Annotated in this window: 59 protein-coding genes, 1 tRNA gene and 6 pseudogenes (2 of these 66 only partly in view); 29 read left to right on the top strand and 37 right to left on the bottom strand. The window is 61.9% G+C overall.

All coding sequences use genetic code 11. The features are described 5' to 3' along the window. The 4 genes from G5575_RS01780 to G5575_RS01765 form a co-directional block, all read right to left on the bottom strand. Nucleotides 1-109: the beginning of a DUF1801 domain-containing protein gene (locus tag G5575_RS01780; protein ID WP_164532835.1), read on the bottom strand. 287 nt of this gene lie to the left of the window's left edge; only the first 109 of its 396 coding nucleotides appear in the window; the start codon lies at nucleotides 107-109; its stop codon lies off the left edge, out of view. Nucleotides 110-117: 8 nt separating this feature from the next. Beyond that, a complete protein-coding gene (locus G5575_RS01775; protein WP_164532834.1) occupies nucleotides 118-528 on the bottom strand; it encodes a DUF1801 domain-containing protein in 411 nt (136 codons plus the stop codon). Continuing rightward, complete coding sequence (locus G5575_RS01770; protein WP_164532833.1) at nucleotides 525-845, bottom strand: ArsR/SmtB family transcription factor; 321 nt, start codon at nucleotides 843-845, stop codon at nucleotides 525-527. Before G5575_RS01770 ends, G5575_RS01775 begins: the two co-directional genes overlap by 4 nt. Before the next feature lie 125 nt (nucleotides 846-970). Beyond that, the gene (locus G5575_RS01765) at nucleotides 971-1,471 is read right to left on the bottom strand and encodes an NUDIX hydrolase (RefSeq protein ID WP_328765802.1); all 501 of its coding nucleotides are present in this window, start codon (nucleotides 1,469-1,471) and stop codon (nucleotides 971-973) included. Between the two features lie 223 nt (nucleotides 1,472-1,694). On the opposite strand from G5575_RS01765, the gene sdhC reads away from it, so the two are divergent. The 5 genes and pseudogenes from sdhC to G5575_RS01740 all read left to right on the top strand — a co-directional run bounded on the left by sdhC (nucleotide 1,695) and on the right by G5575_RS01740 (nucleotide 5,398). Further along, complete coding sequence (sdhC, locus tag G5575_RS01760; protein WP_164532832.1) at nucleotides 1,695-2,081, top strand: succinate dehydrogenase, cytochrome b556 subunit; 387 nt, start codon at nucleotides 1,695-1,697, stop codon at nucleotides 2,079-2,081. Nucleotide 2,082: 1 nt separating this feature from the next. After that, the gene (sdhD, locus tag G5575_RS01755) at nucleotides 2,083-2,475 is read left to right on the top strand and encodes a succinate dehydrogenase, hydrophobic membrane anchor protein (RefSeq protein ID WP_164532831.1); all 393 of its coding nucleotides are present in this window, start codon (nucleotides 2,083-2,085) and stop codon (nucleotides 2,473-2,475) included. Between the two features lie 3 nt (nucleotides 2,476-2,478). Next, nucleotides 2,479-4,290 carry a succinate dehydrogenase flavoprotein subunit gene (gene sdhA, locus G5575_RS01750; RefSeq protein WP_164532830.1) on the top strand — a complete coding sequence of 604 codons (1,812 nt, stop codon included), beginning with the start codon at nucleotides 2,479-2,481 and terminating at the stop codon, nucleotides 4,288-4,290. After that, on the top strand, nucleotides 4,290-4,574 hold the full coding sequence (locus G5575_RS01745) for a hypothetical protein (protein ID WP_164532829.1): 285 nt from the start codon (nucleotides 4,290-4,292) through the stop codon (nucleotides 4,572-4,574). The genes sdhA and G5575_RS01745 overlap by 1 nt, the downstream gene beginning before the upstream one ends. A 42-nt stretch (nucleotides 4,575-4,616) precedes the next feature. Further along, nucleotides 4,617-5,398, top strand: a pseudogene (locus tag G5575_RS01740) (succinate dehydrogenase iron-sulfur subunit). A gap of 308 nt (nucleotides 5,399-5,706) precedes the next feature. On the opposite strand, the gene G5575_RS01735 reads toward G5575_RS01740, so the two are convergent. The 5 genes and pseudogenes from G5575_RS01735 to G5575_RS01715 all read right to left on the bottom strand — a co-directional run bounded on the left by G5575_RS01735 (nucleotide 5,707) and on the right by G5575_RS01715 (nucleotide 9,089). Then, entirely contained in the window at nucleotides 5,707-6,432 is a 726-nt protein-coding gene (locus G5575_RS01735) for a hypothetical protein (protein ID WP_164532828.1), read from the bottom strand. After that, complete coding sequence (locus G5575_RS01730) at nucleotides 6,417-7,010, bottom strand: hypothetical protein (RefSeq protein WP_164532827.1); 594 nt, start codon at nucleotides 7,008-7,010, stop codon at nucleotides 6,417-6,419. The genes G5575_RS01735 and G5575_RS01730 overlap by 16 nt, the downstream gene beginning before the upstream one ends. A gap of 136 nt (nucleotides 7,011-7,146) precedes the next feature. Continuing rightward, nucleotides 7,147-7,524: a DMT family transporter gene (locus G5575_RS19785; RefSeq protein WP_164533706.1), complete on the bottom strand. Its 378-nt coding sequence runs from the start codon at nucleotides 7,522-7,524 to the stop codon at nucleotides 7,147-7,149. Nucleotides 7,525-7,642: 118 nt separating this feature from the next. Further along, nucleotides 7,643-8,098, bottom strand: a pseudogene (locus G5575_RS19780) (EamA family transporter); the annotation flags it as partial. 61 nt (nucleotides 8,099-8,159) lie between these two features. Beyond that, nucleotides 8,160-9,089 carry a tyrosine recombinase XerC gene (locus tag G5575_RS01715; RefSeq protein WP_164533705.1) on the bottom strand — a complete coding sequence of 310 codons (930 nt, stop codon included), beginning with the start codon at nucleotides 9,087-9,089 and terminating at the stop codon, nucleotides 8,160-8,162. A 109-nt stretch (nucleotides 9,090-9,198) separates the two neighbouring features. Between G5575_RS01715 and G5575_RS01710 the strand changes: the two are divergent. From G5575_RS01710 to G5575_RS01670, 9 genes and pseudogenes are all read left to right on the top strand, one after another. Beyond that, nucleotides 9,199-11,366, top strand: a pseudogene (locus G5575_RS01710) (primosomal protein N'). Between the two features lie 49 nt (nucleotides 11,367-11,415). Next, nucleotides 11,416-11,691, top strand: a complete 276-nt coding sequence (locus G5575_RS01705; protein WP_164532825.1) for a BrnT family toxin — start codon at nucleotides 11,416-11,418, stop codon at nucleotides 11,689-11,691. Continuing rightward, complete coding sequence (locus G5575_RS01700) at nucleotides 11,669-11,953, top strand: BrnA antitoxin family protein (protein WP_164532824.1); 285 nt, start codon at nucleotides 11,669-11,671, stop codon at nucleotides 11,951-11,953. The genes G5575_RS01705 and G5575_RS01700 overlap by 23 nt, the downstream gene beginning before the upstream one ends. Before the next feature lie 154 nt (nucleotides 11,954-12,107). Then, nucleotides 12,108-12,695, top strand: coding sequence for a F0F1 ATP synthase subunit delta (locus tag G5575_RS01695; protein ID WP_164532823.1), 588 nt, complete (start codon nucleotides 12,108-12,110; stop codon nucleotides 12,693-12,695). Further along, nucleotides 12,696-14,231: a F0F1 ATP synthase subunit alpha gene (gene atpA / locus G5575_RS01690; protein WP_164532822.1), complete on the top strand. Its 1,536-nt coding sequence runs from the start codon at nucleotides 12,696-12,698 to the stop codon at nucleotides 14,229-14,231. It abuts the gene before it with no gap. A 22-nt stretch (nucleotides 14,232-14,253) separates the two neighbouring features. Further along, entirely contained in the window at nucleotides 14,254-15,141 is an 888-nt protein-coding gene (locus tag G5575_RS01685; RefSeq protein ID WP_164532821.1) for a F0F1 ATP synthase subunit gamma, read from the top strand. A 21-nt stretch (nucleotides 15,142-15,162) separates the two neighbouring features. Continuing rightward, nucleotides 15,163-16,601: pseudogene (atpD, locus tag G5575_RS01680) on the top strand (F0F1 ATP synthase subunit beta). An 83-nt stretch (nucleotides 16,602-16,684) separates the two neighbouring features. After that, the gene (locus G5575_RS01675; RefSeq protein ID WP_164532819.1) at nucleotides 16,685-17,110 is read left to right on the top strand and encodes a F0F1 ATP synthase subunit epsilon; all 426 of its coding nucleotides are present in this window, start codon (nucleotides 16,685-16,687) and stop codon (nucleotides 17,108-17,110) included. Nucleotides 17,111-17,283: 173 nt separating this feature from the next. Then, entirely contained in the window at nucleotides 17,284-19,497 is a 2,214-nt protein-coding gene (locus tag G5575_RS01670; protein WP_164532818.1) for a methyl-accepting chemotaxis protein, read from the top strand. Between the two features lie 143 nt (nucleotides 19,498-19,640). Here the strand turns inward: G5575_RS01670 and G5575_RS01665 are convergent, their stop codons facing one another. The 20 genes and pseudogenes from G5575_RS01665 to G5575_RS01570 all read right to left on the bottom strand — a co-directional run bounded on the left by G5575_RS01665 (nucleotide 19,641) and on the right by G5575_RS01570 (nucleotide 34,754). Next, the gene (locus G5575_RS01665) at nucleotides 19,641-20,327 is read right to left on the bottom strand and encodes an aspartate/glutamate racemase family protein (RefSeq protein ID WP_164532817.1); all 687 of its coding nucleotides are present in this window, start codon (nucleotides 20,325-20,327) and stop codon (nucleotides 19,641-19,643) included. Between the two features lie 11 nt (nucleotides 20,328-20,338). Beyond that, nucleotides 20,339-20,839: an RNA pyrophosphohydrolase gene (locus tag G5575_RS01660; RefSeq protein WP_164532816.1), complete on the bottom strand. Its 501-nt coding sequence runs from the start codon at nucleotides 20,837-20,839 to the stop codon at nucleotides 20,339-20,341. Between the two features lie 17 nt (nucleotides 20,840-20,856). Beyond that, nucleotides 20,857-21,903 (bottom strand): divergent polysaccharide deacetylase family protein, encoded by a 1,047-nt coding sequence (locus tag G5575_RS01655; RefSeq protein ID WP_164532815.1) that lies wholly within the window; start codon nucleotides 21,901-21,903, stop codon nucleotides 20,857-20,859. Nucleotides 21,904-22,211: 308 nt separating this feature from the next. Next, nucleotides 22,212-23,117 carry a S41 family peptidase gene (locus tag G5575_RS19775; RefSeq protein WP_328765895.1) on the bottom strand — a complete coding sequence of 302 codons (906 nt, stop codon included), beginning with the start codon at nucleotides 23,115-23,117 and terminating at the stop codon, nucleotides 22,212-22,214. Continuing rightward, entirely contained in the window at nucleotides 23,090-23,647 is a 558-nt protein-coding gene (locus tag G5575_RS19770; protein WP_235935501.1) for a S41 family peptidase, read from the bottom strand. Before G5575_RS19770 ends, G5575_RS19775 begins: the two co-directional genes overlap by 28 nt. Nucleotides 23,648-23,655: 8 nt before the next feature. Further along, a complete protein-coding gene (locus tag G5575_RS01645; RefSeq protein WP_164532814.1) occupies nucleotides 23,656-25,131 on the bottom strand; it encodes a murein hydrolase activator EnvC family protein in 1,476 nt (491 codons plus the stop codon). A gap of 99 nt (nucleotides 25,132-25,230) precedes the next feature. Further along, nucleotides 25,231-25,713 carry a 23S rRNA (pseudouridine(1915)-N(3))-methyltransferase RlmH gene (rlmH, locus tag G5575_RS01640; protein ID WP_164532813.1) on the bottom strand — a complete coding sequence of 161 codons (483 nt, stop codon included), beginning with the start codon at nucleotides 25,711-25,713 and terminating at the stop codon, nucleotides 25,231-25,233. 3 nt (nucleotides 25,714-25,716) lie between these two features. Then, complete coding sequence (gene rsfS, locus G5575_RS01635; RefSeq protein WP_164532812.1) at nucleotides 25,717-26,109, bottom strand: ribosome silencing factor; 393 nt, start codon at nucleotides 26,107-26,109, stop codon at nucleotides 25,717-25,719. Between the two features lie 188 nt (nucleotides 26,110-26,297). Beyond that, nucleotides 26,298-26,806: pseudogene (locus G5575_RS01630) on the bottom strand (nicotinate-nucleotide adenylyltransferase). A gap of 107 nt (nucleotides 26,807-26,913) precedes the next feature. Further along, complete coding sequence (locus G5575_RS01625; protein WP_164532811.1) at nucleotides 26,914-28,191, bottom strand: glutamate-5-semialdehyde dehydrogenase; 1,278 nt, start codon at nucleotides 28,189-28,191, stop codon at nucleotides 26,914-26,916. Beyond that, nucleotides 28,188-29,317: pseudogene (proB, locus tag G5575_RS01620) on the bottom strand (glutamate 5-kinase). The gene G5575_RS01625 and the pseudogene proB overlap by 4 nt, the downstream one beginning before the upstream one ends. 195 nt (nucleotides 29,318-29,512) lie before the next feature. After that, the gene (gene obgE, locus G5575_RS01615; protein ID WP_164532810.1) at nucleotides 29,513-30,556 is read right to left on the bottom strand and encodes a GTPase ObgE; all 1,044 of its coding nucleotides are present in this window, start codon (nucleotides 30,554-30,556) and stop codon (nucleotides 29,513-29,515) included. Nucleotides 30,557-30,859: 303 nt separating this feature from the next. Next, a complete protein-coding gene (locus G5575_RS01605) occupies nucleotides 30,860-31,126 on the bottom strand; it encodes a GNAT family N-acetyltransferase (RefSeq protein WP_164532809.1) in 267 nt (88 codons plus the stop codon). Nucleotides 31,127-31,133: 7 nt separating this feature from the next. Beyond that, nucleotides 31,134-31,505 carry a GNAT family N-acetyltransferase gene (locus tag G5575_RS01600; protein WP_164533704.1) on the bottom strand — a complete coding sequence of 124 codons (372 nt, stop codon included), beginning with the start codon at nucleotides 31,503-31,505 and terminating at the stop codon, nucleotides 31,134-31,136. Continuing rightward, on the bottom strand, nucleotides 31,442-31,660 hold the full coding sequence (locus G5575_RS01595) for a GNAT family N-acetyltransferase (protein WP_164532808.1): 219 nt from the start codon (nucleotides 31,658-31,660) through the stop codon (nucleotides 31,442-31,444). Before G5575_RS01595 ends, G5575_RS01600 begins: the two co-directional genes overlap by 64 nt. A 139-nt stretch (nucleotides 31,661-31,799) precedes the next feature. Beyond that, nucleotides 31,800-32,315, bottom strand: coding sequence for a GNAT family N-acetyltransferase (locus tag G5575_RS01590; RefSeq protein WP_164532807.1), 516 nt, complete (start codon nucleotides 32,313-32,315; stop codon nucleotides 31,800-31,802). Further along, the gene (locus G5575_RS01585; protein ID WP_164532806.1) at nucleotides 32,312-32,839 is read right to left on the bottom strand and encodes a GNAT family N-acetyltransferase; all 528 of its coding nucleotides are present in this window, start codon (nucleotides 32,837-32,839) and stop codon (nucleotides 32,312-32,314) included. The genes G5575_RS01590 and G5575_RS01585 overlap by 4 nt, the downstream gene beginning before the upstream one ends. 125 nt (nucleotides 32,840-32,964) lie before the next feature. Further along, nucleotides 32,965-33,231, bottom strand: coding sequence for a 50S ribosomal protein L27 (rpmA, locus tag G5575_RS01580; protein WP_164532805.1), 267 nt, complete (start codon nucleotides 33,229-33,231; stop codon nucleotides 32,965-32,967). Between the two features lie 14 nt (nucleotides 33,232-33,245). After that, complete coding sequence (gene rplU / locus G5575_RS01575; RefSeq protein ID WP_164532804.1) at nucleotides 33,246-33,788, bottom strand: 50S ribosomal protein L21; 543 nt, start codon at nucleotides 33,786-33,788, stop codon at nucleotides 33,246-33,248. A gap of 222 nt (nucleotides 33,789-34,010) precedes the next feature. Next, entirely contained in the window at nucleotides 34,011-34,754 is a 744-nt protein-coding gene (locus tag G5575_RS01570) for an MBL fold metallo-hydrolase (protein WP_164532803.1), read from the bottom strand. A gap of 165 nt (nucleotides 34,755-34,919) precedes the next feature. Between G5575_RS01570 and G5575_RS01565 the strand changes: the two genes are divergently transcribed. From G5575_RS01565 to G5575_RS01550, 5 genes are all read left to right on the top strand, one after another. Continuing rightward, nucleotides 34,920-35,009 (top strand) — tRNA-Ser (locus G5575_RS01565). An 86-nt stretch (nucleotides 35,010-35,095) separates the two neighbouring features. Continuing rightward, nucleotides 35,096-35,728, top strand: a complete 633-nt coding sequence (locus tag G5575_RS21425; protein ID WP_328765801.1) for a DUF6538 domain-containing protein — start codon at nucleotides 35,096-35,098, stop codon at nucleotides 35,726-35,728. Beyond that, nucleotides 35,613-36,704: a site-specific integrase gene (locus tag G5575_RS01560; RefSeq protein WP_164532802.1), complete on the top strand. Its 1,092-nt coding sequence runs from the start codon at nucleotides 35,613-35,615 to the stop codon at nucleotides 36,702-36,704. Before G5575_RS21425 ends, G5575_RS01560 begins: the two co-directional genes overlap by 116 nt. A 134-nt stretch (nucleotides 36,705-36,838) precedes the next feature. Next, a complete protein-coding gene (locus tag G5575_RS01555; RefSeq protein WP_164532801.1) occupies nucleotides 36,839-37,498 on the top strand; it encodes a hypothetical protein in 660 nt (219 codons plus the stop codon). Between the two features lie 19 nt (nucleotides 37,499-37,517). Beyond that, complete coding sequence (locus tag G5575_RS01550; protein ID WP_164532800.1) at nucleotides 37,518-38,210, top strand: hypothetical protein; 693 nt, start codon at nucleotides 37,518-37,520, stop codon at nucleotides 38,208-38,210. Nucleotides 38,211-38,226: 16 nt separating this feature from the next. On the opposite strand, the gene G5575_RS01545 is transcribed toward G5575_RS01550, so the two are convergent. Next, complete coding sequence (locus G5575_RS01545) at nucleotides 38,227-38,913, bottom strand: site-specific integrase (RefSeq protein WP_164532799.1); 687 nt, start codon at nucleotides 38,911-38,913, stop codon at nucleotides 38,227-38,229. Continuing rightward, nucleotides 38,838-39,887, bottom strand: a complete 1,050-nt coding sequence (locus G5575_RS01540) for a DUF6538 domain-containing protein (protein WP_164532798.1) — start codon at nucleotides 39,885-39,887, stop codon at nucleotides 38,838-38,840. The genes G5575_RS01545 and G5575_RS01540 overlap by 76 nt, the downstream gene beginning before the upstream one ends. A gap of 280 nt (nucleotides 39,888-40,167) precedes the next feature. Between G5575_RS01540 and G5575_RS01535 the strand changes: the two genes are divergently transcribed. The 6 genes from G5575_RS01535 (at nucleotide 40,168) to G5575_RS01510 (ending at nucleotide 44,839) form a co-directional block, all read left to right on the top strand. Continuing rightward, nucleotides 40,168-40,479: a hypothetical protein gene (locus G5575_RS01535; RefSeq protein ID WP_164532797.1), complete on the top strand. Its 312-nt coding sequence runs from the start codon at nucleotides 40,168-40,170 to the stop codon at nucleotides 40,477-40,479. A gap of 276 nt (nucleotides 40,480-40,755) precedes the next feature. Continuing rightward, nucleotides 40,756-41,484: a hypothetical protein gene (locus tag G5575_RS01530; protein ID WP_207632964.1), complete on the top strand. Its 729-nt coding sequence runs from the start codon at nucleotides 40,756-40,758 to the stop codon at nucleotides 41,482-41,484. A gap of 137 nt (nucleotides 41,485-41,621) precedes the next feature. Beyond that, a complete protein-coding gene (locus G5575_RS01525; RefSeq protein ID WP_164532795.1) occupies nucleotides 41,622-42,020 on the top strand; it encodes a hypothetical protein in 399 nt (132 codons plus the stop codon). Nucleotides 42,021-42,641: 621 nt separating this feature from the next. Further along, on the top strand, nucleotides 42,642-43,706 hold the full coding sequence (locus G5575_RS01520) for a cation:proton antiporter (protein ID WP_164532794.1): 1,065 nt from the start codon (nucleotides 42,642-42,644) through the stop codon (nucleotides 43,704-43,706). Nucleotides 43,707-43,891: 185 nt separating this feature from the next. Continuing rightward, the gene (locus tag G5575_RS01515; protein WP_164532793.1) at nucleotides 43,892-44,404 is read left to right on the top strand and encodes a hypothetical protein; all 513 of its coding nucleotides are present in this window, start codon (nucleotides 43,892-43,894) and stop codon (nucleotides 44,402-44,404) included. A gap of 276 nt (nucleotides 44,405-44,680) precedes the next feature. Further along, nucleotides 44,681-44,839 carry a hypothetical protein gene (locus G5575_RS01510; protein ID WP_164532792.1) on the top strand — a complete coding sequence of 53 codons (159 nt, stop codon included), beginning with the start codon at nucleotides 44,681-44,683 and terminating at the stop codon, nucleotides 44,837-44,839. 127 nt (nucleotides 44,840-44,966) lie between these two features. On the opposite strand, the gene G5575_RS01505 is transcribed toward G5575_RS01510, so the two are convergent. The 6 genes from G5575_RS01505 to G5575_RS01485 form a co-directional block, all read right to left on the bottom strand. Beyond that, the gene (locus tag G5575_RS01505) at nucleotides 44,967-45,578 is read right to left on the bottom strand and encodes a DNA-binding protein (protein ID WP_164532791.1); all 612 of its coding nucleotides are present in this window, start codon (nucleotides 45,576-45,578) and stop codon (nucleotides 44,967-44,969) included. Beyond that, nucleotides 45,575-46,750 carry an AAA family ATPase gene (locus G5575_RS01500; protein WP_235935713.1) on the bottom strand — a complete coding sequence of 392 codons (1,176 nt, stop codon included), beginning with the start codon at nucleotides 46,748-46,750 and terminating at the stop codon, nucleotides 45,575-45,577. The genes G5575_RS01505 and G5575_RS01500 overlap by 4 nt, the downstream gene beginning before the upstream one ends. Continuing rightward, on the bottom strand, nucleotides 46,747-47,334 hold the full coding sequence (locus G5575_RS19765) for a hypothetical protein (RefSeq protein WP_235935500.1): 588 nt from the start codon (nucleotides 47,332-47,334) through the stop codon (nucleotides 46,747-46,749). Before G5575_RS19765 ends, G5575_RS01500 begins: the two co-directional genes overlap by 4 nt. Before the next feature lie 176 nt (nucleotides 47,335-47,510). Next, nucleotides 47,511-48,167 carry a hypothetical protein gene (locus tag G5575_RS01495; protein ID WP_164532789.1) on the bottom strand — a complete coding sequence of 219 codons (657 nt, stop codon included), beginning with the start codon at nucleotides 48,165-48,167 and terminating at the stop codon, nucleotides 47,511-47,513. Between the two features lie 130 nt (nucleotides 48,168-48,297). After that, entirely contained in the window at nucleotides 48,298-48,486 is a 189-nt protein-coding gene (locus G5575_RS01490; protein WP_164532788.1) for a hypothetical protein, read from the bottom strand. Between the two features lie 13 nt (nucleotides 48,487-48,499). Continuing rightward, nucleotides 48,500-50,419: an AAA family ATPase gene (locus G5575_RS01485; protein ID WP_164532787.1), complete on the bottom strand. Its 1,920-nt coding sequence runs from the start codon at nucleotides 50,417-50,419 to the stop codon at nucleotides 48,500-48,502. 339 nt (nucleotides 50,420-50,758) lie between these two features. Between G5575_RS01485 and G5575_RS01480 the strand changes: the two genes are divergently transcribed. The 4 genes from G5575_RS01480 to G5575_RS01465 form a co-directional block, all read left to right on the top strand. Beyond that, nucleotides 50,759-51,016 (top strand): helix-turn-helix domain-containing protein, encoded by a 258-nt coding sequence (locus G5575_RS01480; protein ID WP_164532786.1) that lies wholly within the window; start codon nucleotides 50,759-50,761, stop codon nucleotides 51,014-51,016. Then, nucleotides 50,985-52,172 carry a cysteine desulfurase family protein gene (locus G5575_RS01475; protein ID WP_164532785.1) on the top strand — a complete coding sequence of 396 codons (1,188 nt, stop codon included), beginning with the start codon at nucleotides 50,985-50,987 and terminating at the stop codon, nucleotides 52,170-52,172. Before G5575_RS01480 ends, G5575_RS01475 begins: the two co-directional genes overlap by 32 nt. Before the next feature lie 262 nt (nucleotides 52,173-52,434). After that, nucleotides 52,435-53,298, top strand: a complete 864-nt coding sequence (dndC, locus tag G5575_RS01470) for a DNA phosphorothioation system sulfurtransferase DndC (RefSeq protein WP_235935498.1) — start codon at nucleotides 52,435-52,437, stop codon at nucleotides 53,296-53,298. Next, nucleotides 53,295-54,920 carry the 5' portion of an AAA family ATPase gene (locus tag G5575_RS01465; RefSeq protein WP_164532784.1) on the top strand. 603 nt of this gene lie beyond the right edge of the window, so 1,626 of the gene's 2,229 nt are visible here — the first part of the coding sequence; the start codon lies at nucleotides 53,295-53,297; its stop codon lies off the right edge, out of view. Before dndC ends, G5575_RS01465 begins: the two co-directional genes overlap by 4 nt.

Genomic DNA, 54,920 nt, shown 5'->3' with positions numbered 1-54,920 from the left:
CGCGGAGGCGGGTAAGCATTTCGGCGCGCCAGCCGCCGGCATCGGCGATGCGCTTGTCGATATGCTGGGGCGCAAGGCTCTGGTCCATATGCGCTGTGGCTTTGGGCATGACGGTCCTCAGTACTTTTCGCCAGGCAGGGCGCTGGCTTGCTTGACCCAGGAAGTGAATTGTTTCGCGTCGAAGGGCGCATCCTCGTAGATGTCGAGGTAGCGGACGCGAGGCTGTTTGGAGGTGCCGGGCGGCACCGGACCGAGTTCGGTGCCGGCGGGGAAGGCGACTTTGACGTATTTGGTGAGGCAATGAAAGCTGACGAACCAGTGCCGGTCGTCTAGCCCGTAGAAGGGCGTATTCCACTTCACGGCTTTGACGAGATTGGGCACGGCGTCCGAGATCAAGCTGTCGAGTTGGTGGCAGACGGCCTGTTTCCAGCCGGGCACCGCGGCGAGATATTCGGCGACTTTTTCGTCACCAAAACCCTTGGCGATCTGCGGATTGCCGCCGGACAGAAGAACGGGTTCGTTGCTCATTGATCCATCCTCTTGAGCAGGTCGTCGAGATGATCGAGGCGGTTCTCCCAAAAGCTCGACATTTCTGCAGTCCAGTTGGCGAGGGGGCGCAGGGCCTGGAGGTCGGCACGGTAGTGGGTTTGCCGCCCGTCGGGGCGATGCAGCACGAGGCCGGCCTCGCGCAGGACGCCAAGGTGCTTCGAGACCACGGGCTGGGAGACGCCGGCGGTCTTGGTCAGGGTGCCGACCGTCGCCTCTCCTTCGCGGCAGAGGCGTTCGAACAGCGCCCGTCGTGTCGGGTCGGCAAGGGCGCGGAACAGGGTGTCTTGCTGTTGCATCGAAAACCATAGCTGGTTGGCTATGGTTCATTGCATAGCCGTCTGGCTATGGATGCGTCAAGCGGTGAGTGCGAGATGCTGCAGCAGAAGCACGGTCTTGGCATCCATGATGCGGCCGTCGCTGATCATGGCCAGGGCGTCGGCGAGCGGCAGTTCCACCACTTCGATGTCTTCGCCTTCGTGGGCAAGGCCGCCGCCTTCGTGCTGGCGGGTGCCGGCGTGGTAGTGGCCGATAAAGAGGCTGACTTTTTCGGTGACGGAGCCGGGGCTGACATAGACGTCGCAGACATGGCGAAGGTCGGTCGGCGCGTGGCCGCTCTCCTCGGTGGCTTCGCGGATGGCGCAGGTTTGGGGGCGTCGCCATCGAGCATGCCGGCGCAGACTTCGAGCATTTCGGCGTCATCGCCATTGAGCATGACCGCGAAGCGGAACTGGCGGACCAGGAGCACGGTCTTTCGATCCGGATCGTAGAGGAGGATGGCGGCGGCGCTGCCGTGGTCATAGGCTTCGCGCTCGAGGCGCTGCACGGTGCCGTCCTGGCGGCGGTAGTCCATGGTGTAGCTGGTGAGGCTCCCCCAGGATTTGGCCAGCACATGCTTGTCGATGATCTTTGCGCGCTCGTTCATGCCGGAGGCTCCATTGCTGGGTTCGGCTTATCTGTCCGCCTGGCGAAAGGCCAGAGGCCGGGCAGCGAACAGGTAGTGCGCTAAGCGAACAAAGTGCGGAATGCGCCGGATCGTGATGCTGTCATGGCGCTGAAGCTTTGATTTCGTAAGGATTGGGCGCTACACACTCGAACAATTCCAAACTGAAGGCGCCCGTCTTCAGCTTCAGCCCCTTGGAACATTCATGTCGGTCAGAGCCCGCCCTACATCTCCCCACCTGCAGATCTATCGCTGGACCATCACCATGGCCATGTCGATCCTGCATCGCGCCACCGGCATTGCCAACTATGCCGGCATGAGCCTCCTCGTGATCTGGCTCGTGGCTGCGGCCGTGGGGCAAGGTCCGTTGGACCAGGTCAATGCCATCTATGGCAGCTGGTTCGGGCAGCTGGTGCTGTTCGGCTTCACCTGGAGCCTCGTGCATCACATGTGCGGCGGCATTCGCCATTTCATCTGGGATTTCGCGGTGATGATGGAGCCGGGCCAGCGCTCGACCATGGCCTGGGCGACGCTGGTGGCCTCGATCACCATCACACTGCTGGTTTGGACCGTTTTCGTGTGGGTGAAGTAAGATGCGCGAGCCATTGATCACCAAGGACACGATCGCCAATCCGCGCACGCATTACGGCAGCGCCAGCGCCTCGACCCGGCGCTTCATCACCCAGCGCACGACCGGGGCGATCAATATCGCCTTCTTGGGAATGCTGCTGTTCCTGGTCATTCGTCTTGCCGGCGAAGAGCGGATGGATGTGGTGGCGCTGGTCGGCAATCCGTGGATCGGCCTGCCGCTTGCGTTCCTGATCGGCATCGTGGCGACGCATATGCGCAACGGCATGCGCGATACGCTCGAGGATTACCTGCATGGGCGCATGTATAGCCTCGTTATGATGCTGAACTCGCTTTTCTGTCTCCTGATCGCGGTGGCCGGTATCGGCGCCGTGCTCAAGCTCGTCTTCTGGGGTTAACCGATGGCCGCTTACGAACTGATCGACCACGAATTCGACGTGGTGGTAGTGGGCGCCGGTGGCGCGGGCTTGCGCGCGACGCTGGGCATGGCCGAGCAGGGGTTCAACACCGCCTGCATCACCAAGGTTTTCCCGACGCGTTCGCATACCGTGGCGGCACAGGGCGGCATTGCCGCCTCGCTGCAGAATATGGGGCCCGATAGCTGGCAGTGGCACATGTACGACACCGTCAAGGGGTCGGATTGGCTGGGCGACAACGACGCCATGGAATATCTGGCGCGCGAGGCGCCGGCGGCGATCTATGAGCTCGAGCATTACGGCGTGCCGTTTTCGCGCACGCAGGATGGCAAGATCTACCAGCGGCCGTTCGGCGGCCACATGACCGAATTCGGCGATGGCCCGCCGGTGCAGCGCACGTGCGCCGCGGCGGACCGTACGGGTCACGCGATCCTCCACACGCTCTATGGCCAGTCGGTCAAAAATGACGCGCAGTTCTTTATCGAGTATTTCGCGCTCGACCTCATCATGGGCCCGAACGGCGAGTGCCAGGGCGTCATCGCCTGGAAGCTCGACGATGGCACGCTGCATCGCTTCCGCGCCAAGATGGTGGTGCTGGCGACCGGTGGTTATGGCCGCTCGTACTTTTCGGCGACCTCGGCCCATACCTGCACCGGCGACGGCAATGGCATGGTGGCGCGTGCCGGATTGCCGCTGCAGGACATGGAATTCGTGCAGTTCCACCCGACCGGCATCTATGGCGCCGGCGTCTTGATCACCGAGGGCGCGCGCGGCGAAGGCGGCTACCTCACAAATTCCGAGGGCGAGCGCTTCATGGAGCGCTATGCGCCCAATGCCAAGGATTTGGCATCGCGCGACGTTGTCAGCCGCTGCATGACGCTCGAAATCCGCGAGGGAAGGGGCGTGGGACCTAAGAAGGACCATATCTACCTCCACCTCGATCATCTGGACCCAAAAGTGCTGCATGAGCGACTGCCGGGCATCACCGAGTCGGCCAAGATCTTTGCCGGCGTAGATCTCACCCGCGAGCCGATCCCGGTGCTGCCGACGGTGCACTACAATATGGGCGGCATTCCCGCGAACTATCATGGCGAAGTGCTGAACCCGACGGCAAACGATCCCAACCGCATCGTGCCGGGCCTGATGGCCGTGGGCGAAGCGGCTTGCGCTTCGGTGCATGGCGCCAACCGGCTGGGCTCGAATTCGCTGACCGACCTCGTGGTCTTCGGCCGCGCCGCCGCGATCCGGGCCGGCAAGGTGATCGATCGTGCCGCGCCGGTGCCCGGCATCAACCAGGCCGAGGACGCAAAAATTCTCACGCGTCTCGATCGCCTGCGCAATGCCAATGGATCGCAGCCGACGGCAAAGCTCCGCGACGAGATGCAGCGCACCATGCAAGCCGATGCCGCCGTATTCCGCACCGATGCGTCGCTCAAGAATGGCGTTGCGGCGATGAGCGAAATCTATTCGCGCCTCGCCGATATCAAGGTTTCGGACCGCTCGCTGATCTGGAATTCGGACCTCGTGGAAACGCTGGAGCTTGAAAACCTCATGGCCTGCGCCATGGCGACGGTGGTCTCGGCCGAGGCGCGGCACGAGTCGCGCGGCGCTCATGCGCATGAGGATTTCCCGAACCGCGACGACGTGGAATGGCGCAAGCACACGCTGGCGAGTGTCGATATCGAGACCGGCGCGGTAGAACTGAGTTACCGTCCGGTGATCACCGATCCGTTGACGCCCTATGATCAGGGCGGCATCGATTTGAAGAAAATCGCGCCAAAGGCACGTGTCTACTGATGCGCTTCGTTCTCGTTACTGCCGCCGCTCTGCTACTAGCTTCGCCTGCTGTCGCAGCGCCGACTGCTGCGCAAAAGGATGAGTTCTACGCGACCTGCATGGGCATCGCGCAGGACCAGACGCTGTGCGCCTGCAAGGCCGACGCGGCGATGACGTTGATCGACGAGCGCTTCATGGGCGTGGTGATCGCCTCAATGAAGGGCCGCCCGACGGCGCCGGAGGATGCGGTGCCCTACAATACCTACGTCGCCAAATCGAACCAGATCTGCAAGCCGAACTACTGATTTTCCGGGCGACCCCAAGCGTCCGTTGAGAAGGAATAAAAGATGGCCGAACTGACTTTGCGCAAGGCCGACCAGCCGCAAAAGGGCAAGACCTGGCCCAAGCCCGCCAGCGCTACGCGCCTGCGCGAATTCCACATCTACCGCTACGATCCGGACACCGAAGCCAATCCGCGTATCGACACCTATTTCGTCGATCTCGACAATTGCGGGCCGATGGTGCTCGACGCGCTCTTGTTCATCAAGAACAACGTGGATGCGACGCTGACGCTGCGCCGCTCCTGCCGCGAAGGCATTTGCGGGTCGTGCTCGATGAATATTAACGGGCTCAACACCCTGGCCTGCACCAAGGGCATGGACGACAGTTCCGGCCCGATCAAGATCTATCCCTTGCCGCATATGCCGGTGGTCAAGGACCTGGTGCCCGACCTGTCCAACTTTTACGCGCAGCACCGCGCCATCGAGCCCTGGCTCAAGACCACCTCGCCCACGCCGCGAAGGAATGGACGCAATCGGTCGAGAACCGAGCCAAGCTCGACGGGCTCTACGAATGCATTCTTTGCGCTTGCTGCTCGACTTCGTGCCCGAGCTATTGGTGGAATGGCGAAAAGTATCTGGGGCCGGCGGCGCTGTTGCAGGCCTATCGCTGGCTGATCGACTCGCGCGACGAGACGACGCCCGAGCGCCTCGACAATCTCGAAGATCCGTTCAAGCTCTACCGCTGCCACACGATCATGAACTGCGCCCAGGTGTGCCCCAAGGGGCTGAACCCGGCCAAGGCCATTGCTCAGATCAAGAAGATGATGGTGGACCGCAAGGCGGCATAGCTCAGCGAAGAAGGCACCCCCTTCCGAGCGCCGCTATTCTCCTTCGTCGCCAAGCTTTGCTAGCCTTCCCCTCTAAGGGGAAGGTGAACATCGTGCTTGTTCCCACACCGTGCTTATCCTCCCCCTTAAGGGAGGGAGGCGCAGCAGGGTGGCTATGGCCACAAGCTAGCGTGCTGGACCCCACCCCACCCAGCTTTGCTACGGCGCTTTGCGCCTAGCGCCGCTACCCTCCCCATCGAGGGGAGGGAGGGTACGATGGTAGACCTTCAGGCGGGGTCAGAACCATCTTTCCCATGATAGCCGAAGCTTCAGCCCTGGCCTTCGCGCAGGTCGACGGTGCCGGCTTCGTAGGCTGTGCGGCAGTCGTCGGCGTCGGCGAGGCGGTCGCCGTCGAGGAGGGTTACTGCGGTGCCCGGGCCTTCGAAGCGCGGGTCGTCGCAGAGGTTGTCGTTGGCGTAGGTCGAGGAATTGTCACCAAAATCGATGCCGGAGCTGTCATAGGGGCCGTTGCTGGCATAGTCGGGCTGGTAGACGCGCTTGATCGAGATGGCGCCGGCTTGCTCGAGCGTGCGGCAATCGGTGGCGTCGGCCATGACGTCTTCGCTGAAGAGCTTCTTGGACATGGACGAGCCGGTAAAGCGCCAGTCGTCGCATTCGCCGTCATTGGCATAGGCAGATGTGTCGGAGCCATAATCGAAGCCGACCGGCTGGGCGGCCGAGCCCTTAAGCGACACGGTGCCGGCAAGAAAGGCGGTGCGGCAGTCCGTAGCGTCGCCGAGGCGATTGTTGTCCATCGGCTCGGCGGCCATGGCGGAGCCGACGAAGTCCGGGTCGTCGCATTCGCCGTCCTTGGGGTAATCACCCGAGTCGTCGCCGAAATCGATGCGGTTGGCGATGGCGGTCAGCATGGCCGAGTTCGCGCCAGTGCCGGTGCTCGGGGCGGTTTCGGCGAGGGCAATGGTGCCGGCGTTGAAGGCGGCTTGGCAATCGGTCGCGTCTTTGCCGATGTTGACGTCGCTCAGCGAGCCGGCCATGGCCGACCCGGCAAAACGCGGGTCGTCGCATTCTTCGTCCTTGGCCCATTCGGAACTGTCATCGCCAAAATCGATGGCGGCGGTATCGGTGGACGTTGTTGCGGCGCCATCCTTGAGGGTGATCTCCCGGCTTCAAAGGCCGTGCGGCAATCGGTTGCGTCCTTGCGGATATCGACGTCCTCGAGCTCGACCGCCATCTTGGAGCCGGTGAAGCGCGGATCGTCGCATTCGCCGTCATTGGCCCAGTTGGAGGTGTCGTCGCCGAAGTCGATTTCCGGGGCGGCGGTGGTGGCTGGTGCGACGGTTTCGGCAACCGGGGCTTCCACCAGGGTAATGGTGCCGGCCTCGAAGGCGGTGCGGCAATCGGTGGCGTCCTTCAAGATGTCGGCGTCTTCGAGTTCGGACGCCATGCCGGCGCCGGTAAAGCGCGGATCGTCGCATTCGCCGTCCTTGGACCATTCGGACGTGTCATCGCCGAAATCGACATTGGTGGCCTGCGCCCAGGCCGGGCACGCAAAGCCTGCGGCCAGCGTCAGCGCCAGCAAAGTTTTCGCCAGCGCTCTTGGTTTCATAAGCATTCGCAGTCCCTCCTGATCGAAGCCGACACGTCCCGGTGCCGGCGCTCGCACACGCCCTGTTGCGGGAACACGGTCCCGTGATTTTCCATCTGCTCAGCACTTTATAGCGGGATTACGGCAGGGGGCGAACACGCATTTAGGTGGGCTTGCGCCGGTTTTGGCTTTCGAGACGGGCAAAGAGCCAGGAGCCGAGGAGGACCAGCGCCGTGCCCATTGCATGAATCCAGGTAAAGGCTTCGCCAAGCACCAGCACGGCAAGGACGATGGTGATCACTGGGCCGAAGGAGGCTGTCGAGGAGGTCGCCTGCGGGCCGATGCGGCTAATGGCGGTGTTGAGCAGGAACGAGGGCAGCACGGTGCCGAAAATGCCCAGCATCAGGCCAAGCGACCAGATATAGGGCGTGAAGCCTGCATAGGTCGCGGGGCCGTCGACGACGAGGCTCTGGGTAATGGCAAGGACTGCGGCGGTGGACATGCCGATGCAGGTAAAAAGCCCCGAGCCGATCAGCTTCATCTGCCGCCTTGCCAGATGCTGGTAGAAGGCGAAGGTCAGTGCCGGAGCCTAGGACCAGGATGGTGCCGATCAGGAGGCCTTCGGGATTGACGGCCAGGTTCCAGGCAAAGATCACGAGGAGCCCGCCATAGGTGATCAACAAGGCTGGCACGAGGCGCCACACCATGCGCTCGCCAAAGAACCAGACGCCGAACAGCAGCACGAAGAAGGGGTAGGTGAAGAGCACCAGCCGCTCGTATTGCGCCGAGACGAAGGCCAGGCCGGCGAAGTCGAGATAGCTCGACAGGTAATAGCCGAGGGCTCCGACGGCCATGCTGGAGCCGATTAGCCGTGGGCTGAGGCTAGCGCCCAAGGCGGGGTTGCGGCGCAGGATTGTGACGAGGATCGCGAGATAGACCGGGAGGGCGACCAGCATGCGCAGGGCAAGGGCGGCTTCGGTCGAGACGCCCTGGGCAAAGGCGAGCTTGATGAAGATGCCCTTGGTGGAAAACAAGGCGGCGCCGCCGATGGCGAGGGCGTAGCCGACGGTGTCGATCTTGGATCCGGAGGGGGAGGCATGGGCGTCTTCTTTCAAAGACCGGGTCTACGCCTCGTCTCCCCAAGGGCAAAGCCGGGATCGGCCAAATCCGTCCAGCTCAGCCGCGTGGGTGGGCGGCGGCGTAGCTTTCGAGCAGGCGCTCGGTATCGACGGCGGTATAGATCTGCGTCGATGAGAGGCTGGCATGGCCCAGCAATTCCTGGATGGCGCGCAGATCGCCGCCGCGGCCGAGAAGGTGGGTGGCAAAGGAGTGGCGCAGGGCGTGGGGCGTGGCCGAGGGTGGCAGGCCCAAAGCCGAGCGAAGCTGTTCCATGCGCTTCTGGATCAGGCGAGGCGAAAGGACGCCGCCCTTGACGCCGCGAAAGAGCTTATCGTCGGGCCAGAGCTTGAATGGGGCGAGACCGAGATAGGTCTCGATGGACTGCCGGACCGGGGCGATCAGGGGTACCATGCGGACCTTGCCGCCCTTGCCGGTGACGCGCAGGGTTGCGGCTTCAAGATCGCCGGAGGTCAGCGCCAGGGCTTCGGAAATGCGGAGGCCGGCGCCATAGCAGAGCGAAATCACCGCCATGTCGCGGGCGGCGACCCAGGGGATGTCTTCCATCTCATCGGTCGTGGCAATGGTTTGCTTGGCCTCGATCACCGTCAGCGCCTTGGGCAGGGAGCGGCCGATCTTTGGGGTGCGAATGACGTTGAGGGCTTCGGTCGCGAGGGTTCCTTCGCGCTCCAGAAAGCCGAAAAAGCTCTTGAGAGCAGAAAGCACGCGGGCGAGCGAGCGGGAGCCGAGGCTTTCGCTGCGGCGCTGGGCCATGAAGGCGCGGATATCGGCGCCGCGCAGATCCTTGAGCGCAGCGAGCGAGACGGGGCCGCCCATATGGCCCGCGAGAAAGCTCATGAACTGGCCGATGTCGCGGCTATAGGCTTCGAGCGTTTTTGGAGCCAGGCGCCGCACCGAGCCCAGGTCGCGCAGCCAATCGGCGATGCGGGAGCGGATGAAGTCGTCGGTGGCAAAAGCGCTGTCGGTCATCGGGTCAGTGTCGGCCGGCTTGGTAAAGCCCACATTAACGGGAGCGTCTGGCAAGAATCGCGCAAGCTTCCTATTTAGGGCAAAAGAGAACGGAACGCGCACAAACTTGATGTATGGAGCAGGCGATATCGTGGCGGTGCTGGTAGGGGTGGCCGTCGAGGGCCCCTATAGCTATCGCGTGCCCGACGGCATGGCGGTCAGCCGCGGCTCGATCGTGGCCGTGCCGCTAGGGCCGCGGCTGATCCAGGGCGTCGTCTGGGGACCGCCCAAGGACATGGTGGCGCATAACCGGCTGCGCGACATAGCGCATATCTATCAGACACAGCCATTGTCGGAAGAGCTGCTGCGGCTCGTGGAATGGGTGGCGCGCTATACGTTGGCGGCGCCGGGGCAGGTGTTGCGCGGGGTCTTGCGCTCGCCGGAAGCGCTGGATGCACCAAAGCCGGTGACGGCCTTTCGCCGCACGGGGCACGAGCCGGAAAAACTAACCCCGGCGCGGCTCAGGGTACTGGATACGCTGATGGACGACCAGGCCTGGCCCAAGGCGGCACTGGTCGGTGCCTCGGGCGTGTCGTTTTCCGTGATCGAGGGATTGGAACGCGCGGGGGCGCTGGAGCGGCTCGAAATGGCGCCGCCGCCCGTAGTGCTGCCGCCCGATCCGGATGCCAATCCGGCGCAACTCAGCAACGGGCAACGGGCGGCGCTTAGCAATATTTTGTCGCTCGATGCCAGCGAGTTTAGCGTGGCGCTGCTCGATGGCGTGACCGGCGGCGGTAAGACCGAGGTGTTCTTCGAGGCGGTGGCGGATACGCTGCGGGCGGGGCGGCAGGCGCTGGTGCTGCTGCCCGAAATTGCGCTTACCAATACGTTCATCGACCGCTTCACCAAGCGCTTTGGCGCACGGCCGGCCGAATGGCACTCGGACATGACGGCGTTGCAGCGCTCAAAGGTCTGGCGCGGTGTGCTCGACGGCACGGTGCGGCGGTGGTTGGGGCGCGCTCAGCGCTGTTTCTACCGTTCCGGGAGCTGGGCCTCCTGGTGCTCGATGAGGAGCATGATGGCGCCTATAAGCAGGCCGAGGGCTTTACCTACCATGCGCGCGACATGGCGATCGTGCGGGCGCAGTTTTCGAAGGCTCGGGTCGTGTTGTCCTCGGCGACGCCATCGGTCGAGTCGCGCAACAATGCCAACCAGGGCCGCTATGCGCATGTGAAACTCGAAAGCCGTTTTGCCGAAGCGGCGATGCCCGACATTACCGCCATCGACATGCGCATGGATGGACCGGAAAAGGGCGAGTGGATCGCGCCAAGCCTGGCGCGCGAGGTGTTCGGGGCGCTGGATCGTGGCGAGCAGGCACTGTTGTTTCTCAATCGCCGTGGCTATGCGCCGCTGACCCTCTGCCGCTCCTGCGGGCATCAGTATCAATGTCCGGATTGCTCGGCCTGGATGGTGGAACATCGTTTTCGGGGCGTGCTTATGTGCCACCATTGCGGGCATGAGGTGCGCACGCCCAAAACATGCAAGGAATGCGGGGATACCGAAAGTCTGGTGGCTGTCGGGCCGGGTATCGAACGCGTTGCCGAGGAGGCCGCCGCGCGCTTTCCCGATGCGCGGCGCGTGCTGGTGTCCACCGACATGGGCAGTCATGCGCAGCTGCGCGAACGTTTTGCCGAGATCGAGCGGGGCGACTATGACCTCATTATCGGCACGCAGCTCGTCTCCAAGGGGCATCATTTCGAAAAGCTCTCGGTGGTGGGCGTGCTCGATGCCGATCTCGGGCTTGCCCATGGCGATCCACGGGCGGCAGAGCGAACCTTCCAGATCCTGACCCAGGTTGCCGGGCGCGCCGGGCGTGCCAGCAAGCACGGCAAGGCGTTCCTCCAGACCTATCACCCGGATCACCCGGTGATGCGCGCCATGGTCAATGGCGACCGCGAAGCGTTTTACGCCCAGGAATTGCTGGCGCGCGAAGCCGGCGGAATGCCGCCCTTCGGGCGTCTCGCTGCGCTGATCGTTTCCGCCAGTGAACAAAAGTCAGCGATGGATTATGCCAGGGTGTTGTTGTCCGCCGCGCCCATGGCGGAAGGCGTGCGGCTTTTTGGTCCCGCCGACGCTCCCATCAACATGATCCGCGGCCGCCACCGTGTGCGTCTCCTCGCCCAGTCCGGCCGCGACTTCGATCTTTCGGGCTATATGCGGTTTTGGCTCAGCAGCGCCGAACGGGCGCGGGGCGATCTCAAGGTTCAGATCGACATCGATCCGATGAGCTTTATGTAGGTTTTCGTATATACAAAAATTGTGGGTCGGACTACATTGAGGGGGCTTGATGGACTTCGAGTGGGACGAGGCGAAGAACCGGAGCAATCTGGAGAAGCACGGCGTGGGCTTCGAGCTGGTTCACGATTTCGATTGGGATAGCGCAGGCTTTCGCGATGATGATCGTCATGACTACGGTGAGCGGCGGTTCCTAGCTTACGGCAATGGGCCGGCAGGGCGGTATGTCATCGCCTTCACCGTGAGGAACGGAAAGTACCGCATCATCAGTGTTCGACCCTTTGGACGAAAGGATCACAGGTTCTATGACCCAGCGAAAAATGGATGATGTTGTTTTCGGGATCGCGGATGACGACACCCCAGAACTTACGGCAGACACCGCCAAGGAGCTTGTTCCGGCCGCCCAGTTCTTCGCCGAGCGTGGCCTGCCCATTCCCGGCCGTCCAAAATCCGAGACTCCCAAGGTTGCCGTCAGCTTGCGGCTCGACCAGGCCGTGATCGACGGCTTCAAGGCCGATGGGCCGGGGTGGCAGACGCGGATGAACGAAGTTCTTGCCGAAAGTCTCAAGCAAACCAAGAAATCGGCCTAACGCCTGCGACAACTTCGACACATTCGAATCCCGTGCCATAGCCTTGCATGGCGAGCTTTTGCTGTGTTAGAGCGTGCGCGACTTTCAAGGGGTCCGGCTCGAACCCCGTTTCCGAGCACGTCCAGGCAGTCCTGGACCATTCCGATGAACCGGAATGGCCACAATAGAGGGTGAAGCGGCATTGGCAGCGCAGAATTCGGTGCTTACCCAGATCGCACGGCCATATGCGTCGGCACTGTTTGATCTCGCGCGCAGCGAGAACCAGCTGGCTCAGGTGGAAACCGGGCTTTCCGATATTTCCCGGCTGATCGGCGAAAGCGAAGACTTTTCGCGCTATCTCCGCTCTCCGGTGATCGCCGCCGACGTCAAGGCATCGGCGCTCGACGCCATCCTGGCGCGGTCCAACGGCAATGGCCTTGTGGCCAATTTCCTGCGCCTCGTCGCCAAAAATGGCCGTCTTTTCGCGCTGGACCAGATCATCGCATCGTTCCGCGAACTGGCCGCAACGGCGCGTGGCGAAACCACCGCCGAAGTGACCTCCGCGACCCCGCTCACCGAAGAGCAGGTGCGCTCGCTCGCCGAAACGCTCAAGGGCAAGCTGGGCAAGACGGTCACGCTCAATCAATTCGTCGATCCCTCGCTGATCGGTGGCCTTCAGGTGAAGGTCGGCAGCCAGATGATCGATAGCTCACTCAAGACAAAACTCGCTGCGATGAAAATCGCCATGAAAGAGGTCGGATAAATGGACATCAAAGCCGCGGAAATCTCTGCGATCCTCAAGGACCAGATCAAGAATTTCGGCCAGGAAGCCCAGGTTTCCGAAGTCGGCCAGGTGCTTTCCGTCGGTGACGGTATCGCCCGCGTCTACGGCCTCGACAATGTGCAGGCCGGCGAACTCGTCGAGTTCCCCGGTGGCGTCAAGGGTATGGCCCTCAATCTCGAAACCGACAATGTTGGCGTCGTGATCTTTGGCTCCGACCGCGCGATCAAGGAAGGCGACGTCGTCAAGCGTACCGGCGCCATCGTGGACACGCCGGTTGGTCCGGGCCTTCTCGGCCGCGTGGTCGATGGCCTCGGCAACCCGATCGACGGCAAGGGCCCGATCGTTCACACCGAACGCCGCCGCGTCGACGTCAAGGCTCCCGGCATTCTGCCGCGCAAGTCGGTGCACGAGCCGATGTCGACCGGCCTCAAGGCCATCGACGCGCTGATCCCGATCGGCCGTGGCCAGCGCGAGCTGATCATTGGCGACCGCCAGACCGGCAAGTCGGCCATCATTCTCGACACCTTCCTCAACCAGAAGCCCGCCCATGATGCCGGCGCATCGGACACCGATCGCCTCTACTGCATCTACGTGGCCGTTGGTCAGAAGCGCTCCACCGTTGCCCAGTTCGTGCGCCAGCTCGAAGAATCGGGCGCGCTGCCCTATTCTATCGTCATCGCTGCGACCGCTTCGGATCCGGCTCCGCTCCAGTACATCGCGCCGTTCACCGGCTGCGCTATCGGCGAGTGGTTCCGCGACAATGGCAAGCATGCCGTGATCGCCTATGACGATTTGACCAAGCAGGCCGTTGCCTACCGTCAGATGTCGCTCCTGCTGCGCCGTCCGCCGGGCCGCGAAGCTTATCCGGGCGACGTGTTCTACCTGCACTCCCGCCTCCTCGAACGCGCTGCAAAGCTCAACGAAGACCACGGTCTTGGTTCGCTCACCGCGCTTCCGGTTATCGAAACCCAGGCCAACGACGTGTCGGCCTATATTCCGACCAACGTGATCTCGATCACCGACGGCCAGATCTTCCTTGAAACCAACCTCTTCTTCCAGGGCATCCGTCCGGCCGTGAACGTCGGTCTTTCGGTTTCCCGCGTGGGTGGTTCGGCCCAGATCAAGGCGATGAAGCAGGTTGCCGGCTCGCTCAAGGGTGAGCTGTCGCAGTATCGCGAAATGGCGGCCTTCGCGCAGTTCGGTTCTGACCTCGATGCCTCGACCCAGCGCCTCCTCAACCGTGGCGCCCGTCTCACCGAGCTTCTCAAGCAGCCGCAGTTCGCGCCGCTCAAGACCGAAGAGCAGGTTGCCGTGATCTTTGCCGGTGCCAATGGCTACCTGGACTCGATCCCGGTCAACAAGGTCGGCGATTTCGAAAAGACCGTGTTGTCGGCCCTGCGTGGCAAGCATGCCGCGCTGCTCAACACGATCGCGACCGAAAAGCAGCTGAGCGACGACACCCGTTCCAAGCTCAAGGCCGCTCTCGACGACGTCCAGAAGACCTACGCGGCCTAAAGCCTGAAGGAGACGACAGGCAATGCCGTCGCTAAAGGACCTAAAGAACCGGATCGACTCGGTCAAATCGACCCAGAAGATCACCAAGGCCATGCAGATGGTGGCGGCGGCAAAGCTCCGTCGCGCCCAAGAAGCGGCTGAAGCTGCGCGCCCCTATGCCGAGCGCATGGGCCGCGTGCTGGCCGCGCTTGGTGCCGTCTATGACGGTCAGGAAAACGCACCGGTGCTGCTCGGCGGCACCGGCAAGGACCAGGTTCACCTGCTGGTGGTTGCCACGGGCGAGCGCGGTCTGGCCGGCGGTTTCAACTCCTCGATCGCGCGTCTTGCCCGCGAGCATGCCGCGCGTCTCCTGAGCCAGGGCAAGACGGTCAAGATCCTGACCGTCGGCCGCAAGGGTCACGATATCCTTCGTCGCCAGTATCCGGAACTGATCGTCGACACCTTCAACTTCCGCGACGTCAAGCAGGTCGGGTTCGCCCAGGCCTCGCAGGTCGCCGAAAAGGTGCTCGCCATGTTCAATGCCGGCGAGTTCGATGTCGCGACGCTGTTCTTTGCCAAGTTCGGCTCGGTGATTTCGCAGGTGCCGACGGCGCAGCAGATCATCCCGGCCAAGCTCGAAAAGCCGGCGGGCGAAGGCGTGGTGGAAGCCAGCGCCGTCCCTTACGAGTACGAGCCAAGCGAAGAAGCCATCGTCGAAGACCTGCTGCCGCGCAATATCAGCGTGCAGGTGCTTCGGGCGCTGCTTGAAAACTCCGCCTCGTTCTACGGTGCGCAGATGTCCGCCATGGACAACGCGACCCGCAACGCGGGCGAAATGATCGGCAAGCTGCAGCTGAGCTATAACCGCCAGCGCCAGGCGCAGATCACCAAAGAACTTATCGAAATCATCTCGGGCGCCGAAGCGCTCTAACCGCATAGCGAGGACGAACAAATGGCAGACTCAAAGGCCGGTCGCGTATCGCAGGTCATCGGCGCCGTCGTCGACGTCACGTTCGACGATCACCTGCCCGCCATTCTCAATGCCCTTGAGACCTACAACAACGGCCAGCGCCTGGTGCTGGAAGTGGCACAGCACCTCGGCGAAAACGCCGTGCGCACCATTGCCATGGACACGACCGAAGGCCTGGTTCGCGGCGCCGAAGTAACCGATACCGGTTCGGCCATCACCGTGCCGGTCGGCGAAGCAACGCTGGGCCGCATCATGAACGTCATCGGCGAGCCGATCGACGAAGCCGGTCCGATCTCGGGCGAAGCGCGCCGCGAAATCCACCAGGAAGCGCCCGAGTTCGCCGAGCAGTCTCCGGAATCGCAGGTTCTGGTCACCGGCATCAAGGTCGTGGACCTCATCGCTCCCTACGCACGCGGCGGCAAGATCGGCCTCATGGGCGGCGCCGGCGTGGGCAAGACCGTTCTGATCCAGGAACTGATCAACAACGTCGCCAAGGCGCACGGTGGTTATTCGGTGTTCGCCGGCGTGGGTGAACGCACCCGCGAAGGCAACGACCTTTATCACGAAATGATCGAATCGGGCGTGAACAAGGACCCGCATGAGAACGGTGGCACTGCTGCCGGTTCGAAGTGCGCCCTCGTGTTCGGCCAGATGAACGAGCCCCCTGGCGCCCGTGCCCGCGTGGCGCTGACCGGTCTTACCGTCGCCGAGAACTTCCGCGACCAGGGCCAGGACGTGCTGTTCTTCGTGGACAACATCTTCCGCTTCACCCAGGCCGGCGCCGAAATGTCGGCACTTCTGGGCCGCATCCCCTCCGCCGTGGGTTACCAGCCGACGCTGGCGACCGACATGGGCGCGATGCAGGAACGCATCACCACCACCAACAAGGGCTCGATCACTTCGGTTCAGGCCGTGTACGTGCCCGCCGACGACTTGACCGACCCTGCGCCGGCCACCTCGTTCGCCCACTTCGACGCCGTGACGGTTCTCAATCGCGCGATCTCGGAAAAGGGCATCTATCCGGCCGTTGACCCGCTGGCCTCCAACTCGCGCATCCTCGACCCGCTGACCGTGGGCCAGGATCACTACGAAGTGGCCCGTCGCGTCCAGGAAGTGCTGCAGAAGTACAAGGCTCTACAGGACATTATCGCCATCCTCGGCATGGACGAACTTTCCGAAGAGGACAAGCTCACCGTGGCGCGCGCTCGCAAGGTCGAACGCTTCATGAGCCAGCCCTTCGACGTGGCCGAAGTGTTCACCGGTTCGCCGGGCGTGTTCGTGCAGCTTGCCGACACGATCAAGGGCTTCAAGGGCCTCGTGAACGGCGAATACGATCACCTGCCGGAAGCGGCCTTCTACATGGTTGGCACGATCGAAGATGCCGTTGCCAGGCCCAGAAGCTGGCCGCACAGGCTGCCTAATCGAGTCGGGCCGCCTGTCGGCCCACCTTCTCGACATGAAGCCCGGATGAGAGTTCGGGCTTTAATGCCAAAGGACCAAAAGAATGGCTGAAGGCCTCAAGATCGAGATCGTTTCGCCCGAGCGTCTGGTGCTGTCCGAAACCGCGGTTTCGGTTACCGTGCCTGGCACCGAAGGCTATTTCACCGTCATGAATGACCACGCGCCGTTCATGACGACGCTGCGTCCCGGCTTCATCACCGTGACCAAGGATGCCGGCGCGTCCAGCATCTACTTCGTGCGCGGCGGCTTTGCCGATGTCTCGCCCGAGGGCCTGACCATCCTGGCCGAACAGTCGGTGCCGTTCAGCGAATTCGACCATGCGGACCTGCAGACGCAGATCCAGAGCGCCCAGGAAGAACTGACCCGCGCCGAGTCGCCGGAAGACAAGTCTTACGCGCAGGAAGTTGTCTCGGGTCTTTTGAACCTGGCGGTGGAAGCGCAGCAGATCAACGGCGCGCACGTCCACTAAGCGCTAAATCTGCCGATGAAATATGCAGGCCGTCTCCTTCGGGAGGCGGCCTTTTTGCTTTCCGAATGGGCAAACTGCTTAGTCTCTAAGCAAGTTATTGCAGCGTAACGATTTTCTTGATCCTGCAAGCTCCGCTTAACCAATAACGTGCAATCTTGTGACCAGGGAAGAGGGTGTCCGGCCGGGGGTCGGGGAAAAGGGGACCACTCAATGGCTGCACTGCTTGCCAATATGCGCCTGACTTTTGCCATTTCGGCGATGACGATCGGCGCTATCTGCGTTTCCATTCTTGCCGTTTTGGCGAGCCTTTTTGTGACCTTGCAGAATTCGGCCCAGGGGAGGCGCAGCAGGCGCTGCTCGACGGCACGCGCATTGCGGCGCAGATTTTCCAGGTCAACCTGCCGAGCCTTGAAGTGGGGTCGGACGAAGCGGGCAATGTGGTGAGCCTCTCCGCCCGCAGCATGCCGCGGTTTCGCAGCCATGACGTGATTGATGCCGTGGGTCGGGTCTCGGGCACGCAGGCTTCGGTCTTCGTCTTCGATGCCGAGACGAGCCCCGACTTCGTTGTCGGCAGCACGACCTTTGTCGACGAGGCGGGCGAGCGTTTGCTCGAAACGCCGATCACCGCGGACAGTGCGCTGTTCGCGACGCTGGCCGCGAACCAGCATGCCGATGTGGAAGAAACGATCGTCGGCAAGACCTATCTCCTGCGCTACCAGCCGATTGCCACCGCCGATGGCACGGTGATCGGCGCTTTGATGGTCGGTGTCGACCGCGCGCGCTTCGATGCCGTACTTTATCAGTCTATGATCGCCCTGGGCGCCAGTGGCCTGGTGGTTCTGTTGGTGATGTCGGTTGCCGCGCTGATCCTCGCGCGCCGCATGATGCGACCGATCCCGCAACTGGCCGATGTCATGAGCGTCATCGCCGAAGGCGAGCTTGATGCCGAAGTGCCGCACAAGGCGGCCGGCAACGAGATCGGCGCCATGGCGCGGGCGGTCGAGATTTTTCGCGTCAACTCGCTGGAAAAGGCGGCGCTCGACGCGCAGGCGCGCCAGCATTTGGCGGAAGCGGCGGATCATACCGGACAGCTACAGGCGATCTCGCGGTCGCAAATGGTTGTCGAGTTCAACCTCGACGGGACGGTCATCACCGCCAACGACAATTTTCTCTCGATGCTCGGCTATCGGCTCGAGGAAATCATCGGGCGCCCGAATGCGCTTTTCCTGCCTGATGCCGATCCAAGCAGCCAGGTCTATCTTCAGTTCTGGCAGGAACTCGAGGACGGTGCGTTCAAGAGCGGCGAATATCGGCGCCGGACCAGTGCGGGCCAGGAAGTGTGGATCCAGAGCACTTTTACGCCGATCTTCGACACCGACGGCATGCCCTACAAGGTCGTGCAGTTTGCCATCGACGTCACGGCGCGTAAGCAGTCGGTCGCAGCGATCGGTGCCGGTCTGAAGCGCCTCGCGGATGGCGATCTTTCGAGCACGATCATCCAGCCCTTCCCGCCGGAATTCGAAGACCTGCGCTTGGCACTGAACGGCACGGTGGAGCGCTTTGCCGACGTGGTCGGCCAGCTGCGCCTCACGACAAAGTCGCTGCGGACGGCGAGCGGCGAGCTCCTGAGCGGCGCTAATGACCTCTCCGAACGGACGACCCGCCAGGCGGCGACGATCGAAGAAACGTCGGCGGCCATGGAAGAGCTTGCAACCACCGTCGCCAGCAATGCGGGCATGGCCGAGGACGCCGCCAAAAAGGCCGAGACGGTGTCGCGGACGGCCGAAGAGTCCGGCAGCGTCATGGGCAAGGCCACCGACGCGATGGAGCGGATTACCCAGTCGTCGGCCAAGATTTCCAACATCATCGGCATGATCGACGACATCGCCTTCCAGACAAATCTACTGGCGCTCAATGCCTCGGTGGAAGCGGCGCGGGCAGGGGATGCCGGCAAGGGCTTTGCCGTGGTGGCCGTCGAAGTGCGGCGCCTGGCGCAATCGGCGGCCCAAGCCTCGTCGGAAGTGAAAGCTCTGGTGGAAAGGAGCAACGGCGAGGTCAAGGAAGGCGCCGGGCTCGTCTCGGCGGCGGAAGACCGGCTGCGGGCCATGCTCGATGCGGTGCAGGAAAACAGTGCCCTGGTCCGCGCCATCGCCCGTGCCAGCCGCGAGCAGGCGGCCTCGATCGAGGAAGTGAACACTGCCGTGCGCACGCTCGACCAGATGACGCAGCACAATGCGTCGCTGGTGGAAGAAACCAATGCGGTGATCGAGCAGACCGAGGGCCAGACGCATGCGCTCGACAGAATTGTCGATATTTTCAGGCTTGAGGCGGAGCCTGAGGTGAAGTCCTTCCGGAGCCCTCGTGGTGAGGTGCGGAGCGCAGCGTAGACTTCGACCAGGAGGGCGGGCACACGAGCGCTGTGCCACGCCCTCGCCCTTCGAGGCTTCGCTTTGCTGCGCGCCTCAGGGTGAGGGCTACTGGGAGAGTTGCGCTTCGCACCTCAAGGTGAGGGCTACTGGAGCATTGTGGTCTAGCTTAAGGCGGCGGCGACCAGGGCTTTGGCGTGGAGGTCGGTGGTGTCGTAGGTTGGTAGCGGGCTGACGCTGTCGTCGATCAGCATGCCGATCTCGGTGCAGCCCAGGATCACGGCCTGGGCGCCGCGTGCCTGCAAACGCTCGATGGCCGTCACATAGACCTGGCGGGACTCGTCGCGGACAATGCCCTTGCAGAGTTCTTCGTAGATGATGCCGTGGAGGTTGGTGCGGTCAACTTCGGGCACCAGCGGCGTCAGACCGCGCGCCGCAAGCCTGTCCTTATAGAAGGGCATTTCCATGGTGAAGCTTGTGCCCAGGAGCCCGATCGTGTTGAAGCCATCGGCAAGAAGCGCCTCGGCGGTCGGGTCGGCGATATGCACGAGCGGCACGTCGAGGCCCTGGGTGATGGCATCGGCGATCACATGCATGGTGTTGGTGGCGATGCCCAGCACCTCGGCGCCGGCCGAGACGAGGCCTCGTGCCACGGCGTTGAGTTCGCGCCCGGCGCGATCCCAGTCACCTGCTGCCTGCATCTCGGCTACTGGGGCGAAATCCACCGAATGCATGATGACGGGGCAGGAGTGGAGCCCACCAAGAAGGCGAGCGGCTTCCTCATTGAGGATGCGATAATAGTGAGCCGAGCTTTCCCAGCTCATGCCGCCGATCAGGCCGATGGTTTTCATATCAATTTAGTTCAAGCAAAACGTTGCGGAATGTCGCCGAAGGCTTCGACGACCTTTTCGTAGGCCGGTCGCTTGAACGGTACGATAAGGGCTGGCGTGCGGGAAAGCTTTTCCCAGCGCCAGCCGTCGAACTCCGCCTTGTGCTTGCCGCCGCCGGGCGTCAGTACGTCGATTTCGCTGTCATCGCCGTGAAAGGCGAAGGCAAACCAGCGCTGGCGCTGGCCGCGATACTTGCCCTTGAAGGCCACCCCGAGTGCTTCATCAGGCAGGTCGTAGTAGATCCACTCCGGCGCCTCGGCGAGGAGACTGACCGAAGTCACGCTGGTTTCCTCATAGAGCTCGCGCATGGCGCAGCGGAGCGGGTCCTCGCCTTCGTCAATGCCGCCCTGTGGCATTTGCCAGGCATGCTCGTCAGTGATGCCTTTGCGATGGCCGACGAAAACCTCGCCATGGCCGTTGAAGATGGCAAGGCCGACGCAATCGCGATAGGGGAGGCTTTCCCGATCAACCATGGTTTGGACCTACTTCATCAAGGCGCTGGCGGGCACCAGCGCGATGCCTTTGCGTCCAGTTCACGCGCCCATTCGGAAACAGTCGACACCGAAATGGGCAGGGCGCTCACAATACCAATGGCGCTGCCGGTTTCCAGCGCCTGGGCTTCAAGGCTGGCCAGCGCCTCGAGAATGGATGCGCGGGCGGGATTGGCATCGATCATTTGCCCGGCGCGGCCATAGGGCACCTTGTTGGCGCCGGCGAGCTGCGCCGCAACCGAGCGATTGGAGGAGCCGTCATCGAGATAGCCAAGGCCCCGAGCGCCAAATTCTTCCATGACCGGCGCCATGTCGGCGGCTGAGGCGGTGAAGCGCGCGCCCATATTGTTGACGACGCCAAAGTAGCCGCCGAATCGCGCCATCAGCCAGAACAGCTTGTCGAGGTTGGCGCGCGGCGTTTCGCCGGTGAGGACGGTATGCGGGCCCGGATCGTTCTGCGGATAATCGAAGGGCTCCATCGGCACTTCGAGCATCACTTCGTGGCCCGAAGTGCGGGCGGCGGAGACGGTGTTTTCGAGCGATCGGCCATAGGGGGCAAAGGCGAGGGTCACGTCGTCCGGCAGCTGTTCGATGGCGTCGAGCGATCCTTGCTCGTTGATGCCCAGGCCTGTGACCACGACGGCGACCATGGGCTTGCCGGCGGCGAGCGCCGCGTCGGCGGGGCGGCGGTAGGCCACGAAGGGGCTGAGTCCGGTTCCCGAGATGCGGGGGATGGCGCCGTTGGCGGTTTCTTCGCTGAGGTCCGGCAGCGCACCATAGCGGTCCGGCACCTGGCCGGTGGCGGTCGCCGTTTCGCCGGGCGGGGCAATGCTAGTGAAACTGCTGCCGGCGGGAAATTGCTGGGGATCGGCAGTAATGGTCGCGGGGCCGCTGGCGACCTGGTTGGCGACGGTGTTGCCATCGCGCGTCGTGGTGATCGCGACTTCCTGGCTCGGGCGGCCGCCATTGGGTTCATCGACGAGCGCAACGCGCAAGACGACGGCGCCGACGGCCAGGACGATGACTGCGAACAGGAGGCGCGCCAAGGGAAAGTGGAAACGGCCAGTCTTTTGCTGGTTGCGGCGCTTTCGTCCGGTCAGGGGGTCGAAAGATCATTGGCCATTATTTTGATCCATGGCACGGGCGCTCCGGTATTGCACCTCCCTCCCCTTGAGGGGGACGGCAGCGAAGCTTGGCCGCCAGGCCGTAGCGTAGCTGGGTGGGGAGGGGCCCCTCACTACACTCCCGCGGCTCCACCCCACCCTCGTTCCCTCCCCCTCAAGGGGAGGGAGGCGCAAGGCCGAGGCTCTGGATGCAGTCAAGCTACGCATGCAGATCGCGGTCCCTGTGGTGCCTATTCCTGCGGTGGCGGGTAGGCCGCGTTGGTTTCCTCGCCGTTGATCAGGCGCACCGCGTATTGAAGCTGGGTGTCCTCGGCGGTGTCGACCGGCACATAGACGGAGGAACCGACGGTGGATTCTTCCTGGCCTTCGATGACGATGTGGCCTTCGAGCCCAGCCTCGCCGATGATTTCGTCGCGGCCCTGGAATTCCTCGGGCACGACCTGGAGCACTTCAATATCGGGCGTGATGCCCAGCGCCTGGATCGAGCGGTTGTTGGGCGTGTAGTAGCGCGCCGTGGTCAAGCGCATGGCGCCATCGGGGCCAAGCGAGATGATCGACTGTACTGAGCCCTTGCCGAAGGAACGGGTGCCGACAAGCGTGGCGCGCTTGTGGTCCTGAAGCGCACCGGCGACGATTTCCGAAGCGGAAGCGGAGCCGCCATTGATCAGCACGACGAGCGGCACGTCCTTGAGGCGGGCGTCGAGCGGGTCGGGGCCGGCATCATAACGGTCGCTGTCATTGTCAGTGCGGCCACGGGTCAGGACCACGGCACCGCGATCGAGGAAGGCATCGGAAACCAAAACGGACTGATCGACGAGGCCGCCCGGATTGTTGCGGAGGTCGAGGATGATGCCCTTGGGCGCAACGCCCTCGCGTTCCTCATAGATGTCTTCGACGGCGCGCTCGATGCCGACAAAGGCCTGCTCGGAGAAGCGGGCGAGGCGCAGCACGGCGACGTCGCCTTCCATGGACCAGCGCACGGCGCGCATGGAAATAACGGCACGGGTGAGTTCGAAATCGATCGGCTCGCTGACGCCTTCGCGCAGCACGGTGATCTTGACCTTGGTGCCGACTTCGCCGCGCATCAGTCCAACAGCTTCGTCCTGGGTCATGCCCTGAACGGTCTTCCCGTCGATCTGGTAGATGAGGTCATTGGACAGGATACCGGCTTTGGCCGCTGGGGTGTCGTCGATGGGGAAACGACCTTGATGAGGTCGTCTTCCATCTGGATTTCGACGCCGAGACCGCCGAACTGGCCGGACGTATCCTCGCGCATTTCTTCGTAATCGACCGGCGGCAGGTAGCCCGAATGAGGGTCGAGCGAGGTCAGCATGCCCTGGATGGCGGCGCGGATCAGCTCTTCTTCATCCGGCGGATCGACATATTCAGCACGGATGCGATCAAAGATTTCGCCGAAGAGATTAAGGTCGGAATAGATCTCGAGCGGGTCGCGCGCCTCAACGATGGCCTTTTCGGCTTCGGTGGGCTCGGGCTCTTCGCCGCTGGGATTGGGGGTTTCGTCGACGGGCACCTCTTCGCCGGGTGCGACTTCGGTGGGTGCCGGGGCCGGCGTTTCGACCGGTGTCTGATCTTGGGCAATCAATACGGTGGCCGGCACCAGCAATGCCGCGCAAACGGCGGCAGCGCGAAGGGTGGGTAAGCGCATGGGGTGTTTTATCCCGTCTGTCCGTTATTGGCCCACCACCCGGCTGGGTCGAAGGGCTCGTTGTTTTGTCTTAGCTCAATATAAAGGGTCGGTTGCTCGTTACCAGCACTGGTGGTGACCGTCCGTCCAATTGTGCGTGATCCCATGGTGCCGATCGGCATGCCCATTTGCACGAATTGTCCGATATCGACCGAGATGGTTTCAAGCCCCGCGAGAAGCGCCGTGTAGGTGCCGCCGGTATTGAGAATGACGATCTGGCCGTAATTGAGGTAAGGGCCCTTGTAGAGCACAAAACCATCGGCGGGAGCCAGCACCTGGGCTTCGGCGCGGGTGACGATGGACTGGCCCTGCGAGATGCCGCCCTGGCCGTCATTGTCGCCGAATTCGACGACGGTGACGCCGTTCGAGGGTTGGGTGAGGTAGCCGCGCGCCAGCTGGAACGGGACGGCAGGCTGGGTTCGCGACGTGTCGGCGAAGGCCAGCTGGATGGCTTCGGGAGATAGCGTCGGTGCGTCCGGATCGGCAGCAGGTGTTGGGGTGCCGGTGGCACTAGCGGCGGCGCGCTCGGAGAGGGCGCCGATGAGTTCGCGCAGGGTGCTGGCGCGTTCGGCGAGATCGACGGCGGCGGCTTCTTCTTCGCTCAATTGCGCGCTGATCTGAGTAATACCCTGGCGGCGCGCGGCGATCAGCGTTGCGATGCGCAGCTGCTCTTCTTCCAGAACGTCGTGATTGGCCTTGAGCGTTGCTTCTTCGGCAAGGGCCGCGGTCTTGATGTCGGTGAGAGCCTTGAGGTCGGCTGCGACAGTATCGGCCTTGGTGCGCAGCTGGGGCAGGATGGCGGCGATCAGCATGGCGCCGCGCGCCGAGCCCAATGCGTCGTCGGGATCGACGACAAGCGCCGGGGGCGGATTGAGGGAGATGCGCTGCAGGGCGGCAAGGACATTGGCAATCTCGGCATCGGCGCCATCGAGCCGGCCGCGCACTTCCAATTCCCGGACGATCAGGTCCGAGAGGCGTTCCTCGACGTCGGCAACCTCGATTTCGGCAAGCTTGACGCGCTGTCCGGCGGCGATCAGGGCGGCGTTCTGCTGGGCAGTGTCGCCTTCCATCGCCGCGATCTCGGCCTTGAGCGCATCGATGCGTTCGCGGCTGATGGTGAGCGAGGCTTCGACTTCTTCAAGGTCCGCGGCATTGCTGCTGGCTGCGGGAGGGGGAGCGGTTTCCGTAGGGGACGCTGTGGGTTCGGCCGCGGGGGACTCCGCAGGGGCGGGCGCGAGTAGCGGGGTTTCGGTGGTGGGTGTGTCGGTGGTGGGATCAGCCGGCGCCGGCACCAATGTCGGATCGGCCGGGATGCTGGGACGAAGATCGGCGTCGACCGCGTTTGTGGGCGTTTCGGTCTGCGCCAAAAGCGGCAGCACGGCGGTGCCCGCAAGCAGGCCGCTGACCAGCAACAGCGTGACGATGCGGGCCGGCCGCAAGTGCATGGCAACTCCCAATGGGGGCTCTCAGCCCCGAATCACTTGCCGCACCTTAGCAAGCAGCCGGCAAAGCGCTGGTTAACAATGCTTAACCATCCGGTGAGCTCAATCACCGCGATGATAGGGATGGCCCGACAGGATGGTGATGGCGCGATAAAGCTGTTCCGCCAGCATGATGCGCACCAGCTGATGAGGCCAGACCATGGGGGAAAAGCTCAGGGTTAGGTCGGCGGATTTAACGAATTCGGGGTCGATGCCGTCGGCACCGCCGATGACGAAGCCGACCGCCTGCCGTCCGTCGTCGCGCCAGCGGCCGAGCTGGGTGGCGAAGGCCTCCGAGCTTAGCGACTTGCCGCGTTCGTCCAGCATCACCAGCATGCCCTCGGGCAGGGTGGCGCGGATGGACTTTGCTTCTTCTGCCTTTCGGGAAGCGGCGGAGCCGGCGCGGCTTTCAGCGAGTTCGTGAACGTCGAAGCCGGTCAAGGCCAGCGGCTTGCCCGAAGCCTGCGCCCGCTCAAGATAACGGGCCACAAGCTCGCGCTCTGGCCCGTTCTTCATCCGCCCGACGGCGGCAATGCTTATCCGCACAGCTTAGTGCTGGTCGGCCGCGAAATCGGCCTGCCACATCTTTTCGATCGAGTAGAACTCGCGTACTTCGGGGCGGAAGATGTGGAGGATGACGTCGCCCGCATCGACCAGGACCCAATCGGCATTGGGCATGCCTTCGACGCGCGGCTTGCCGTAGCCGTTGTCGCGCAGGGCGGTGATCACCTGATCGGCGACGGCGCCGACATGGCGCTGCGAGCGGCCGGAGGTGACGACCATGTGGTCGGCCAGCGAGGACTTGCCGGTAATATCGACCGCAACGGTTTCCTCGGCCTTGGCATCATCGAGCGTCTCGAGGATCACGTCGATCAGGGGCTTCTGCACCGCATTGGCTGCGGCGGGCGGGGTGTTGACGGTATTGGTGGGCAGCGCGGCCATCAGTAAAGGACCTCCGCCCCTGCGCGTGCACGGGTCATGCGAACGATAAACATCCTTGGTTGTTGATCGGAATAAAAGCGGCGTCGAATAAACGGCAAGCCGTCAGTTCCTGTTCCGGTGACTTCAATCACTGCGGGCAAATATACGATCAGGCGGCCATTTTCGCAAGGTCAAGCCTTAACACGCGGTTACTTTTGGCTTTTCGCTGCCCTGATACCCGAAGACGAGAGGCTCGACTGCCGTCCCTGAAGGTAGATCCAGGCTGGGGTTTTCGCGCCCGCGAGGAGAGCTGCGTCGCTTTCGTCGAGCTGCGCGAAGTCGAGCGTCGTTGCCGCGCGGGAGGCGAGAGCCCGGCGCGACGAGCCGGGCCGGACATAGACCGCCAGGGGTACCGTGGCGGCAAGATCGCGCCAGCGTTCCCAACGGTGAAGATCGGCGAGACTATCGGCGCCCATGATCCAGACGAAGTGCCGGCCAGGCAGCGATTGCGTCAGAAACCGCACCGTTTCCCAGGTATAGGTAAAGCCCTTGGCGGCTTCAAAGCCGGTGACGCGGATGCGAGGGTGGGCGAGGAATTGCCGGGCAGCTGTGACCCGATCGGCCAGGGGCGCGAGCTTTTCGTTGTTCTTGAGCGGATTGCCGGGGTGACGAGCACCCAAAGCTGATCCAGCCGCAGCCGGCGCAGGGTTTCCTCCATGACGAGTCGATGCCCGTCATGGATCGGATTGAAGCTGCCGCCGAAAAGGCCGATGCGCATGCCCGGCGTCGAAGGCGGAATTTCGGTGATGCCGGGGATAGGCTGGCTCAAGGGCGCAGCTGTCCGTTGCCGCGCACGCGGTATTTGAAGCTCGTCAACTGCTCGACGCCGACCGGCCCGCGCGCATGCATCTTGCCGGTGGCGATGCCGATTTCGCCGCCAAATCCGAATTCGCCGCCGTCGGCGAATTGGGTCGAGGCGTTGTGGACGAGGATGGCGCTATCGATCTCGTTGAAGAACTTTTCGACGGCCGCCGCGTCTTCGGCAATGATCGCCTCGGTGTGGTGGCTCGAATAGTGCTCGATATGGGCGATGGCCGCTTGGAGGTTCTCGACCACCTTTACCGAAATGATGGCGTCTTCGTATTCGGTGCGCCAGTCCTGTTCCGTCGCCGGCTTGGCTTCGGCGATCAGCGCCTGCACCTGCCTATCGCCGCGGATTTCGCAGCCCTTGGCGATGAGCGCGTCGACGATGGGCTTGAGGTGCGTGGCGACGACGTCCTGATGCACCAGAAGCGTTTCTGCTGCGCCGCAGATACCGGTGCGCCGCATCTTGGCGTTGAGGGTGACGCTTACCGCCTTTTCGAGATCGGCCGAGCGGTCGATATAGACATGCACCAGGCCTTCAAGATGGGCAAAGACGGGCACGCGGGCTTCGCTCTGCACACGCGCCACCAGCGACTTGCCGCCGCGGGGAACGATGACGTCGATCGTGCCACCAAGACCCTTGAGCATTTCACCTACCGCCTCGCGATCAGTGGTGGGGACAAGCTGGACGCATTCGACCGGCAGGCCAGCGAGATGGAGGCCATCGAGCAGGCAATCGACGATGGCAGTGGAGGAATGGAACGAGTCCGAGCCGCCGCGCAGGATCACAGCATTGCCTGACTTGATGCAAAGCGCGCCGGCATCGGCGGTGACGTTGGGGCGCGATTCAAAGATGACGCCGATGACGCCCAGGGGCGTGCGCACGCGCTCGATGTGAAGGCCGTTGGGCCGGTCCCATTCGCTGATCACCGTGCCGACGGGGTCGGGCAGGTCGGCAATGGTGCGAACGGCTTCGATGATGCCGTCGATGCGCTTGTCGTTGAGCTCGAGCCGATCGAGGAAGGCGCCGGAAATACCCTTGGTGCGGGCCGCTTCCATGTCGAGCGCGTTGGCTTGGAGGATCTTCTTGCGATGGGCGTTAAGCGCGCCAGCGGCAGTCAAAAGCGCGGTGCGCTTCTGTTTCGGCGTGGCGATGGCCAGGGCACGCGCGCCAAGGCGGGCCTTTTGGCCGATCTCGCTCATCAGCGCGCCGATATCGGTAACTTCCACTGCGCTCATTGTGCATTCTCCTTGGCGCCCACAAGCACCAGATTGTCGCGATGGATCATTTCGCTACGGTTGCCGGCGCCCAAAAGCTCGGCCATGACATCGCTCCTTTTGCCCATGACAAGCTGCGCGTCCTCGCTGTCAAGGCTTGCAAGGCCGCGGGCAATTTCTTGTCCGTCGGGATCGACGATGGAAATTGTATCGCCGCGTTCGAATTCGCCGGTAATGCGAGTTATCCCGATCGGCAGCAGCGAGCGCCCGATGCCGAGGGCACGCGCGGCGCCGGCATCGACCTGGAGGGTCCCGGCCACGGCCAGCGTCCCCATGATCCAGCGTTTGCGCGATTGGGCGCGGGTGGTGGCCGCGCGGAACAGGGTGTGCAAGCCGCCTTCGGTCAGGCGTTTTAGAGGGTGCGCTTCGGTGCCTTTGGCAATGATCATGGCCGTGCCGGCAAGCGTTGCGATCTTGCCGGCCTCGACCTTGGTGGTCATGCCGCCGCGCGAAAGATGGCTGGCCGCGCCACCGGCCATGGCTTCGATGGCAGGGGTGATGCGATCGACCACCGGCAGGTGTTCGGCAGCGGGATCCTTGGCGGGGGCGCGGTATAGAGCCCATCGATATCGGACAGGAGCACCAGAAGGTCCGCCTCGATCATGGTCGCGACGCGGGCCGACAGGCGGTCGTTGTCGCCGTAACGGATTTCGGCCGTCGCCACCGAGTCGTTCTCGTTGATGATCGGAATGGCGCCCAGGCCCAGAAGGGTCTGGATGGTGGTGCGGGCATTGAGGAAATAGCGCCGCTCTTCAGTGATGTTGGGCGTGATCAGGATCTGGCCGGTGATGATGCCGTGCCGACCCAGCGCTTCGGCCCAGGCTTGCGAGAGGGCGATCTGCCCGGCGCTGGCGGCGGCCTGCGATTGTTCAAGCGTCAGGGCGATGGCGGATAGTCCCAAAAGCCCGCGGCCGAGCGCTATGGCGCCAGAGGAGACGATCACCACTTCGCGGCCTTCGGCCTTCAAATGCGCGATGTCTTCGGCGAGGCCTGCCAGCCAATCGGCGCGCAGCTTGCCGGACTTGTCGACCAGGAGGGCCGAGCCGATTTTTATGGTGATGCGGCGGTAGGGGGCGAGGGGGTTCATGCTTGCTGGTCCACGAAAGGCAGGGCTATGCACACCCTCCCCCTTGAGGGGAGGGTAGCGCAGCTTGGTCCTTCGGACCTAGCGAAGCTGGGGAGGGGGTGTCGTGACATCCGCAGGCGCAGAGTTTGCCTTTCCCGCGACACCCCTCCCCAACCCCTCCCCTCAAGGGGGAGGGGCTAAGTCCAGTCCAGCCGGTCAAGGCGTCCATTTTTCTTCCGTTTTTTTGCGCACCAGTTCGGCAGCGGCCGCTTTTTCGGCGTCCAGGATATTGAGCACGTCGTAAAGCACCTGCTCGACGCCCTGGCCGGTGGCGCCGGAGACGAGGCGGACTTCGGCCTTGGATGCCTTCTTCAGCGCCTTGACCTTGGCCTTGATGTCGTCTTCGCTCAGCGCATCGGCCTTGTTGAGCACGACGATTTCGGACTTGTCGGCCAGAACGTCGGCATAGGCGGCAAGTTCGTAGCGCACAGCCTTATAGACGTGGGCGACGTCTTCATTGGTGCCGTCGATGAGGTGGATCAGCACCTGGCAACGCTCGATGTGGCCGAGGAAACGGTCGCCGATGCCGATGCCTTCCGAGGCGCCTTCGATGAGGCCCGGAATGTCGGCGAGAACGAATTCGCGCTCGCCGATGCGCACGACGCCCAGATTGGGATGGAGCGTGGTGAAAGGGTAATCGGCGATCTTGGGCTTAGCCGCGGAAACTGCGGCCAAAAAGGTCGACTTGCCGGCATTGGGCTGGCCGACGAGACCGGCATCGGCGATGAGCTTGAGTCGCAGCCAGATGCCTTTTTCGGTGCCTTCCTGTCCGGGATTGGCGCGGCGGGGCGCCTGATTGGAGGAGGTCTTGAAGTAGGCATTGCCGAAGCCGCCATTGCCGCCCTTGAGCAGCACGACGCGCTGGCCGACTTCGGTGAAATCGGCGATCAGGGTTTCCTGGTCTTCCTCGAAGATCTGCGTGCCCTTGGGGACGCGCAGGATAACATCCTCGCCATGGGCGCCGGTGCGGTTCTTGCCCATGCCATGGGTGCCGGTGGGGGCGCGGAAGTGCTGCTGGTAGCGGAAGTCGATCAGCGTGTTGAGGCCTTCGGCGCATTCGGCAATGATGTCGCCACCCTTGCCGCCATTGCCGCCATCCGGGCCGCCGAATTCGACGAATTTTTCGCGCAGGAAACTGACGGCGCCGGCGCCGCCATCTCCCGATTTGATATAGACCTTGGCCTGGTCGAGGAACTTCATGAGACTGACTTTGCTGTTGTCGCGCTCGCCGCCCCGGATCGGGCCGCAAGCTGGCGGAAACGCTCGCGCGTGACTTGAGTGTCGATATGCTCCACCTCGACGCCGCGCGCAAGGCAATGGAGGCGCGAGCGGCCGATCTCCCTAAAGCCGAGCTTGCGCTGGATAGCGAGCGAGGCGGCGTTGAAATGAAAGACCCCGAATAGATCGCGGTCGCGCCGGTTTGCCCAAAATACCAGTCGAGGCTCGCCCAGGCCGCTTCGGTCATGAAGCCGCGGTTCCAGAACGGCTGGCCGATCCAGTAGCCTACGACAGGTCCCTTTTTGCCCGGGTAAAGCCGACCTGGCCGATATAGGCGCCCTGATATTCGACAGCAAAGTTCATGCGCTCGACGGAGGTGTCGAGCCGCCGGGTCCGCAGCCACGACTTCGCATCGGCGAGGCGGTAGGGGTAGGGGACCTGGGCAAGGTTTCCCGAGACCGCGAAGTCGTTGAGGTTATTGGCAATGGCCTCGGCATCGGTTGCGATCGGCGGACGCAAGACCAGGCGAGGTGTTTCGATGATGGGGTTCATGAGACGATCACCTGCGCTCCAGCACCAGAAGCGGCTTGCCGCGATGGCGTTCAACGACGCTCGCCGTTTCCTCGAGCAAGGCAAAGCCGGCCTTCTCCAACACCCGCAGCGAGCCAGGGTTGCTTTTGAGCACGCGCGCCCTGATCGGCGAAATGCCCATAGCGATCGCCGCGTCCACCAGCGCGTTGACAGCTTCGGGCGCAAAGCCTTGCCCCCAGAAGCGTTCGCCCAGCCAATAGCCTAGCTCCACCGGCTGATCGGGCACGAAGTATAGCCCGATCACGCCGAGCAAGCGGTCCGTCTGCCGATCCGCGATCACATAGGGATGCTGGCCAGTCCGCTCCCGCTTGGTGAGAAAGGCGCGGCCATGGTCGGGCAGATAGGGAAGGGCAGGCTCGCCGTGGGCTCCAGCACTTTCGGATTGTTGATCTCGCGGACAAGATCATCGAGATCGGAGACATGGGGCGGCCGCAGCAGGAGGCGCGCGGTGTCGATCGTTTCGGGGAGGCGGTCCTTCGATATCATAAAATTCAACCCCGATCTCTGAGCGCCTGCGCCCCTCCCCCCTGAGGGGAGGGTTTGGGGTGGCGCAGTGTATCACTGACAGACCCCCACCCTCGGTCCCTCCCCTCAAGGGGGAGGGATGCGCGGAAGATGATATGTTCGGGTTCGATCACGCACATCGCTTTGCCTCGCCTGCCAGCCAATCGGCACGTGTCAGCGTGCTCACCACATGCTCAACATTATGCCCCAATGCGTGCGAAAAGCGGCGATCACGGCCGGTTTCGACAAAGCCGAGCTTGGCTTTGACCCGCAGCGAGGACTTGTTGGCGTGATGGGCGCTGGATGAGATTTCGGGTTCACCCGAGGTTCTGAAATACCAGTCGAGGACGGCGCTCGCCGCTTCAGTAGCATAGCCGCGACCCCAGTGGGGACGGCCGATCCAGAAGCCCAGTTCCGCGCTAAGAGCGACGCAGCCGATCAGCCCGCGTCCCGGCAGATCAACCACGAAGAGCCCATTTTCGGGCGCCATGCAAACCCAGTCGATGGCCATGGCCAAAGTGTAGGGCCACGGCACCGGCGCCAGCCAGCGGGCCACTTCGAATTCGCCCATGCCCAGCGCAATGCAGGGTGCATCGTCAGGCCGGGGCGCGCGCAGAAGGAGACGCGAGGTTTGGATCCGCGTCATCTTGATAAGTCCTGATGCAGATAGACGGTCGGCTTGCCGGTGCAGTTGCCTTTGCTTTCGATGCCTTCGTGGGTTTCGCGAAAGCCGGCTTTGCGCAACACATTGCGCGACCCGCGATTGTCGGCCAGGGCTCGCGACCGCACTGCAGTCGCGCCGTTCGCTCGTGCCGCCTCGACGACTGCCTGCGCTGCCTCGGTTGCATAGCCAAGACCCCAGAACGGCTCGCCCAGCCAATAGCCCAGTTCCGGCGGTTCGCCGGGGACCAAGCTCAACCCCACAACCCCAACGAATTCGCCGTCTCGCAAAATCGCGAAGCAGCATTCGGCATCGCTGGAAGCGAACTCTTCGACGAACATGCGAGCATCCTCGACCCCATAAGGAAAGGGCAGCCGCGCCAGCCATCGATGGACGTTTTCGTTGTTCGCCAATGCCGCAATGGCCGGAGCATGGGCCATGGTCGGGGTGGTGAGGACCAGGCGCCCGGTATGGATGGTGGTCGGCAGGCGATCCTTGATCGTGGTCATTTGGCGGCGTGCTCCTGGAAACGAAAAGGGGGACCGGCTGACCGGTCCCCCTTTGCATTTGCACTACGCTGCTAAACGCCAAGCCGGGGAACTGGTCACCGGCTGGGTTTGTAAGACCTGCCGGATTATTCGGCGGCCTCTGCCGGGACGACAGACACGTGTACTTTAGAATTCGCACGGGTTCGGAACGCGACGGTGCCGTCGACAAGTGCGAAAATGGTGTGGTCCTTGCCAAGGCCAACGCCGGTGCCCGGAGCCCACTTAGTGCCACGCTGGCGGATGATGATGTTGCCGGCGATCACAGCTTCGCCGCCGAACTTCTTGACGCCGAGGCGGCGGCCAGCGGTATCACGACCGTTGCGGGATGAACCGCCTGCTTTTTTATGTGCCATGGTCTAAGTTCCTCTTATTCCTGGTCGGCCTTGGGAGCGGTCTTCTTGGCCGCGGCCTTCTTCGCCGGCTTTTCAGCGGCGGTGTCTTCGGTGGCGGCAGCGGCCTTCTTTGCAGAAGCCTTCTTGGCCGGTGCTTCAGCCGTGGTGGCTTCGGCTTCGGTTGCCTTGCTTGCCTTCTTGGGCGCAGCCTGCTCCGTCACGGACGGGGTCGTGTCGGTTGCGGCGGCAGCGCGCGCGGTCGGCTGGGCGCCGCCGGTCAGGATCTCGGTGATCCGGACGGTGGAGAGCAGCTGGCGGTGACCGTTGCGGCGGCGCGAATCTGTGGCGGCGGCGCGCTTCTTGAAGATGATGACGGTCTTGGACTTGCGGGTCTCGACCAGCTCGCCGGCGACCAGGGCGCCTTCCACCAGCGGCAGGCCGATGGTGTCGCCCACCATGAGGACCTGGTCGAAGGTGACGATGTCCCCGGCCGAAGCCTCGAGCTTTTCGATTTTGATCAGGTCGTTGGCAGCAACTTTATACTGCTTCCCGCCCGTCTTGATAACGGCGAAAGTCATGCAATTGCCGATTGGTGGTCCAACCGGTCCCTATCTGTCGCGCTCTGTGGCGCCGCGGCTTTCGTGCCAGATCCGCGGGCTTTTCGAATTGTGGGCCAAAAAATTCAGCCGGCAGCCTCGAGCAGCGTTTTCAAACAAAATCGGCGCGCCGGCAGAACCGGAGCGCAGATCGTGTGGCTTATCGGGGCAGGAGCCCGCAGAGTCAAGCCAATTGATGACAGGTCAGGCGTTGGGATACCAGTTGCGGAGACGCACTTCCGTGTCGCCTTCCACCAGGCCTTCGAGCACGCTGAGGTCGCTGTCGCCATAGTGGTAGGGGTAAACCACCTTGGGCTTGAAGGTATTGATGGCTTCTGCCGCCTGTTCCGGCGTCATCGTATAGGGCAGGTTCATGGGCAGGAAGGCGATGTCGATATCGGTCAGCGCCAGCATGTCATCGGTCGGCTCGGTGTCGCCGGCAATGTAGACCTGCTGGTCGCCGAATGTGAGGACATAACCGTTGCCGACGCCCACCGGATGATACTGCATGCGGTCGGCCGTGGTGTTGTGCGCGGCAATGGCGCGGATCGGCAGATCCACCACGGTGCCTTGGTCGCCATTGGCCATGGAAGTCGAGTTTGCCTTGAGGGCTTGGGGCAATTGCTCGAAGACGTCCTGGTTGGTCACGAGCACCGCGTCGCCAGCGATAGCCTCGAGCGTTGGCACGTCGAAGTGGTCGCCATGACCATGGGTGATGAGGATGGCCGTTGCGGCGGGCAGGCCCTCATAAAGCGCGGCGCCGCCGACCGGATCCACATAGATGGCTTGGTCGCCCCAGGTCAGGACCAGGCTTGCGTGATCCACCGGATGGATCACGAGGTCACCCTCGCTGGTCGCGACCGTATCTGTTTCCTGCGCCGAAACGCGTACCATTCCCAAGACAGGCAAAGCCGCCATTCCAGCCACCACCATTCGACGCGAAACCATTGTCTTCTCCCTGTTTTACGGATGTTCTCGCGCGGCAAACGCACCAGACACCGTTTGGTGCCGCGCAAACGAAAACGTGAGACAAGACAGTTGCAGCCGTTCGACCCTTATGCGATAAGCCGCCCCGTATCGACCAGCAGCGCCTCCGGGCGCCCTCGATCTCGCGGAGAGATGGCAGAGCGGTTGAATGCACCGCACTCGAAATGCGGCATGGGGGCAACTCCATCGGGGGTTCGAATCCCTCTCTCTCCGCCACTTCTGTTCGAGACCGGCAGAAACGCTAGGAACCCAGCAAATCCGAGACTTTTGAGCCCGCCTTTGGTACAAAGGAGTGGTACAAAGTGGTCGTTTCCGCAGTGCGTCCGTCGGTGCATCCGCGCACCGGTATCTATCAGTTCAGGAAGGTCGTTCCGGAACGTCTCCGCTCCTTGATCGGGAAGCGCGAGGTGAAAGTCTCGCTTGGCACGAGGGATCCGGTGACGGCGCGCAGGCTGCATGCAGAAATGGCAGCGCAGATCGAAGCCGATTGGGCCGAGCAGGAACTCGCGGCGGCCAATGGGGAGGCTCCGCCCAAGTCGCTCTCCAGTCAGGAGATCGACGCATTGGCGGGCAGGCTCTATCACTTGCTGATGTCGCGATATGGCGACGATCCTGTCGATCGCGACTATTGGCTTGGCAAGCTGCGCCAGGCTCAGGCGGTATTGTCCCCGGCGTCGGAAATCGTCCAGCGTCCCTTTGGCAACACCTATGCATTTACCCCGTCCAGCATGGCTGCGCGCCTCGTCGGAGGACGCGTGAGCGAAATGCTGGAGACTTCTCGGCATCCGGACCGATCAGCAGTCGCTCTCACGGTTGCACATGTCTGCTGCGGCTGCCTTGGCGCAGGCCTACCGCGAACTTGCCAAGCGAGCGAGCGGCGACATCAGCCCCGATCCCGATGCGGGCCGCTTCCCCGAACCCAATGTCATCGGTAAAAGCAGGCAAGTGCGTGCCCGGGTATCCTGGCGCGACGTTCATCAAGACTACTTGGCCGAAGCCAAGCCGGCCGCATCCAGCATCAAGCGCCAGACTGGCGTTCTTTCAGCGTTCTTCGGCTTCCTCGGCCACGATGACATGGAACAGGTCACCGAAGCCGATGCTGAGCGCTGGATCCAGCATCGGCTTGGCGTCGTGTCCCCGCGCACTGTCCGCGACGCGGACATGGCGCATCCCAAGACCCTCTTCATCTGGGCGAAGCGCAAGAAGCGTGTCGCGCATCAGCCATTCGAGAATTCGAAGGTCATCGTGCCGGAAGAGGACGTGCTGCGCGATCGCGAATTCGACCAGGATGAGGCCGAGCGCATCCTCCGGGCCACCATGCTGCCGCGCACCAAGAACCTGACCGAAGAAGGCCTGGCAGCTCGGCGCTGGATGCCTTGGATCATGTGCTACTCCGGAGCGCGGGTGAACGAGGTCTCCCAGGCTCGGGCCGAAGACGTTAAGGAGCGCAGGTCCCGCAACGGCCAACTGATCTGGTGCATCCGTCTTACTCCCGAAGCGGGGACCGTCAAGAATCGTAAGGCGCGTTGGGTTGCGTTGCATCCCCATCTTATTGAACAGGGCTTCATCAAGTACGTCGAGTCCCGCGCCGGGAGGCACCTCTTCTATGATCCCGAGCGTCGTCGCGGCGGCTCTGATGCCAACCCGCAGTACAAAAAGGTCGGTGAGAGCCTGGCCCACTGGGTGCGCCACACTGTGGGCATTACCGACACCGGCGTCGATCCCAACCATGGCTGGCGACACCTTTTCCGCTCTAGCCTTCTTGCTGCGGGCGTCCAGGAACAAATCATCGATCGTATCGATGGCCATGCCAGCAAGACGGTGGGGCAGAGCTATGGCACGGCATGGCCCGAGGTGATGCTAGCCGCGGTTTCAACGATCCCGGCCTATCGTTTGGGAGGCTCGGTATGAGATCTCGGCCTTGCGATGGCGTCAGTGTTGCGAACGTTTGGCTGTTCAACGCTGCCTACTGGATCAGTCGAATTCGCTCGGTCTGGCCCTATAATCCAAGCGACTTCTACGGCTCTGACCGAGATTTGGACCGCTTGTTCGAGCGCACGGGCCGTATCGATGCGAGACAGGCAGTCCAACGCAGTTTGTCCATCGGCCAACCCACTTACAAACCGGCGATGGCAGCTGAACTATTGCGCTGGGCGGAGCAGCAGGGGATCGTCGAGCGCATCGAAGTAGACGGTGAAAACACCTGGCAACGACTTCGTCATGGTGTGACCTTCATTCCCCGCCTCTCGCTTTCGCTGGATATTCGAACCGTGCAACCGCTGAGTGAGGTACCCTCGATCGATGCTCTGGTCTCGCAGGAAGCCGATCTAAGAGCGCGCAAGTTGCAGAAACAGTCCGACCGACACCTCGATAGGCTGTGCAATCTAATCAGCAGAATGAGCGGGTCGACGCGTGTGGTACAGGAGGTTTTCGACCGCAATGGTTCGACCAGCGACTGTGCGTGGCAATTGGAAGAGGCGCTCGATGGCCTGCTGGCACAGCTACCGCTTTACCGCCTGATCCAGATTGTCGATGCCGTCAGTCGCCATGCATCAACTACCGCAACCTCTGATCTTTGTTCCAAGAGGATCAGTAACTCCAGAAGCATCTACCACTGGTTGGGTGCCGGACTGCCACTAGGTCCGCAGCGGCGTCTCCCGATCCCGTCTTGTCCATCACCGGTTAGCGAGAACGAGCATGCCTAAGAGACATTTGACCTGGTGGGTGACTGAAAACGAAATCACGGAAATGGAGAACAGGTATCGCAATGGAGGACGGCTGGGCGTGCTCAAATCCCATTTGTACCATATTTGGGATCGTCGGCTGGACCGGTTGTTCGATGGTGCCCATCGCCTGGACGCGAAGTCAGCGTTAGAACACGGTTTGGCCTTTTATCCCGAGCGGTACGAGCCTGTAGAAGTGGCCGATCTTTTGCGTTGGGCGCAGTTCTGGGGTTTGGTGGAAGTCGAGGAGCGCGACGGAATCCTGACGTGGACGCGCGCAAAATACGGTGTGAAATTTGTTCCCGATTTTGGGAAATCGCAAGAGGTTTGCCACTTGGCGCCCAGGGTGAACGGGCTCTCGCGCGAGGCCTTGGTCAGGCGTGAACAGGCATTTCGGAAGCGCAAGATGGCGCAGGACGTGCAAGCCAAGCTCGATGAGTACCGCGAGTTCCTTGCCCACTACAGGCGGTATGGCAAGACCTTCCGTGTGCCGGCAGACATCTTCGAACAGGAAGGGCGCGTCATCACTGAGTCATGGCAATTGGAAGAAGCGCTCGACGACTTCCTGCCCAGTCTTCCGCTCTGGCGCCTGATCCAGATCAAGGCTCTTGTAATAACTGGAACTCTGAGCGAGACGCCGGATGAGTACCCTCCAGTCTCTCCACCGGAGCTCGACGATTTCCATCTTCCTTAAATCCAGAGCTGCAATTTCAGCTGGGAGTATCATCCGGCCTGTGGAGAAGCTCTCGTCCGTCAAAGCGGTAAGGCTCGATAAGGGATACAGCGGCGAGGCTTACCTCCGGCCAGACTCTGCCGTACTTCTGGCCTTCTGAGGCCGGCGCATGACCATCGATACCGTCCAGCACCTGTGGATGCACACGGTTCATCAGCAGGCTTCGGAAGCGATGTCGCCATGCATGATTAGGAGAAATCTCAGGATCGGTGATCTTGAGATCTTTCCTGATCCATTTCGCCAAGCGCTCGCCAGCCTTTGCGCTTTGTGGGTTCGCTCGCTTCCCTCCACGACGCTTGCTCGGGTCGAAGAACAGGGTCTCGGTCTCGGAGGCCTCTGCGAACTTCAAAAATCCCTGCTCGATCAGGTGCGGATGGATGGCGACTTCGCGCTTCTTGTGGTCCTTCACGTGCCCGGCTTCCGGAGTGATCATGATCACCCAGATCAACTCCGTCTCATCCTGAGATTTTGCCTGGTACACATCGCTTTTGCGCAGCTGAGTGATCTCACCGACACGCGCACCGGAATAGGCGCACAACCATGGCACCCACCTCCGGGCGGCCTTGCTGTGCAGACTGACCTTTCCCTTCACAGGGTCGAGCGTTGCCTCAAGAATATTACGGGCTTCGCCGAGGTAGTACTCGCGTTTCTTGATGGTCGGCACGACAGTCTCGTCGTCGACCTCTTCCTTGTCCACATGATCGACCACGACCCTGCCAAAAGGATTCGATGGCAATCGCTGCTTCGCATAGGCCCAGGTAAAAAGCTTCTGGTATGGGCCAGATCCGCTTTGATAACGGTCGCCCGAGAGACCAGCTCGAGCCGTGCCTCCACCCACCTGTTGGCATCCTCCTCGGTCACCCTTTCCGGAATCTCATGGCCAAGGAAGTTGAAGAATGCATTGAGGACGCCTTCCTGACGCTTGCGCGATGAAGGTTCTGGGAGCTTCGCCTTGCAGTAGGCCGCGTACCACTTGCGCCATCCAGTATGAGAGATTGGTGGCGGGAATCGGCTTTCTCGCGGATCCGCAGACCAGTCGCCGTTGGCTCGTCTGATGAGCACTTCGTAGGCTTGGGCGAGAGCCTTTGCGGCGTGGGCGCAGAGTCGGTGGTGGTCCGGCATCGACAATGCGATGCCTTTCTTGGCCAAGAGAGCTTCAACGTCTTCGTAACAGAAGACGATGGCGTTGTGCCGGATCGCAGATGGCCCACCAAAGGTCCATTTGGCCGCTTCCGGCAATCTGTCGGTGATCGGCAAGGCGTTCTGCAGCTTTTTGAGCTTGGCTTCCCACTCTTTTGCAGGCCCAGCGTCGTGCTTATGCTTGTCCAGCAGCGCTCTGTAGAGCTCGCCTGCCAAGGCCGCGACCTCTTTGCTGCTGAGCGACACTGTTCGCCGGTCGTCGGCAGTTGTTGGGATTGGCTTGAATTCAACTTGCTGCAGCTTCGCCCACTGCGTAGCAACCTCGGCAGCGACGGTCTTATGCTTGGACTTGGCCACAGCCAAGTCCTTGGTGCGCAGCGAGACCTGCATCATCGCCTTGCCGATCAGATGCCGGAGCCTTTCCGGAACACCTTTCCGGAAATAATAAGTGCCGTTCTCCGGTCGCTTCCAAAGCGTGTTTATGCCAGCTTCACCCATGGCCCGACCGTAGCCGGGAAGCGTTAGCAATGAATTGCGACTAAGTCCGCGGCCCCATGGATGGTGCGCGCTGGGGTGGTTCGTCGAACAGCGTCAGATGAATGCGTCAATTTCTGCGCTCGACGACTAACAAGGCCGGTGAAACGCCTGTGGAGTCCGACGTCGTGCAGATGTCGGAGCAATTTGAACGCCGAGCTCAACCGCACGCTGTGCTGGTCTATATGACCCTTGTGCGATCCGTCGAAGCGTGTCTCGGTAGTGGCGCAATCGAGGCTGTACTATGGGCGCGCTGATCGTACTTTTTCTGACCGGATTGGTCGTCGTGGGGATCTGGAAGATCTTCACCGATCCCGATGCGCGAACTCGATATGCAGAAGAGTTCAATGGTGCGCCATTCGAAAGCTTGCTCGTGATGGCTTGGGTGGCCTGCATCCTTGTGTTCTTCTGGGGCATTTTCGTACCGGTCTTCGGGCAGGTCGAAGTGCCGATCCTTGGTCGCGACATGCAGATCTGGAGCTTAGGCGGTATCGGGGCCTTCGCCGGATGGCTGATTTGGATGGCGGCAGCACAGTACAAGAGCAAGAGACGATGAGAGTGCCGAACGCGGGGCCGGCGGAGCGGGAGAGACAGGCCAGAGATTTGCATTAGGAGGAGGGGGCGATGTGCGGTCATTCACTGCCGTGTCCATTTGGCTGAACTCCAAGGCTGTGTCGCCCGAGCGACAAAAACTTGCAGATGGCGTGGTACAGCATGCGGCAGCGCAACTTCTTCGCGCTGACGCAGGGATCAGGCGCATAGTCTGCCGCTGCGAGCCTGTCCAAAAAGGGATCGCCAAGTCCTTAGTCGCGGTCCTTGCGCTTGCAAGGAAATGCATGCCAACTCCGCAGGCGAACCGGGTGGGTACATGCTGCAAGCCATAGCGCGCAACAAGGCCAGGAAATTCCTCAAGCATGGTGGGACGAAGATCCCTCGTGAAGACCTCATGACGGACATCGTCTTCGGGGGTCTGCGGTATTTCGAGCCCGATCAGGGCGGCATCGCCGTCAATTGGCTGATGCCCGACGTGGTGGAGGCCGGCAGTCTGCTCAAGCGTGTCAGCCTGTGGCCGATCCGCAATCGGGTCGAGCCTGATGTGGTGATCGATCTCGCCAGGCCGGACGGCATGCCGCTGAGGCTGATCGTGGAGTGCAAGTACGAGGACTTCCTTCTGACCGCTGAGCAGCTGGAGAAGCAATGGCGCCAGTTCGGACCAGGCTCGCCTGGTGCCTTGGGCGAGGTGCATCATGTCCTGGTGGTGCAGCGCAGGCTGAGGGTCGAGCCGGAAGCGTATGCAGCAGCTCCGCCTGAGGTTCGGTCGCGCAGAACCCTGCTCCTGTGGCGAGATCTTGCAGCAGCTGCGAATGGACGGCATCGGGCACATGGCGGCGCCCCGCTCAACGCGTGGATAGATGACGTGGTGCAGGTCTTGGATGCAGTCGACGAGCGTGCATTCATAGGGTGGCGCTCTGGCCCAGGTCCACAAGTCGAGGTGGACAAGCCCTTCGTCTTCGCGAGCCGATATTGGGATGACCCACGGCTCACGCTCGATCTGTCGTAAACGTTAGGGACGTGGAATGACCATCGGCAAGAACCTTCTCAACGCAGCTACGGTCCTGAAAGCAGCTTCAACCCAGATCGAGGAGCTTTTTCGGCGAATTCGGAAATCATCTCGCCGGGACAAGGACTGCCAATGGGGTGGGCTTCCGCGAGGCCAAGGATCAACCTGACGGCGACACGTTCGTTGACGGATGGACACAAGATGGCTGGCGTCTGACAATCCTGGCAACGCAAGGCGGGAAGCGTGTTCGCAAGGGTGACGAATTCGGCGAGGTTACGCTGGCGGTGGATTTGGGACGTGATGGCTGGCTGTCCTCACTGGTCGGCGAAGCCTGCCTGTATGTTTTCTGGGCCGGCCCAAGTGACACATGGACGGGCACGATCGACGATACCCAGTTCTTCCCGACGAAGGACTCGTACACCATCATTGATGAGCGCATCTTCTTCTGGACAGCCATGGGGAAGACGAACCGCTCGATGAGTCCCATTTCAGGGATAGCCCGATGGATTACAGCTGGTTCTTTGTCGTTCCCTTGACCGCGATCGACTCGCGTAGGAAAGTGCATGATCTCCTTGCGCGGCCGATCATCGAAGTGCTGGATGCAAGCTTCAGCAAACTGGATGCTTCGCACCCTGCACTGAGCTTTGAATGGCAAGGCGATCAGCTGGTTCTACGGGAGGGAACGCAGGCCAAGCTCTGATATAATGCGGCACTCCTGACATACGATTGGTTGGAGTCGTATCGACATAGTCCTCGATGTTATTGCCCACAAGGGTTTCGGGGCAACGGCGTCAGCAGCGCGATGGCCCAGGTCGTATGAATCTCAGGCTCGTTGTCGCAAAGCTCCCCTTCGACTTCTAACCGGTCGACTGCAGCGCCAACACTGATCGCCATACTGGGTCGGTCTCTGGCTGCTTGTCAGTTCCTGAACCCTGGTCCCTGCATGTGCAGCCCAGTCAGGCGCGATGCCAAGCTGTTCGCCGCTGAGCACGATCGGATGCAGGGGTCGGTCAGCAATTTTGTCATCTTGAGCGAACTTCCTGGGCAGGAACGACAATCGCATCGCGAGCAGGCCGTTCTTTCGATGCGGACCCGTACAGAAGACTTTGGAGCGACTTGTATGCCAGGCCGTTGAGTTGACAATATAGGTCGTCAACATGATCGATTGGTCGCCGGATCCGTACATTGTCGTTCTCACGGCCGCCGGCGTTCTTATAGCCTTGGTTGCTTGGCTTCCGCTTGCACTGCGACGACTGCCCATTTCGTTGCCTATCATTTGCATCCTCATCGGTGCTGTGATCTTCGGAACTCAGCACGTCGGCTTCGATCCCTCTCCCGGCATCCACCCCTACGTGACCGAACGTCTGACCGAGTTCGTCGTGATCATCGCGTTGATGGGAGCCGGGCTCAAGATCGATCGGGTCTTCTCGTTCAAGCGTTGGGGAATGGCGTGGCGCCTGCTTCTCGTAACCATGCCCCTCAGCATCCTGGCCATCATCGGGGTGGGGCACCTGATGCTCGGTCTGGGCGTGGTGGCCTCCTTGCTTCTGGCCGCAAGCCTTGCCGCAACCACTGGCGAGGAATGGTTCACCTCTTGGCTCACCTACAACGTGATTTGGGAAATCGTCGCAGGCATTGGCTGCGGTTGGCTCGTTGGTCGCGTCTTCGGTTGGCTGACGTTCAAGATGCCCGGGGACACGCTCGCCAAGACGGGTGACGGACTTATCGCCATAGCTGCCACGTTCATCTCGTACGGCGTCTCCGAACTGATCCACTGCTATGGGTTCTTTGCCGTGTTCGTGACGGCGTTGACCTTGCGCAGCGCACATCGGGATCATGAGTTCCAGAGAGACATGCACGATATCACCGAACAGGTGGAGCGCATCGCGATGATGGTGCTCCTACTGGCATTTGGCGGCTCTTTGATTAGCGGCCTTCTCTGGGTCATCGGCTGGACGGAAGTGCTGGCGGCGTTGCTGATCCTGCTCGTCGTGCGCCCAGCGGCGGGCCTGATCGGCCTGATCGGCGCTCCGGCCACTCTCGGCGAACGCATAACGATCGCCTTCTTCGGCATCCGTGGGGTTGGTTCGTTCTACTATTTGGCCTACGGCCTCAATCATGGTGAGTTCGACGAGGCTGAGCGGCTATGGGCCATTTTGTCTCTCGTGGTTCTGATATCGGTGGTCATGCACGGATTGACCGTCACACCTATCATGCGTTGATTGGACCGCAGCCAGGGTCGAGATCCAGACAAGGACGGTGTGCCTCCACCCGGCCTCCAGGGACCGGCGGAGGGTGCCTGATTGCGTGCACCTGACTTCTTGGTCTTGCGCCTTGCACGATGCGTGTCTTCATGTTTCAGCATGATCCATCGAACTGGTAGCCAGTCGTATCTTGAGGCAGGAACATGATCCCGGAATCCGCTGGAGCTACTCCCTATGGGATTTTCCTGCTGGCGGACGACTACCTCAGCGCCGCTAGCGCCGTGATGGATCATGCTCGGATCGGCCCAGCCCCGGTCAGGCTTCTGGCTTTCCATGCAGCGGAATTGTTCCTCAAGACCTACATGCGGTCAGCCGGTCAGACCATCGAGGCGCTCAGGTCGTTGGGGCATGATCTGGAGGCCATGATCGAGGGCGCGCAATCGCTCGGTCTCATTCTTCCGCCCCAGGTTCTGGCTCAGTCCCGAAAGCTCACACGTAAAAACGACTACGTCCGAGTAAGATACGTCGTCGTCGACAATCGCGACGACATATCGGAGGAAAGCGTCATACGCTTCTGCAACACGATCAGGAACAGCGTCGTCAGGGCTTTGAATCTGGACGAATTCGGCGCACCCAAGGGCAATCATTGGCTTGGCGCGCTACCCTCCGACTACCCATCGAAGAACGATGAGGAAGTCTCCTGGGTGCAGCCCTAGTCATCCTCCCTTTGTTCACAGCTCGATCTCGAAGAACGCCATCGCATTGACTCGCACGGCCGCTGGTGAGAACAAATCACGAACAAGCGACTCGGAGGCATGCGATGGTTGGCGTTCAGCGCAGCGACGATCCCATGTTCGCAGAAATGGTGGCTGCGACGAATTTCAGCTTTCTGCGGGGGCGTCGCATCCATTCGAAATGGTCGCCCAGGCAGCCGGGTTGGGACTGGTTGGCATCGGCATCTGCGATCGAACCGCGAGCAGCACGATCGGCTCGTGCTTCAAGCCATTGCCGATGCCGAGAAGGACTCCGATGTGATCGTTCTTGCGCAAGGCAGCATGGCCCTGCTCGAGCCGCAACTGACCCAATTCAGCAAGCCGGTTCTGACGAGCCCACGCAGCGGAGTTGCGCAGGTGCAGGCGTTGCTTGCCTGACATCTGCAATACTCTAGCAGATGATGCGGGAGGTCCCCTTCCAATGGGGCCTCACCTCTTCGTCCACCAGCTCCCACGAAGCGTGGAGGGGACGGGCGAGAGCCTGCCCCCTCTCTTTCAATGAGCATCAACCTCGACGCTCCTGAAGCTTTGCGGGCAGCCCCAAGGTCTTCCGATCAGGTCTTGCCACGTCTGGCCCCGTGCTCGAGGGCGTGAGCAACCGCTCGACCCTGGCCAGGGTGTCTTGCACCCTCGTTTGCGAGTTCTGCCGCTCGACTGCGAGTTCGGAACGCAGGCCGTCGTTTTCTTTTGCCAAGGCTTCGGCACGCTCAACAGCGGCTTCGTGATCGGCTTTGACGGCTTTGAGCTGCTTGATCAGTTGGGCCTTGGACCACTCGAGGCGCTCGTTCAAGCCCGCCAGTTCCTCGATCTGCGCGTCCTGCTCACGTACGGCCTGAGACAATCGTTCTGTCGCCGCCCGGACAGTATCGGCTTCGGCCGACCGTCCCGCGAGATATACCTCGTTCAAGGCAACTCGGGCCGCGTCCATTACGGATGGCGGAATGGCGTCGTCGTCCATCGGAGCATCTCGCAAACGCTTGAGGTGAGAAAGAACTGTGGACTTGCTTCCTCCGCCGACCATTGCGATCACACGGTCGGCCGTGGGAGCCACATTGCGCTTCCGCAAGGTTTCAACCACGTCTCGAACCCGTTCGAACGTCGCGATTTGGTTGCTCATGGCGCTGATCCCCTCGCTGGCAAGGCGCGGTACGGTACGGTCTCGAACAATACCGTACCAAGTGGCCATTCTTCGTCACGGTTGTGGTTGACCGTGCCTGCCTCGAAAGGTTGATGGACGATATGACGAACCTCGTCACCCGTCAGGACGTGTTTGTGCAGGAGCGCTTCGGACAGCGCCTCCAGTTGCGAACGGTGGCGCCCCAGGATGTCCACTGCGGTATCGAAGAGGCGCTGGAGTTCTGCCTCCATCTCAGAGCGGAGACGGTCGTCCAGGGCTAGGGCCTGGTCGATATCGGAATGGTGTATAAGCGTGCCGTACATGCCCCATTGCAGACGCATCCGCAGAAGTAGGCTCGTAGCTTGCTTGAGGTCATTGGCAGCGCCAGCGCTAGGATCGCCATCGTAGAAGAGTGCTTCAGCAGCTCGCCCGGCAAGTTGGACAACGATCTTGGCTTCGGCATGCGCGCGCGTATTTGACTCAGTATGCTCAAGCAGACTGACTCTCGCCAGTGCCGTCCCCTTTGCCAATAGCGTCATGCCCATCACTATCGGCGCCTCGGGAAGCAAGGTGGCGCACACGGCATGACCCGCCTCGTGCAGTGCTACCCTCCTCCGGCTCGCGCCATCAATTGACCGCCCGCTGAGCGCTGCGTCTTCCAGGTCACCGACCTTGAGTTCTCTGCCGGCCTTACGTGCTGCGTGCCTTGCGGTACGGACCACATGCATCAATTCGGCCGATGTCATGCCGTGGCCAATGCGCACCACCTCATCGAGATCGTTCCTGGCCAGATCGCCCCGCAAGTGGGTGCGCAAGATGTGTTCAATCCCATCAGCATCAGGTAGCGGCAGGACGATCTGGGTGGAGAAGCGCCCGGGACGAAGAACTGCAGGGTCAATAGCGTCCGGCCGGTTTGTCGCGCCAATGATCACAAGGCCAGGCGAACGACGAGTTGCTCCGTCCAGAAGGGTGAGCAGCTCATTGATCAGGCTGGTATTAAAGGAAGCGTTGTGGTCAGCGGCGTCCCGTCTTGAAAATGAGTCCAGTTCGTCGAGCAGGAGAACGCAGGGAGAGGACCGAGCAGCCAGTGCGAAGGTCTGGCGCAGTTCCTTTATGACTGGGCCCAAATGTCCATCGCCCGCAAAGATCGATCCAATGGTCAGTTCGATCAGTTTGGCATCCAGTGCCTTCGCCAGAACTTGCGCGAAAAAGGTCTTGCCATGCCCCGGGGGCTGATCAGCAACAGTGCAGCATCGATGTCTTCCGCAGAGACGCTGCCGTCCTTCCAACCGCGGTAGTCGGAAACAACGTCGAGTCCCCAATCTCGCGCCTCGCCGAACTCCACGCAGGCCTCGAGGACGGGCACGGCTGGATCGTGCGAGATCGAGGAAAGAACGCTTGAACGCATCAGGATCTGCTTCAGCCTTCGGGTGGCCAGCCCTGCCGCGATCGCGCGGCACATCAGTTCCGCGCTGGGATGAGAACGAAAGCCTTGGGGCAATCGCAGAGATTTCCTGCCCAGCAGTTTGGCGGTGTCGATGATGACCTGGGCATCGTGAAGGGGCACGTCGATTATTTCGTCCACCAGAACGACGAAGCTCTGGGGAAGGTCCTCGCTGCCCTCGACGATGGCGATCGCATGCTTCTTGCGCAAAAGAGAGCGGGTGAGGAGCTGGACCGCATCTGTCGCCAGGAGGTCGTGCACGACGGCGGAGCCGGAGAATTTTTCCCTCATCGCCTCCACCAGCATGCGCACATGCTCTGCTCCTGGTGCTTTGAGCAGGACGCAGATCGGCGAGGTCCCTAACAACTTCTGCGCCGTCGAGGCAGGGAGCGCCCTCTCGATCAAGGCGAGACCCATGGCTTTGCGGACGCGTGTCAGCAGATCGTCGGCAGGGGACGCTTCATTCTCCTTAAGTGCAGCAAGCCGGCTCATCGTGTGAACTCCGCGCTAGGGCGAATGTCTGCCGGCAGCCACACAACCGTGGTCCCCCGCAGTACGCTTGTGCGATCGATATGCACGTGACCAGTGGCCGACATCGCCAGAACCACCGAAAGCGGGTCGGAATGGCCCGTGATAGCACTAGCGGTCTCCACGATTGTAGACACCTTGTTCTTGCCGAGGTGATCGAGAACCTCGGCATGCTGCTTGCGCGTGATCCTTGTCCTCGAGGCGAATGCAATCGATCGAGCCACCGAGCCGCGAACACTTGCCTTCAGCCACCTTTGGGGAACAAGAAGAACGCAGGTACGATCGAGCCCCGCCTGCTGCTTCACCTCGAAGAAGCGCGCCTTCGCCTCCGGATCGCGCCACAAACGTGTCGGAATGGCAATCGCTGTGATCGACCGCCCTGCCAACCCGATGCGAACGACCGCAGCATCAGTGGTGTCGAAGCCGTTGCTTGTGAGCAGGTGGTCCACCAGTGGATCATCGCCGAGCAGCATCATACTTGAATGCGCGATGACGAAGTTCCTCGCGGCCAGGAGAAGCTTTTTGTGCTCATGAAACAAGCGTTCGGCCCGTGCATCGCCATGCAGACCGACCGCATGGCCTTGAAAATCGAATCGATAGGATTGAGTGGAGAACATCGATAGTCCTGTGACTGGCTAGGTTCGCCACGCGTGTCGTTCGACATGCATGCGTTGAAGGTCTGCCGGCATTTACGGCTGATCCCGATATACGCGGAAAGCGATGGTACAGAAAGCACCAAATGGTAGATTAGGTACCAATCTGCTTGTTATGGTTAACGGCTCTCTTCCGCCGAGCGTCCTTCACTTCGGCCAGTCTCTCCGCCTCCACCAGCACGACCTGAGCGATGGCGTGACGAACCTTATGACACGCACGATGAAATGCCTCTTCGCCGAGGTTTTCATGTACGGCCGCCAAGCGTTCGAGAATCGAAAGCATCTCCTCTCTCATTCTACTCGCTCCTATCCCTGCGTGCAGATTCCACGAGAACTTCCACCTCTGGCCCCATCACCACACGCTTCTTCTTGAGCCTTTCTGCCAAAGACAGGACGACACCTGTCTCGGACCGGATGAGGCCCTTGGCTCGGTCGTAGAGCTGCACGAGGTCGCCTTCGATGCTTGCAATCAGGTGTGGAGAACGTCGCGCGACCGCCAGCGCATCCTCGGGATCGGCAAAATGCATCAAGGTTCCCCGAAGCCCAAGGCTCAGGTGCGCGGATGCCAGGAGCTTGCTCGCCTTGTGCAAGTCGCTGTCCTGACCACCGCCGGCGCCTCCGGAGACTGTCCCGAGGATCACCTCTTCTGCGGCCCGGCCAGCCAGCAATTGAATCACTCGATCTCGATTGCGGTTCTCGTCGAGGATGGCGTTGGCCAGTGGCTGCGAAACGGTTCTGCCGCCAACGCCATCCTGTCCAGCGATGACTGCGACGCTCTTCAGCCTCGCAACGCCAAGAAGAACGCATGCTACCGCATGACCACTCTCGTGAACGCATGAGATCCAGTGGTCGGCGTCTGACATTTTCGCGGGAGGACAGACCTCATCCATTAGGTCATCGATGATCATTGCGCGGCCTTCGCTGCGAGCGCGACCACGCGCAGCCTTGACGGCGCCAGCGGCCATCGCCCCGGTGGATCCGACCGCCGCCAGCGCGACTGCACTCAGGTCTTCGCCGGCAAGTTCCGTCCCGAGGTGCTGCCGGAAGATGCCGTCAAGCGCCTGTTCGTCCGGAAGGTCTATCCAAAGAATCCGGTCGAGCCTTCCGGGGCGCAACAAAGCGCTATCAAGTTTGTGGGGATGGTTCGTCGCACCAACAATGACCAAGCCTTTGCTGGCGTCGGACAAGGAACTGTCCAGGATGGTCAGCATATGGTTGACCACTGGTGTCCACCACGATCCACGGTTGCTGTCGAGAGTCGTACGGTTTGGAAAGGCATCGAGCTCATCGATGAAGAGGATGCAGTTCCTTTTCGATTTCGCTTCGAGGAACAGCGCATCGATCGCCTTGATGATGCTATCGAGATAACCAGCAGATGTGCCGAACAGCTGGCTCAAGGAGCTGGTTACGAGCGGAAGCCCGCTGGATTTGGAGAGGCTGCGAACGAAGGTGGACTTGCCGGTCCCTGGCAAGCCTGCAAGGACCGCGTTTTTTTGAATGGATTCGAAATCGAGCTGTCCGGCTCGCCAGCGTTCGAGGTCGCTCACCAGTCGATTGGCCCAGACCATTGCCTCCCCGTAACCGTGCAGCGCATCGAGGGGTGGCGCGTCGATAACTGGCCCATTGCCAGCTTCTGCCGGTAACGTGACCGAAAGTCGACGGATGCAGAGCGCTGGTGTAGATCCTAGCCGAATGGCGTGCAGAGCCTGCTGCAGGTCGAGGTCGGCCGGAATCGCTTTAGAAACTCCGCGAGCGCGCGATCCGGTCGCGAGGTAAATCGCCTTGGAGACGTCAGACGCCGAGACCTTGACGATTTCGAGATCGATGTCGGAAGCAATCCTCAATTCGCGTGGGACTGGAAGGGACATGGGGTAGATCGCCAGGACTCTGTCGCCTGCTGCAAGTCTGTCGAGCGCATCGCGCACTGGCTTGTCCTTGGCCCGCGCTGCAGCATCGCCTTCAATGACATGGGGCCAGCTTCCTAATGTTCTGGCAGCCCAAACGAATGGGCCGATCCAATCGCTGGAGCGCACGCGGATCAGAACGCAAATGCCTGGTTCCTTGGCGAACAGTTTGAACTTCCAACTCAGCGCACGCTTGAGCATAACAGCAGGAAGGGCACGTCCGTTCTGGACGGCCAAAGCGAGCGGCGACTGCTCAGTGTCGAGCTTCGGGTCATCCGACTCGTCATCGTCTTCGATCAGGAAGGGGGCCATAATGTCCTCTCCAACATCGCCTCGCGTTCATGCGGGCTGCGATTGCGACATGCGGCGAACGGCATGCGAGAAGAGGACCAGCTTGGCTGGAGACGATCACATCGGAACGCTCCCGCCACGTTTCAAGTGCGGAAGACTGCCGTCGACAGCATGGATGGCTGCGTCAAGCAGTGTGCCACCCTTAGGCACTTGCGATAAATTGCTCTGTATCAACGTTTTTTTCCGCGCATGATAAGATCCAAGGCAGGCAAAAAGTTGGGACATTTCGTACATTTTGGCTTGTAGAATACAATCGAACGGTTCACAGTCCCGCTTATGGCGTCGAAGAAAACCCACTTTGTGACCGCAAAACCCGAACAGGTGCAGGGCAGGCATTTGCGTGCCGCTCGTACCCTGCTGACCTGGACGAAGGCGCAAGCCGCGGAGGAATGCGGCGTGGGCGTGAACACCATCGGCAGGTTCGAGGACGGATCCTCAGGGCTCACGCCCCGTACCGTTGCCGACATCGTCCGGGCATTCGAGGCCAACGGCGTGATGTTCATCACGACGGATTTCGGTTCGGGCGTTGTTCTCAAGCAGGAAGCGGACGCCGAATGACGACGTCCGCGCCAATCTACCTCGACTACCATGCCCATGCGCCGATCGACCGACGCGTGCTCGACGTCATGATGGATGCCTTCGCCACCGCAGACGCCAACCCCATTCCACGCACAAGGCGGGTGGCGCGGCGCATGCCGCTGTCGAGAAGTCCCGTAGCCAGGTTTCGGACCTCATCGGGGTGCGTGCCTCGGAGATCGTCTTCACGTCGGGCGCGACGGAGTCGAACAACCTTGCGCTCTCAGGTCTGGCCGATCATCTGCTTGCCGCTGGTCGCAACAGACTTGCCATATCCGCCATCGAGCATGCCTCGGTCATCGAGAAGGCGCGAGCGATGGAGCGTCAGGGCTGGGTCGTCGACGTCGTGCCGGTCCATCGATCCGGTCTGGTGGACATGTCCGCCCTCGAAGCCATCGTCGGTGCTGCGACCGGCATCGTATCGATCGCGTGGGCCAATCATGAGATCGGCACGATACAGCCCATGGGCGAAATATCGCGTCTGGTTCGATCAAAGGGTGGTCTGCTGCATTCCGATCTCGCGCAGGTTGCCGGCAAGCGTCCGGTGGACGCTTCGCTTCTGGATCTGGCAAGCATTTCTGCGCACAAGCTCGGTGGGCCATCGGGAATTGGTGCTCTCTACGTCTCCCGTCGCTTGAGGCCCAAGCTCAAGCCCAACATCCTTGGTGGTGGTCAGGAGGGCGGCGCGCGATCGGGCACGCTTTCCGCGCCGCTCTGCGTTGGCTTCGGCGCTGCCTGCGCCCTTTGCGACGAGGGCATGGCCCAGGAGTCGGAACGCGTAGCTCGCCTTCGGGATCGCCTGCGTGCGCGTCTGCTGATGATGCCAGGGTCATTGGAGAACGGCGATGCAGCGTCCCGCCTGCCAGGGAACCTGAACGTTCGCTTCGATGACGTGGATGGCGAAGCCTTGGTTCTACGACTGCAAGAGCAAGTGTCCTTGTCCACTGGTTCGGCCTGCAGCGCCAAGACGCTGGAGCCCTCCCACGTCCTGCTTGCAATAGGCCTGACAGTTCCAGAGGCGGAGACGGCCATCCGCATCGGCGTGGGTCACGGAACAACGACCGACGACATCGATGAAGCCGCGGATGCAATCGAGCGTGCGGTTGCCGCACTGCGCTCAACCCGGAGAAGAGCATGACAGCGATCCTCGCCAATGACGAACAGGTCGACCAGTTGGGCGGTCGCCTTCGAGCGATCCTGGCCGATTTGCGGGAAGAGTACCTCCAGCCCCATGCGACGCCCTGGATCCTGGGCTTCTCCGGCGGCAAGGACAGCACTCTCCTCGCGCAACTGGTCTTTGAGATGCTGCTCTCGCTTCCTCCTCGCAAGCGTCAGCGCGCCGTGCACGTGGTAGCCAATGACACCCTCGTCGAGTCCCCGTCATCGCCAATCATCTGGAGATGGTGCTCGACCGGATGCGTTCCGCCATCGAACCGCTCAGACTTCCGGTGGTGGTGGCGAAGACGGTCCCCGACGTGGAGCAGACGTTCTGGGTGAACCTGGTCGGTCGTGGCTATCCCTCGCCAAGTCGCGTCTTCCGTTGGTGCACTGATCGCATGAAGATCGCTCCAACCACGACCTACATCAAGACGCAGGTCCATGCGTCGGGTGAGGCCATCCTGCTACTGGGCGTGCGAAGTGCAGAGTCGACGCAGCGCCGCCGCAGCGTTGCCCGTTACGACAACGGACAGCGGCTGAACCCTCACAACAGCCTGCAGAACTGCTTCGTCTACAAGCCGATCGTCGACCTGACCACCGATGAGGTGTGGCAGACCCTGCTGCAGTCGTCGCCGCCGTGGGGAGGCACTCACCGTGAGCTGGTGACGATGTATCGCAACGCAGGTGGCGGCGAATGCCCGTTGGTGACGGACAAGTCCGAAGCCCCATCCTGTGGCACCGCATCCTCGCGGTTCGGATGCTGGACCTGCACGGTCGTTGAGAAGGACAAGAGCGCCGAATCCTTCATCGAGGCAGGCTACGGCGACCTCGAGCCTCTGCTCGAATTCCGCGATTGGCTGAAGGCCATTCGCGAGGATGGGGCGATGCGCATGGCCACCCGACGCAACGGCACTCTGAATTTCGTTGGAGAAGGACGTCTCATCCCCGGCCCGTTCACGTTGGAGGCTCGCCGGCAGATACTGGATCGGCTTCGCGCGGTTCAGGCCGAGGTCGATCTGCCGCTAATCTCCGATGAGGAGATCGACGCCATTCACAGGATCTGGGCGGAGGACACGATCTCCATGTCGAAGCTGGAACCGGCATGAGCGCTCAAGGCTCATCGGAGGGCGGAATTGGTCCTTGGCTCGATCTGCTGGTATCGGCGCGCCATTTGCATGGTGCGGGCGGGAACCGTCGCCGCCTGTTCAACCGCTTCGATGAGATCTTCTCCGCCCCGGTGGACTGGTCTTTGCTCGCGTGGACCCCGAGAGCCGCAGGAACGCCTCGCCCCTTCAGGTTCAAGAAGGTTCTTCTGCGTAACTGGAAGGCATTCGACCATGCCGACTTCGATCTTGCCACCGGTGTCGATCGTCCGGTTGCGCTGATCGGCGGCAACAACGGCAATGGCAAGACCAGCATCCTCGAGGCGCTGGCATTGGGCATATACGGCATCCGCGCCTACCTTGACCGGTCGCGCCTCGGTGCGGAGGGCGGAGCGCCCGGCCCGAGGCGCTCGGACTATAACCAGACCATCGAGCGCGCCATGCACCGACAGGCATTTGAACGTGGCGATCGCGACATGTCCGTGACCATCGAGCTGGATGGCGACGACGGTCCATTCGAGATCGAGCGGCACTGGTACTTCGGCGATGACGGTTCGTTCGTCGAGGAGGACGAAGAACTGGTTCTGCGGATCGGCGATGATCGTCACATTCTCAGCCCGCCCGCTGACGTTCCGAGTGCGGATTTCGCCTTCTACGAGATCGAGAGGCGCGTTGCCCCGGTCAGCATGCTGCCGTTCCTGCTGTTCGATGGCGAGCAGATTCGCCGGCTCGCGCAGAGGGAGCTCGGCGAACAGGTTCGTTTCGGCCTTGAGAGCGCGTTGGGGGTCGCTTCCATAAAGGCCCTGCTCGAAGACCTTTCGGACTACGCTCGTGATCGCGGCAAGGAGGTCATCGCTGATGGCGCGGAATCGATGCTGTCGTCCCAGATCGATGCATTGGACGCCGAGTTGACGGCCACTCGTAACGAGCTGGAGGGCGTGGAAGCCGAGTTGGAGCCGTTGCGCCGGCGCCGCGACGAGATCGTGAGGTCTATCGGGTCCTTTGGCGATGGCACTTATCTCGAGCGTCATCAGGATCTAGAGTTGCGCAAGAAGCTGGAAGCGGACCTGCAGGCGGCAAGGCACGAGCTTCTCGTCGCTGGCGTCAGGTTGCTTCCGTTTCTCCTGATACCAGGTGCATTGCTGGACGAAGTGGAGCTGGCTCTTGATGGAGCGGCTCGTTCGAAGACGTTGACCAAGGGCGACGACGCCAGAATGCTTCGGGAATTGATCTCCGCTCTGGAGAGAACCGAACCGCCTCTGCCGAAAGATGTTCTGGCGGACCTGGCTCGACGGACACGAGAGGCTTGGCAGAGGTCTGTCAGTGCCTCCGGTGCTGGATCGATCGCCCCACTGCATCTTTATCTCAAGGGTCATGACGCGGGCAGGGTGCACGAGCTGATAGAAGGGTCGAGGGCTTCAGCACGTGGCGAGATCGACCGGATGACTGGTAGCATAGCTGAGATCGCCGCTGCGATAGCGCGCATGGATCGGCAGGAAGAGCAACGTGATCGAGCCGAGAAGAACCGTACCGAGCTGGTGCTGGAGCTTGAGGACACGAGTCAACGCATTTCTGATCTTGAAGGGCGACGTCGTCGACTCGATCAAGTGGCTGGCAAGCAGCAA

Origin of the sequence: Devosia aurantiaca, from assembly GCF_011058215.1 — a bacterium.
Classification (GTDB): domain Bacteria; phylum Pseudomonadota; class Alphaproteobacteria; order Rhizobiales; family Devosiaceae; genus Devosia; species Devosia aurantiaca.
Note: the sequence above shows the minus strand (reverse complement) of the source record. Positions and strands in the feature narration are given on the sequence as shown.

What these genes read in the sequence shown, in the direction of transcription:
- G5575_RS01485 (WP_164532787.1), bottom strand. Translation starts at nt 50,419, where the DNA reads ATGGCCCCCTTCCTGATCGAAGACGATGACGAGTCGGATGACCCGAAG.
- dndC (WP_235935498.1), top strand. Translation starts at nt 52,435, where the DNA reads ATGGTGCTCGACCGGATGCGTTCCGCCATCGAACCGCTCAGACTTCCG.
- sdhD (WP_164532831.1), top strand. Translation starts at nt 2,083, where the DNA reads ATGCGCGAGCCATTGATCACCAAGGACACGATCGCCAATCCGCGCACG.
- G5575_RS01540 (WP_164532798.1), bottom strand. Translation starts at nt 39,887, where the DNA reads ATGGGTGAAGCTGGCATAAACACGCTTTGGAAGCGACCGGAGAACGGC.
- G5575_RS01530 (WP_207632964.1), top strand. Translation starts at nt 40,756, where the DNA reads ATGCATGCCAACTCCGCAGGCGAACCGGGTGGGTACATGCTGCAAGCC.
- G5575_RS01770 (WP_164532833.1), bottom strand. Translation starts at nt 845, where the DNA reads ATGCAACAGCAAGACACCCTGTTCCGCGCCCTTGCCGACCCGACACGA.
- G5575_RS01775 (WP_164532834.1), bottom strand. Translation starts at nt 528, where the DNA reads ATGAGCAACGAACCCGTTCTTCTGTCCGGCGGCAATCCGCAGATCGCC.
- G5575_RS01765 (WP_328765802.1), bottom strand. Translation starts at nt 1,471, where the DNA reads ATGAACGAGCGCGCAAAGATCATCGACAAGCATGTGCTGGCCAAATCC.
- G5575_RS01495 (WP_164532789.1), bottom strand. Translation starts at nt 48,167, where the DNA reads ATGTTCTCCACTCAATCCTATCGATTCGATTTTCAAGGCCATGCGGTC.
- G5575_RS01665 (WP_164532817.1), bottom strand. Translation starts at nt 20,327, where the DNA reads ATGAAAACCATCGGCCTGATCGGCGGCATGAGCTGGGAAAGCTCGGCT.
- G5575_RS01745 (WP_164532829.1), top strand. Translation starts at nt 4,290, where the DNA reads ATGCGCTTCGTTCTCGTTACTGCCGCCGCTCTGCTACTAGCTTCGCCT.
- G5575_RS01505 (WP_164532791.1), bottom strand. Translation starts at nt 45,578, where the DNA reads ATGAGCAACCAAATCGCGACGTTCGAACGGGTTCGAGACGTGGTTGAA.
- obgE (WP_164532810.1), bottom strand. Translation starts at nt 30,556, where the DNA reads ATGAAGTTCCTCGACCAGGCCAAGGTCTATATCAAATCGGGAGATGGC.
- G5575_RS01535 (WP_164532797.1), top strand. Translation starts at nt 40,168, where the DNA reads ATGGGCGCGCTGATCGTACTTTTTCTGACCGGATTGGTCGTCGTGGGG.
- atpA (WP_164532822.1), top strand. Translation starts at nt 12,696, where the DNA reads ATGGACATCAAAGCCGCGGAAATCTCTGCGATCCTCAAGGACCAGATC.
- G5575_RS01730 (WP_164532827.1), bottom strand. Translation starts at nt 7,010, where the DNA reads ATGCTTATGAAACCAAGAGCGCTGGCGAAAACTTTGCTGGCGCTGACG.
- G5575_RS01625 (WP_164532811.1), bottom strand. Translation starts at nt 28,191, where the DNA reads ATGAGCGCAGTGGAAGTTACCGATATCGGCGCGCTGATGAGCGAGATC.
- G5575_RS01520 (WP_164532794.1), top strand. Translation starts at nt 42,642, where the DNA reads ATGATCGATTGGTCGCCGGATCCGTACATTGTCGTTCTCACGGCCGCC.
- G5575_RS01515 (WP_164532793.1), top strand. Translation starts at nt 43,892, where the DNA reads ATGATCCCGGAATCCGCTGGAGCTACTCCCTATGGGATTTTCCTGCTG.
- rsfS (WP_164532812.1), bottom strand. Translation starts at nt 26,109, where the DNA reads ATGGCCGCGCTGCCCACCAATACCGTCAACACCCCGCCCGCCGCAGCC.
- G5575_RS01715 (WP_164533705.1), bottom strand. Translation starts at nt 9,089, where the DNA reads ATGACCGACAGCGCTTTTGCCACCGACGACTTCATCCGCTCCCGCATC.
- G5575_RS19770 (WP_235935501.1), bottom strand. Translation starts at nt 23,647, where the DNA reads ATGCGCTTACCCACCCTTCGCGCTGCCGCCGTTTGCGCGGCATTGCTG.
- sdhC (WP_164532832.1), top strand. Translation starts at nt 1,695, where the DNA reads ATGTCGGTCAGAGCCCGCCCTACATCTCCCCACCTGCAGATCTATCGC.
- rplU (WP_164532804.1), bottom strand. Translation starts at nt 33,788, where the DNA reads ATGACTTTCGCCGTTATCAAGACGGGCGGGAAGCAGTATAAAGTTGCT.
- G5575_RS01675 (WP_164532819.1), top strand. Translation starts at nt 16,685, where the DNA reads ATGGCTGAAGGCCTCAAGATCGAGATCGTTTCGCCCGAGCGTCTGGTG.
- G5575_RS01685 (WP_164532821.1), top strand. Translation starts at nt 14,254, where the DNA reads ATGCCGTCGCTAAAGGACCTAAAGAACCGGATCGACTCGGTCAAATCG.
- sdhA (WP_164532830.1), top strand. Translation starts at nt 2,479, where the DNA reads ATGGCCGCTTACGAACTGATCGACCACGAATTCGACGTGGTGGTAGTG.
- G5575_RS01590 (WP_164532807.1), bottom strand. Translation starts at nt 32,315, where the DNA reads ATGACGCGGATCCAAACCTCGCGTCTCCTTCTGCGCGCGCCCCGGCCT.
- G5575_RS01490 (WP_164532788.1), bottom strand. Translation starts at nt 48,486, where the DNA reads ATGCTTTCGATTCTCGAACGCTTGGCGGCCGTACATGAAAACCTCGGC.
- G5575_RS01560 (WP_164532802.1), top strand. Translation starts at nt 35,613, where the DNA reads ATGTCTGCTGCGGCTGCCTTGGCGCAGGCCTACCGCGAACTTGCCAAG.
- G5575_RS01645 (WP_164532814.1), bottom strand. Translation starts at nt 25,131, where the DNA reads ATGCACTTGCGGCCGGCCCGCATCGTCACGCTGTTGCTGGTCAGCGGC.
- G5575_RS01605 (WP_164532809.1), bottom strand. Translation starts at nt 31,126, where the DNA reads ATGAACCCCATCATCGAAACACCTCGCCTGGTCTTGCGTCCGCCGATC.
- G5575_RS01695 (WP_164532823.1), top strand. Translation starts at nt 12,108, where the DNA reads ATGGCCACAATAGAGGGTGAAGCGGCATTGGCAGCGCAGAATTCGGTG.
- G5575_RS19785 (WP_164533706.1), bottom strand. Translation starts at nt 7,524, where the DNA reads ATGAAGCTGATCGGCTCGGGGCTTTTTACCTGCATCGGCATGTCCACC.
- G5575_RS01585 (WP_164532806.1), bottom strand. Translation starts at nt 32,839, where the DNA reads ATGACCACGATCAAGGATCGCCTGCCGACCACCATCCATACCGGGCGC.
- G5575_RS01735 (WP_164532828.1), bottom strand. Translation starts at nt 6,432, where the DNA reads ATGGCCGGCTCGCTGAGCGACGTCAACATCGGCAAAGACGCGACCGAT.
- G5575_RS01570 (WP_164532803.1), bottom strand. Translation starts at nt 34,754, where the DNA reads ATGGTTTCGCGTCGAATGGTGGTGGCTGGAATGGCGGCTTTGCCTGTC.
- G5575_RS01700 (WP_164532824.1), top strand. Translation starts at nt 11,669, where the DNA reads ATGACCCAGCGAAAAATGGATGATGTTGTTTTCGGGATCGCGGATGAC.
- G5575_RS01660 (WP_164532816.1), bottom strand. Translation starts at nt 20,839, where the DNA reads ATGGTTGATCGGGAAAGCCTCCCCTATCGCGATTGCGTCGGCCTTGCC.
- G5575_RS01705 (WP_164532825.1), top strand. Translation starts at nt 11,416, where the DNA reads ATGGACTTCGAGTGGGACGAGGCGAAGAACCGGAGCAATCTGGAGAAG.
- rpmA (WP_164532805.1), bottom strand. Translation starts at nt 33,231, where the DNA reads ATGGCACATAAAAAAGCAGGCGGTTCATCCCGCAACGGTCGTGATACC.